This window comes from Microbacterium hydrocarbonoxydans (genome assembly GCF_011752045.1).
Taxonomy (GTDB): domain Bacteria; phylum Actinomycetota; class Actinomycetes; order Actinomycetales; family Microbacteriaceae; genus Microbacterium.
Genome location: NZ_JAAKXW010000001.1, coordinates 1,242,497 through 1,298,099, shown reverse-complemented (window position 1 = coordinate 1,298,099; position 55,603 = coordinate 1,242,497). Strand labels below are relative to the sequence as shown.

Here is a 55,603-nt window from a genome sequence, read left to right as displayed (position 1 = left end):
ACGCGCAGCGCAGCACGTCCGGCGGGGTGCTCTTCGGGGTGGGGGTGGGGTTGTCCGGATGGATGGGCGCCTCCTGGCTCACGTAGAAGCCTGACGAGGTCAGCGTCATGTCGTCGCGGTTGGTCATCTCAGCGTCCTTGCTCAGTTCTTGCCGAAGGTGGGGTTGTGGGCGCCGCCGAGCGTGATGTGCACGCTCTGCTGGTCGGTGTAGAAGTCGATCGAGCGGTAGCCGCCCTCGTGGCCGAGACCCGAGGCCTTCACTCCGCCGAACGGGGTGCGGAGGTCGCGCACGTTGTTGCTGTTCAGCCACACCATGCCCGCCTCGACGGCGCCGGCGAAGTTGTGCGCCCGCTTGAGGTCGTTCGTCCAGATGTACGCGGCGAGACCGTACTTCGTGTTGTTCGCGAGCGCCAGCGCCTCCTCATCGGTGTCGAAGGGCGTGATCGCGACGACCGGGCCGAAGATCTCCTCCTGGAAGATGCGGGCGTCGGGGGAGACGTCGGCGAACACGGTCGGCGCGACGAAGTTGCCCTCGTCGAAGCCCTCCGGGCGGCCGCCGCCGGCGACGAGACGGCCCTCGCCCTTGCCGATCTCGACGTAGCTCATGACCTTCTCGTAGTGCTCCGGGTGCACCAGCGCGCCGACCTCGGTGGCAGGGTCGTGCGGGTAGCCGACCTTGACGCGCTTCGCCTGCGCGGCGTAGCGCTCGACGAACTCGTCGTAGATGTCGCGCTGCACGAGGATGCGCGAGCCGGCGGTGCAGCGCTCGCCGTTGAGGGAGAAGACGCCGAAGATGGTCGCGTCGACCGCGGCCTCGAGGTCGGCATCCGCGAACACGACGGCGGGGGACTTGCCGCCGAGCTCCATCGACAGGCCCTTCAGGAACGGGGCGGCGTTGCCGAAGATGATCTGGCCGGTGCGGCTCTCTCCGGTGAACGAGATGAGCGGCACGTCGGGGTGCTTCACCAGCGCGTCTCCGGCGTCCTCGCCGAGGCCGTTGACGAGGTTGAAGACGCCCTGCGGCAGTCCCGCCTCCTCGAAGATGCCCGCCCAGAGGGAGGCCGACAAGGGGGTGAACTCGGCCGGCTTGAGCACGACGGTGTTTCCCGTCGCCAGGGCGGGGCCGAGCTTCCAGGACTCGAGCATGAACGGCGTGTTCCACGGCGTGATGAGGCCGGCGACGCCGATCGGCTTGCGGTTCACGTAGTTCATCTGCTTGCCGGGCACCTTGAACGCGTCATCCGCCTGGGCGACGATAAGGTCCGCGAAGAAGCGGAAGTTCTCGGCGGCGCGGCGGGCCTGGCCCAGAGCCTGCGTGATCGGGAGCCCGGAGTCGTAGGACTCCAGCTCGGCGAGGCGGGCGTCGCGCGACTCCACGATGTCGGCGATGCGGTGCAGCACGCGGCTGCGCTCGCGCGGGAGCATCCGCGGCCAGGGCCCCTCGTCGAAGGCGCGCTTCGCCGCGGCCACCGCGAGCTCGATGTCGGCCTTCTTGCCTGCCGCCGCGGTCGTGTACGTCTGGTTCGTCACCGGATCGAGGACGTCGAAGGTGTCGCCGTCGATCGAGTCGACGAACGCCCCGTCGATGTAGTGCTGGATGCGGTCGGGAAGATCGGCGGGGATGCGGGAATCGGCCATCAGAACTCTCCTGGGGTGTTGTGGGAACGGCTGTGCAGCGCTTCGAGGAACGCGTCCCTCGTGCGCCAGCGGTGGTTTCGGGCGGCGAGCTCGATCTCGAGGGCGTCGGCGCCGTCGCGGATCAGCTCGAGGATGTGGGTGTGCTCGTCGACGGAGTGCTGGGCGCGGCCCGGCACGTACGCGAACGTCGAGTCGCGGATGCCGGAGAGGCGCGCCCAGCCGCGGTGCACGAGGTCGAGCAGGTGCGGATTCGGGCACGGCTCGAACAGCACGGAGTGGAACCGGCGGTTCAGCTCGGTGAAGGCATGCGCGTCGAAGTGCTCGAGCAGCCGCGCCATCCGCTCGTTGACCTCGGCCGCCTCGGCGAGGGCGTCGGAGCCGAGCAGGGGAGCGGAGAGCGCGGTCGCCGCGCCCTCGACGAGGCCGAGCGTCTGCATCGTGTGCGCGTACTCGCTCTCGTCGACGAGGGTCACGCGGGCTCCGACGTTCCGCTCGAAGGTCACCAGGCCCTCGGCTTCGAGGCGGCGGATCGCCTCGCGCACCGGCACCACGCTCATGTCGAGCTCTTCGGCGATGGACCCGAGCACGAGCCGGTAGCCCGGGCCGAAGGCCTGGCCGGAGATCCGGGAGCGGATCCACTGATAGGCCTGCTCCGACTTGCTGGCGCTCGCGAGCGTGGTCACCGGCGTGTCTCCGCGTCGTACTTCGCACGCCACTCCGCGTTCATCGGGAACAGCCCGTCGACAGGGTGGCCGGCCGCGACCTGCTCCGCGATCCAGGCATCCTCGATCTCCTGGGCGAGGGCGTCGTCGACGACCTCCTCGACCAGTGCCGGCGGGATGACGATCACGCCGTCGCCGTCGCCCACGATGATGTCCCCCGGCTGCACGGTCGCGCCGCCGCAGGAGATCGTGACATCGACGTCCCACGGGACGTGCTTGCGGCCGAGGACGGACGGGTGGGCGCCCTGCGAGAAGACGGGAAGGCCGATCTCGGCGACGGCGTCGTAGTCTCGTACCCCGCCGTCGGTGACGACGCCGGCCGCGCCGCGGGCCCTGGCACGGAGTGCGAGGATGTCGCCGAGGGTCCCGGTGCTGTCGTCGCCGCGCGCCTCGATGACGATGATCTCGCCCTCCTCCACCGCGTCGAACGCGCGCTTCTGGGCGTTGTAGCCGCCGCCGTGGCTCTTGAAGAGGTCCTCGCGGAAGGGCACGAAGCGCAGCGTCTTCGCCGTGCCGACGATCTTCGCCCCTGCGATGTTCGCGGAGACGCCGTCGATGAAGCAGGAGTGGTGACCGCGCTTGCGCAGCTGGGCGGAGAGACCGGCGGTCGGCGCCTCGAGCAGCTTCGCGCGCAGCTCGGGGGAGAGGCCTGCGGGCTGGGTCGCTGAGCCCGTCGAAGCGTCGACCGGCGGCAGCCCGGCCGCCTCGCGCGATCCCCAGGCCTCGGTGCGCTGCAGGTCGTCGACGGCGGGGAGCGAGCCGATCTCGCCGTCGAATGGGACCTCGCCCTGGGTGACCGTGGTGACCAGGCGGCCCGAGGTCGGCGCGCCGGGAGCATCCGGAGCATCCACCTCGATCTCGACGACGTCGCCGGGCACGATCACCGAGGATCCCGCGGGGGTGCCGGTGAGGATGACGTCGCCGGGCTCGAGCGTGAAGTGCTGCGAGAGATCGGCGACCAGCTGCGCCAGCGGGAAGATGAGGCCGGCCGTCGTGTCGTCCTGGCGGAGCTCGCCGTTCACCCAGGCCCGCACGCGCAGGGCGGCCGGGTCGACGATGCGGGCGTCGATGAGCTCGGGGCCGAGCGGGGTGTAGCCGTCTCCGCCCTTGGAGCGGACGTTCGAGCCCTTGTCGTTCGCGCGCAGGTCGTAGAGGCCGAGGTCGTTCGAGGCCGTCACCCAGCCGACGTGCGACCAGGCGTCCTCGAGGGACACCCGGCGTGCGGGGGTGCCGATCACGAGGGCGATCTCGCCCTCGAAGGCGAGCAGCTCGGTGCCGGCAGGGCGCTCGACCGTGCCTCCGGTGGCGCCGACGGAGCTCGAGGGCTTGAAGAAGTAGGAGGGGAATGCCGGGCGCCGCCCGCGCTGGTCGGCGCGTGAGGCGTAGCTCAGATGGATCGCGATGATCTTGCCGGGGCGGTTGATGGATGCCGTCACGGATGCGCCTCCTCGCGCTCGTCGTCGACGCCCTGTACGTCGTATCCGAAATCATATATCATCGGTCCCACCCTCGGCAAGCATTCCGGGAACCATCGGATGCGGGCCGTGACAACGCCGTCACCAGCAAAGGAGACACCCCATGAGCGGGCAGTCACACGATGGGTTCACGCCCACCGGCACCATCGCATCACCGGCCGATCGCCGCCGCGTCGTCTTCGCCACCGTGGTCGGGACGACCGTCGAGTGGTACGACTTCTTCATCTACGCCACGGCCGTCGGCCTGGTCTTCGGGCAGCTCTTCTTCGAGCCGCTCGGCGCGAACAGTGCCCTGATCGCCTTCGCCACGGTCGGCGTGAGCTTCCTGTTCCGTCCGCTCGGAGCCTTCCTCGCCGGGCACTTCGGCGACAAGCTCGGTCGCAAGACCGTGCTCATGTGGACGCTGATCCTGATGGGCGCCGCGACCGCCCTCATCGGCGTGCTTCCGACCTATCAGGCGATCGGTCTCACCGCGCCGATCCTCCTCGTGCTGCTGCGGATCGTCCAGGGCATCTCCGCCGGCGGCGAGTGGGGCGGTGCCGTGCTGATGGCCGTCGAGCACGCCCCGCGCACCAGGCGCGGCATCTTCGGCGCCTCTCCGCAGATCGGCGTGCCGCTCGGGCTCCTGCTCGCCTCCGGCGTGATGGCGCTGATGACGGCGATCGCCCCCGGAGACCAGTTCCTCGCCTGGGGATGGCGCATCCCGTTCCTGCTCAGCGTGGTGCTGATCCTCGTCGGCTATTACGTGCGGCGCAAGGTCGAGGAGAGCCCGGTCTTCACCGAACTCGCCGAGCGCAAGGAGAAGGCGAAGATGCCGATCGTGCAGCTGTTCGCCAAGCACGCCCTGCTCGTGATCGTCGCCGCGCTCGTGTTCGCGGGCAACAACGCCGTCGGCTACATGACGACCGGCGGGTACATCCAGGGCTACGCGACGAACCCGGAGGGTCCGCTGCGCCTCGATCGCGGACCGGTGCTGTGGGCCGTCGCCGGCTCCGCCGTGACCTGGCTGCTCACGACCCTCCTCGCCGGCTGGATCTCCGACCGCATCGGGCGCCGCACCACGTACATCGTCGGCTGGGTGCTGCAGCTCGTGGGCGTGTTCACGCTGTTCCCGCTCGTGAACACGGGGCAGATCGGCCTGCTGTTCGCGGGTCTCGCGATCCTCACGATCGGCCTCGGCTTCACCTACGGGCCGCAGGCGGCTCTCTACACCGAGCTCTTCCCGGCCAGCATCCGCTTCTCCGGCGTCTCGATCTCGTACGCGATCGGCGCGATCGCCGGTGGCGCGTTCGCCCCGACCATCGCGACGGCGATCGTGCAGGCGACCGGCTCGACGCAGGCGGTGACCTGGTACCTCGCCGGGATGACGCTGCTGGGCCTCATCGCCACGCTGCTGCTGCGCGACCGCTCCGGCATCCCGCTCGGTCCCGACCACGAGGAGGAGCAGTCGGTGAGCCCGATCCGGGGACTCGCGAAGGCCTGACCCCTGATCCCGCCGATCGACGGGGGTGGATCTCGCGGCTCCCGCGCGGAGCGGCACAGCGGAATCCATCCCCGCGATGCGGCCGCGGCGGCGCCCGCTCAGCCCTCCAGCGACTCCCGGATGAGTGCGGCCGAGCGCTGCAGGCGCTCCGCGATGTCGGCGTCGTCGAGATCGGTGGCCACGTGCACGACAGCGATCGCCGCGGGGCGCTGTCCGCGCAGGGGGAGCGGCACCGCGACCGACTGCACGGTCGGGATGACCTCGTCGTGACTGGTCGCCCAGCCTCGAGCGGTCGCGGCCTCGACGTCGGCGCGCAGCGCGGCCGGGGCGTCGGCCGGCCACTGCGCGAAGGGGACCTGCGTGAGGATCGCCTTGCCGGGGGCGCCCACGGTCACCGGATGCCGCGCGCCCGGGCGCTGCGCCACGCTCGCGACCGCATGCCGGGGCTCGATGCTGGCGAGCGTGATGCAGTCGTCGCCGTCGAGCACGGCGAGGAAGCACGTCATGCCCAGCTCGTTGGCGATCGCCGTGAGCTCCGGGAGGGCCTCGGCCTGGAGGTCGTGCGCGACGCCGGCCGCGAGGGCGGCCATGCGCGCGCCCAGGGTCACCGCACCCGCGGCGTCCCGCGCGACGAGCCGGTGGTCCTCGAGAGTGCGCAGCAGGCGGTAGGCGATCGAGCGATGCACGCCGAGCCGGGTCGCGATCTCGTCGATCGTCAGCGGCCCGCGGGCGTCGGCCAGCACCTCGAGGATCCGGATGCCGCGGCTGAGGGTCTGCGAAGCGGGGCTCGTGACGTCGGGCATGGCTGCTCTCCCTTGCGCTCGGCGGCGGTGCTCTCTAAGCTGTGTTCAATAGTAGAACGTCGTGTTCGAATATAGAACACTCAATCTCACCCCGCAAGACCTGACAGAGCAGTCCGGAAGGAAATCGACGACGATGCAGTTCCACCACCACGGCTACGTGTCCGGCGACCCGCGCGTGAAGGACGCCGAGGGCCTCGGCGCCGACCGTCCCGCCGACCTCCCGGACGAGATCGACGTGCTCATCGTCGGCTCCGGGCCCGCGGGCATGCTGCTCGCCGCGCAGATGTCGCAGTACCCCGACGTGTCGACGCGGATCATCGAGAAGCGCGAGGGGCGCCTCGTGCTCGGCCAGGCCGACGGCATCCAGCCGCGCAGCGTCGAGACCTTCCAGGCGTTCGGGTTCGCCGAGCGCATCATCGCCGAGGCGTACAACATCGGTTGGATGAACTTCTGGGGCCCGAACCCCGAGAAGCCCGACGAGATCATCCGCACGGCGCGCACCGCCGACTACGCCTACGACATCTGCGAGTTCCCGCACCTCATCGTGAACCAGGCGCGCGTGCTGGACTACTTCGCCGAGGCGGCTGCGCACGGTCCCGGGCGCATCGTGCCCGACTACGGCGTGGAGTTCCTCGGGCTCACCGTGCACGACGAGGGCGAGCATCCGGTCGAGGTGCGCATCCGATACGTCGCGGGGGAGCGTGCGGGCGAGGAGCGCACCGTGCGTGCGAAGTACGTCGCCGGCTGCGACGGCGCGCGCAGCGGCGTTCGCGGCGCGATCGGCCGGACGCACGTCGGCGAGATGGCCGCGCACGCGTGGGGCGTGATGGACGTCCTCGTGAACACCGACTTCCCCGACTGGCGCACGAAGTGCGCGATCAACTCGGAAGCCGGCAACATCCTGCACATCCCGCGCGAGGGCGGCTACCTCAGCCGCATGTACATCGACCTGGGCGAGGTCGCCGCGGACGACGACCATCGCGTGCGGCAGACGCCGGTCGAGGAGATCATCCGCAGGGCGAACGCGATCCTGCATCCGTACTCCATCGACGTCAAGCAGGTCGCCTGGCACAGCGTGTACGAGGTAGGGCACCGGGTCACCGACGGCTTCGACGACGCCTTCGAATCGGACCGGCATCCGCGGGTGTTCCTCACCGGCGACGCCTGCCACACGCACAGCGCCAAGGCCGGCCAGGGCATGAACGTGTCCATGCAGGACGGCTTCAACCTCGGCTGGAAGCTCGGCTCGGTGCTCACGGGACGCAGCCCTGAGACGCTCCTCGAGACCTACGGCGCCGAGCGGCACCCCGTCGCCCAGCAGCTCATCGACTTCGACCGCGAGTGGTCGTCGCTGATGGCGCGCAAGCCCGAGGAGATCAGCGACCCCACGGAGCTCGCCACCTTCTACCTGGGCACCGCGGAGTTCCCGTCTGGGTTCATGACGCAGTACACGGCTTCGATGATCGTCGGCAGCGACGCGCACCAGGCGCTCGCCGGCGGGTTCCCGCTCGGCAAGCGCTTCAAGTCCGCCGAGGTGGTGCGCGTGGGCGACGGGAACGTCATCCACCTCGGCCACCACGCGAGGGCCGACGGGCGCTGGCGCGTCTACGCCTTCGGGGACCGCGACGGCACGCGACTGAACGCATGGGCGGATGCCGCGGCCCCGGTCTTCACCCGCTTCACGCCGTCGGCCGGCGACGTGGATGCCGTCTTCGACGTGAAGGCCGTCTACCAGCAGCCCTACGAGGAGATCGAGGTCACGACGACCCCGGAGCTGTTCCAGCCCCAGACCGGCCCGCTCGGCCTCACCGACTGGGAGAAGGTCTACGCGGCGGGCCCGTCGAAGTGGACCGAGACCGACATCTTCGAGGCGCGTGAGCTCTCGCGCGAGGGGGTCGTGATCGTGGTGCGCCCCGACCAGTACGTCGCCGCGATCCTCCCGCTGGATGCCGTCGACGAGCTCGAGGGTTTCCTCGAGGGGGCGTTCCTGCCGGCATCCTGAGCGCACCCGTCCCTGTAGCGGAACCCCTGGTGCGATGTCGGCGGCCCCGCATACGGTGGATCCCGGACGGGCGACGGAGTCCGCCAGGAGGGTGTGTGCAATGACCTGGAAGATCGAGCTCATCTTCGTGCCGGTGACGGATGTCGACCGCTCGAAGGAGTTCTACACGCGGATCGGCTTCAACCCCGACCACGACCAGCGGGTGAACGACGAGCTCCGCTTCGTCCAGATGACGCCGCCGGGTTCGGCCTGCTCGATCGCGTTCGGCACCGGACTCGGCATCGACCTGGAGCCCGGGCAGCAGAAGACCATCCAGGTGGTCGTGCCGGATGCCGACGAGGCGAAGGCGCAGCTCGAGGCGGTCGGCGTGACGGCCAAGGGCGTCGAGGACCTCGGCTGGGGCCGTTTCGTCTGGTTCGACGACCCGGACGGCAACACCTGGACGCTGCAGCAGCTGCCGGACTACGGCGCGCAGAACTGAGCGATATCCGGAGATGCAGGCGACCGCCCGAGAACCGATCGATGAACGCATCGGCGGCCGGATCTCGGGTGGTTTGCCTGATCTCACTGGCCAGGCCGTGCCCAGCGAGTTCGGGTGGGCTTAGTTGATGAGGGTGAGCAGCGCCTCCGCAGCGCCCTCGGGGAAGAGCGGGCGCGATCCGGAGCGGATGATGTCAACGGACACCCAGCGCACCGGGCTTCCCTCATCGAGCACGTACAACTCGGCATCCAGCGGTATTGCGTCGATCTCCGCCGACGTCACCGCGTAGACGTGCGCGATCTCGTGCCCGAGCTCGCCCTCGTACGTGAAGATGTTCTCGAGCACGCCGAGCAGCGCGCAGTCGTCGACGATGACCCCGAGTTCTTCCAGGAACTCCCGGCGTAGGGCATCTGCCGCGCGCTCGCCGAACTCGATCCCGCCGCCGATCGCGCGGTGGAAGTCGAGTCCCTTGTGAGCATCCCGGCCTGAGAGCACGAGGACGTGACCCTCCTTGACGGGCAGGCCGACGCTGATGTTGCGGATGGCGGGCATCCGCTCAGCCTATCCAGGTCACGAGTTCACGCGGATGATCTCCTGCTGGTACGGGGCGATCACGTCTCCGGAGATGCGCAGGTCGAGCAGGAGGAAGCGGCGGGTGGCGGCATCCTCGGCGGCCCAGGTCTCCAGCCGGTCGAGGTCGGCGAGGGTGCGCACGACGACGCCCTCCGCGCCGACGGCAGCGCCGAACGCGGCGAAGTCCACCTCGGGGATGCGCATGGGCCCCTCGGCGAGGCCCTTCAGGCCGTAGAGGTTGACCTCCGCGCCGTAGGCGGCGTCGTTCCAGATCACCGCGATGCCGCGGCCGCCCGCGGCGCGCACGGCCGACTCGAGGTCGGCGATCGCCATCAGGCCGCCGCCGTCTCCGGAGGTGAGCACGACCGTCGACTCCCGGCGGGCGAGGGCGGCGCCGACCACGCTCGGCCAGCCCTGGCCGATCGACTGGAAGGCGGTGCCGACCATCATCATGCGGTCGGGAGCCGCGACCGGCCAGTACATGTTCGCCCAGCCGATGAAGTGCCCGCCGTCCGACACCACGACGCGGTCCTGGGGCAGCAGCTCCGCGATGCGGCGCGCCGCGGAGCGCGGGTCGAGACGCCCGTCAGGGGCGAGGTCGTCGCCCGGCGCGTACGCGCGGGCCGCGGGCACGTCCACGGTCTCCCGCCATGGGCGTGCGGGCACAGCTTCGGAGGCGGCATCCGACACGCCCTTGGCTGAGGGCACGGCCTCGGCGTGTCGGCTCTCAGCTCCGAAGCCGTGCTCGGAAGCCGGGGCGGATGCCGTGGCACCCGTCACGCGCCGCACCAGCTCCTCCGCGGCGAGGCGGGCGTCGCCGCGCACGAAGCCGCCGACGTGCGGATGTGTGGCGGCCGGGGAGATGTCCACCTGGAACACGCGGGTGCCCGGAGCGAACAGCTCGCCGAAGCGCATCGTGAACTGGTTCAGGGAGGCACCGAAGACGACCGCGACGTCAGCGGTGCGGATGAGCTCCATCGCGCCGTCGGCGCCGAAGCCGCCGGCCACGCCGAGGTCGTACTGCGCCTCCGGGAAGACGCCGCGGCCGAGCGCGGAGGACGCGGTCAGCGCCCCGGTCGCCGCGGCGAGCTCGCCGAGCGCGGCCCCGGCCCCGGCCAGCCAGGCGCCACGGCCGGCGAGGAGGAAGGGCCGCTCCGCCCCGGCGAGAGCCTGGGCGATCTCGTCGAGCATCCCGCCCGCGAACTCGCCGCGCGGAGCGAGGGGAGCAGGCACGCGGGGCTCGGGCGCCGGCGGCACCTCCCCGGCGTCGAGCGCCGCCACGTCATAGGGGATCGCCAGCACCACCGGCACGCGATAGGTGAGCGCGTGCTCGATCGCGATGACGGTCGTCGCCGCGGCATCCGCTCGTCCGACGGTGTAGGTCCGGGCGCCGACGGCGGACGCGAGGGCGATCTGGTCGACGTCCCACGGGCGCGGGCCGGAGGTGGGCTCGTCGCCGACCACGAGCACGAGCGGCACGTGCGCCTGCACCGCCTCCGCCAGCGCCGTGATCGTGTTCGTGAACCCGGCGCCGTAGGTCGACGTGCCGGCCGCGATGCGACCGGAGGCGCGGAAGTGCGCGTCGGCGGCGACCACCGCGCCCTGCTCGTGGCGGACGGCCGTGAACACGGCATCCGTCTGCTTCTCGAGGGCGTCGAGGAAGTAGGCGTTCCCGTTGCCCATCACGCCGAAGACGGCGTCGATGTGCTGGGCGAGGGTGAGGGCGACGTGCGCGGAGACGGTGGGCATGCGGAAGCCTTTCGAGACAGGGACGGAGCGAATGCTGATTCCGTATGTGTCTCGCCCTCGCATCGATGCGAGGTGCTTCGTGCCTCTTTTTCAGGCACCGGCCGCGTCAAGGCCGGACAGCAGGATTCTACCGCGCGCCGGACTGTCTCGGCACCGACGCAGACTCGTAACCTGACGGAAACCGGAGCAGGACAGCATTCCGTCATGGAGTCGCTGTTCACCGGATACACCACCCGCCGCACGCCGGCACGGGACGCACCACCGCCCTGGGACGAGATGTTCCCCCTCGAAGCGGTTCCCGGCGAGGAGGTGCGGGGCCCGTACCGGGATCTGTATCCCGCGCTGTCCGGCATGGACGATGCCGAGCTGCGGGCTCGGACGGATGCTCTGGCGAGCTCCTACCTCGCGCAGGGAGTCACCTTCGACTTCGCGGGGGAGGAGCGGCCCTTCCCGCTGGACGTCGTGCCGCGGGTCCTCGCGGCCGACGACTGGGCCTACGTCGAGTCGGGGGTGAAGCAGCGCGTCCGGGCTCTCGAGGCCTTCCTCGCCGACGTGTACGGCCCGCAGTTCGCGGTGCGCGACGGGCTGATCCCGGCCTCGCTGATCAGCTCCTCCTCGCACTTCCACCGGCAGGCGGCGGGCATCGTGGGCGCGAACGGCGTGCGCATCCACGTCGCAGGCATCGACGTGATCCGCGACGAGAAGGGCGCGTGGCGGGTGCTGGAGGACAACGTCCGCGTGCCCAGCGGCGTGAGCTACGTGCTGGCGAACCGGCGTGTGATGGCCCAGACGCTGCCGGAGCTGTTCACGAGCCTCCGGGTGCGTCCGGTCGTCGACTATCCGAGCCGCCTGCTGCAGGCTCTCAGGGCGGCCGCACCCCAGGGCGTGGACGACCCGACGGTCGTGGTGCTGACCCCCGGCGTCTTCAACTCCGCCTATTACGAGCACACGCTGCTCGCGCGGATGATGGGCGTGGAGCTCGTCGAGGGGCGCGACCTGTTCTGCTCCGGCGGGCGCGTGTGGATGCACACCACCGCCGGTCCGACCCGGGTCGACGTGATCTACCGCCGGGTGGACGACGAGTTCCTCGACCCGCAGCACTTCCGCCCCGACTCCGTGCTCGGGGCCCCGGGGCTCATGCTGGCCGCGCGGCTCGGGAACGTGACGATCGCGAACGCCGTCGGCAACGGCGTCGCCGACGACAAGCTCGTGTACACGTACGTCCCCGACCTCATCCGCTATTACCTCGGCGAGGACCCGATCCTGCCCAACGTCGATACCTGGCGGCTGGAGGAGCCGGCGGCGCTCGAGGAGGTGCTGGACCGGCTGGACGAACTCGTGGTGAAGCCCGTCGACGGCTCCGGCGGCAAGGGACTGGTCGTGGGCCCTGACGCCTCGAAAGAGACGCTCGAGGACCTCCGTCGAACGCTTCTGGCCGACCCGCGCGGCTGGATCGCGCAGCCGGTGGTGCAGCTCTCCACGATCCCCACGCTCGTCGAGGACGGGTTCCGGCCCCGTCACGTGGATCTGCGTCCGTTCGCGGTCAACGACGGCGAGAGCGTCTGGGTCCTCCCGGGCGGACTCACCCGCGTCGCGCTGCCGGAGGGTCAGCTCGTCGTCAACTCCAGCCAGGGCGGCGGCTCCAAGGACACCTGGGTGCTCGACGCCTCGCTGGTGACCGCGCCGACGGCGACGATCGTGGGGGCTCCGGATGCCGCCTCCGACGAGGTCTCGCTCGCCACCGGGGCGATCGGGATCATCTCGGCCCCGAGGGAGGAGCCGCACACGCCGTTCCTCTCATCCCCGCAGGACGAGGACCTCACCCTCCGGCACCACCAGCAGCAGCAACAGCAGCAACAGCAGCAACAGCAGAAGGAGGCGCCATGCTGAGCCGCATCGCCGAGGCGCTGTTCTGGATCGGCCGCTATGTCGAGCGCTCCGACGGCACGGCGCGCATCCTCGACGTCCACCTGCAGCTGCTGCTCGAGGACCCCTGGGTCGACGAGGACACCGCGTGCCGGGCGCTGCTGTCGGTGATGGGGACGACAGCGGATGCCGAGACCGCCCTGGGCCGCGACGACGTGGTGCGGATGCTCGCGCTGGACCGCGAGCATCCGGCATCCATCGCCCACTCGATCGCCTCGGCGCGCGAGAACGCCCGGCGGGCGAGGGAGATCATCTCCACGGACCTGTGGGAGACGCTCAACGAGTCCAACGCCCGGATGCCGCGGCGAATCGCCTCGGACAAGACGCATCCGTTCTTCCGCTGGGTGCGCGATCGCGCCGCCCTCGCCTTCGGCGTCGTCGAGTCGTCGACGAGCCGCGACGAGGCGTGGCAGTTCTTCTCCCTCGGCCGCGCGATCGAGCGGGCGGACATGACCGCGCGACTCCTGGCGACCCGCTCCCTCACCGAGGCGGGCGGCCCGAGCTGGACGACCCTGCTGCGCAGCTGCGGAGCCTACGAGGCGCACCTACGCAGCCACCGGGCCGTGCCGACAGCGGCATCCGCCGTCGAGTTCCTGCTCGTCGACCGCCTCTTCCCGCGATCGGTGCTCTCCAGCGTCCTGCAGGCGGAGGAGTGCCTGCGCGGCATCGACCGGGCCGGCGTCTTCGGCGCGCCCGATCGTGCGAGCCGGGTGCTCGGGCGGATGCGCTCGGAACTCGAGTACCGGCCGGTCGCGGACATCGTGCACCGGCTGTCCGAGAGCATGGAGGAGGTCCAGGTGGGGGTGTCGATGGCGAGCGACGCGATCCGCGAGAGGTATTTCCCGTCGATCGCGATGCCGGTGTGGATCGGGGAGGCGCTGTGAGCCGCCTGAAGATCGTCCACCGGACCGGATTCCGGTACGAGCGCCCGGCCACGGCGTCGTACAACGAGGCGCGGATGCTGCCGCACTCCCGCGACGGGCAGTTCGTGCTGCAGTCCTCGCTCGAGATCTCCCCGCCCGCGACGCAGCATTCGTACACGGACTACTGGGACACGAGGGTGTCGACCTTCGAAGTGCTCACCCCGCACGAGGCGCTGACCGTCACCGCGACGAGCGTCGTCGACCTGCGACCCGCCGGTCCGTCCGGCCCCGCGCTCGACTGGGACGGCCTGCGGGCCCGGATCCCGCTGTCGCTGGCCCTGACGGAGTGCCTGGAGCAGACGCCGGCCACCGACCCGGACGAGGAGATGACGGATCTCGCGCTGCGCATCGAGGCGGAGGGCGAGGGGGTGGATGAGACCGCGCTCGAGATCTGCCGAGCCGTGGGCGAGGCGATGGAGTACCGACGCGGGGTCACCGGCGTCAACTCCACGGCGAGGGATGCCTGGCCGACCCGCTCCGGCGTCTGCCAGGACATCGCGCACGTCGCGCTCGGGGTGCTGCGCGCAGCGGGCATCCCCGCCCGGTACGTGTCGGGGTATCTGCACCCGGATCCGACTGCGCCGATCGGGCAGCCCGTGATCGGCGAGTCGCACGCCTGGGTGGAGTGGTACTCGGGGGAGTGGCGCGGCTACGACCCGACGAACCTCGTGGAGATCGGGGCGTCGCATGTGTACGTCGGACACGGGCGCGACTACGGCGACGTCGCACCCCTGCGCGGCGTGTACGCCGGCCCCAGCGGATCGGAGCTGTTCGTGTCGGTGGAGCTCACTCGGCTGAGCTGAGCTGCGCGCCCTCGGGATGCAGCGACACGGTCGTCCCGGTGCGGTCGGCGAGACGGATCGCGGTGACGGACTCGGCCGGCAGCGGCTCCCAGTCGAACTCGGCGACCCCGGTCGACCCGATGATGATCGTGCCGTCGTCATGCCGCTTCCAGCGCAGCGCGAAGTAGTCCTCGTTGTGGTCGTCGGGCAGGTGCGGATGCAGGGCGATCTCGCCGAGGCTGCGCTCGGACAGGATGCTGTGCGCGCTCGCCCGCACGACGACCATCTGCTCGCGGTCCAGCAGGATCGCGTTGAGGCTCGCGAGGGGGAACACCTCGCGGAGCCGGCGCACGACATGCACGGTCGCGTCCAGGAGCGGCAGGCCGAGGGCGAGCTGCTCGCGGATCAGGGCGAAGTACATCTCGCTGTCGGTCTCGCCGTGGAGGCCCGCGCGCACCTCAGGCGACAGCAGCGCGCGCAGATCGTCGATCGGCTTCAGCGCGCCGTTGTGCTCGAAGGCGACATCGCCCTCGAGGAACGGATGCGCGTTGCGGTCGGCGATCACGATGCCGGAGGTCGCCCAGCGCAGGTGCACCATCGCGGCGTGCGCCGGAGTGGTCATCGCCTCCTCGAACCGCGGGTCGTCGATGGCGGACTGGGCCGACTTGCGCACGACCGGGCTGTCGCCGAGCGATTCGACACCGGCCCAGCCCCAGCCGTCCCCGTGCAGGCGGGCGAGCGACACCAGGCTCTCCATCCCCGCATCGTCGAGTTCACGGCGGACCGTCGATCGTTCGGGGGCGATGAAGGCGAAGAGACGGCACATGGTGACCTCGGATGCGGCGGCGGGCGTTCCTTCGTTTGTACCCCATCGGGCGGATCGGCATGCCGCCGGCATCCGCTGATGCGAGAGAATGGGCCGGTGACTGATGCATCGAACGAGCGCGAGACGCTCACCTGGGACGGTTTCGGGATCGCGACGCGAGACCTCGCCCGCACGATCCTCGCGAGCGGCTTCGAACCGGAGGTGGTGGTCGCGATCGCTCGCGGCGGTCTGCTGCCGGCCGGCGCCATCGCATACGGACTCGGCGCCAAGAACTGCGGCGCGATCAACGTCGAGTTCTACACGGGCATCGGCACCGTGCTCGACGCCCCCGAGGTGCTGCCGCCGGAGCTGGACATGGCGTACCTCGACGGCCGTCGGGTGCTGCTCGTCGACGACGTCGCCGACTCGGGGCGCACGCTCGCTCTCGCGGTGGCGCTCCTGAAGGAGAAGGGCGCGGACGTGCGCTCGGTGACCATCTACACCAAGCCCTCGACGATCATCCAGCCCGACTACGCCTGGAAGGACACGTCGCTCTGGATCAACTTCCCGTGGTCGTTCCAGGGCACGGTCCGCGAAGAGGACCTCGGCCTGGCGCCCTCGGCCTGAGCGTTCCGGCTCAGCGGCCCACACCGAGGGAAGCGAGCCGGTTCTGCGAGGTCCGGGCAGCGTCGACGATGCGCCCGGCGTCCGCGTGGAGCATCCGCCCGCCGCTCTTCATGCGTCGACCGGCGACGAAGACGGTGTCGACGTTGCCTTCGTGCGCGCCGAGGACGACGGTGGCGACAGGGTCCGAAACCGGGGCGATGTTGAGGTCGGTCGCGCGGATGCAGACCAGGTCTGCCGCCTTTCCGGGTGTTATCGACCCGATGTGGTGACCCAGGCCGACGGCGTGCGCGCCGCGAAGGGTCGCGAACTCCAGCACGTCGTGCAGCGTCAGCTCGTGCGGGCCCGGCACGCCGCTGTGGCCGCCTCCCACCCACGAGCGGTAATAGCCGAACAGCGCCCGCATCTGCGTGAACATGTCGCCGGAGCACTTCGTCTCGGTGTCGCCGCTGAGGCTCGGCCGGATGCCCACCGAGAGGAGACGGTCCAGCGGGATGTCTCCGATCCCCATGGCATTGAGCTCGCAGTGCACGCCGAGCGAGACGGTGGCGCCGGCATCGGCGATCATCGACAGCTCATCCGTCGACGTGTTCGAGCAGTGCACGAACGTCATGTCGTCGGCGAGGAGTCCGGCACGGTGGTACTGCGCGACCGCCCTGGCGGCCGCATTGTGGCGGTAGGCGCCCACGTGCACGCTGATCCGGATGCCGAGCTCGCGCGCGAGTGCGACCTCGTCGCGCCAGACGTCGGCCGAGGCCATTTCCGGGCCGCGCGCCGCGAGTGCGACGTGCAGCAGCGGGGAGCCGGCGGTCGTCCGGGTCAGCCGTTCGACGTCACGCGGATGTCGCAGCGCGCTGTCGTTCGTCCATTCGCCGGTCGACGTCAGCGGCCAGCCGTGGCCGTAGACCGCCCGGATGCCGGCATCCCTCAGCGCATCGATTCCGGCATCCGCATGGGCGGGGGAGTTCTGGATGTGCGCCCAATCGAGCAGCGTCGTCGTGCCGGCGCTCAGCGCCGAGACCGATCCGAGCAGCGTTCCCGCATACACGTCTTGCGGGAGATAGTGCGTGCCGGCACCGGCGAGCACCTCGCGGAAGTACGACAGCGGATCCACGTCGCCATAGGTGTGCCTGATCGCGCTCTGCCAGGTGTGCCGATGAGTGTCGACGAACCCCGGGATCACGATCCATTCCGTGCCGTCGATCGACTCGCCCTCCTCAGACGATGTGCCGTCGACGACGTCCGCGATGAGTCCATCCCGGATCACGATGTCAGCGCCCCGAAGCACACCGCGCTGCGCATCCATCGTCACCACGGTCGCACCGCGGATGATGGTCGTCGCAGGTGCCTGATCGCTCACGGGAGCTCGACCCAGTCGGCGAGGACGTCGCGCACCGTCGCGTCGTCGACGTTCCGCTCGGTCGTCGTCCAGTGCACGAAGCCGTCCGGACGCACGAGGGCGGCGGTCAGGGTCCGCCACTGCTCCGGCGGGTTCGGGAGCACACCGCTGATGATCTTCAGCCCTGGAGCCTCCAGGTCCTCGAACGTGCCATCGCCCGTGAGATCGAAGAGGAGCAGTTCGCCCTCGCGGAGCAGCTGCGCGCTGCTGAACTGACCCTCGGCCGTGCGGAGGATCAGAGGGGGAACCGGGCGCCCCGCCCCTTCGGCGCCGGCACGCGCTGTCGTGTACGCCGTGCTCAAGCCGTTGAGCTGCAGGCCGATCTCGCGGTTGGCGCTCTCCAGCGGCAGGATGTCTCTGGCGAACATCCGCCGGAACGCGATGCCCTCGGCGCTGAAGTCGAACTGGATCGCGCACTGCGCCTTCACGCTCTCCAGCAGCCCCTCGATCACGGGGCGGCGGTCGGCCTCATAGGAGTCCAGAATCGAAGCGGGCGAAGCTCCGCTGACGACGCGGCCGAGCTTCCACCCCAGATCGAAGGCGTCCTGGATGCAGAAGTTCATCCCGACCCCGCTGGCGGGGTAGTGGATGCGCGCGCTCTCGCCGACCAGGAAAACCCGATCGGCGCGCAGGCTCCCGGCGACCCGCATCGCGTCCGTGAACCGCGACGCCCACAACAGGTGATCGAACTCGAGATCCAGCCCGAAGATGTCACGGATGCAGGAACGGACCTCGTCGACCGAGACCGGCTCGGACTTGTCGGCGTACCGGCGCTCGGCGTGGACCAGGTTGAAGCGAGTGGTGGTGCCGTCGGTGCCGAAGGGGAAAGAGGCGCCCCAGCCGTGTTCGTTGTCCGCCATTCCGCGCCCTGCCGGCCATTTCATGTCGAGCGGCAGGTCGACGATGATCCCGGTGAACGTTCCGTCGTGCCCTTCGAAAGGGATTCCGGCGAGCCTGCGCACCGCGCTTCGTCCGCCGTCCGCGCCGACGACGTACCGGGCCGTCCAGGTGCGCCGAGTGCCGTGCTCGTCCTCCGACGTGACGGAAGCGCTGTCGGCATCCTGGCTCAGCGCCACAACGGTCTGCCCGCGGTGCACCGGCACCGACGCCTCGGAGACGATCTCATCGAGCACCTCCTCGGTCACGCTCTGCGGCAGGATCAGTCGGTAGGGGAACTCGGTGTCCAGCAGACGCCAGTGCACCGGCTGCATCCCGGCCCAGATGTGGAAAAGCAGGAACGGATTCTTCCGGATCGCGGCGGCACGCCCGATGAAGCGCTCCGCGTGGCCGCGGTAGTCCAGCAGCTCGAGCACCCGGGGGAGCACGGTCCCCGCCCTAGACTGCACCGGCGCGGTGCGTCGCTCGAGCACGATCACGCGTGCTCCCTGCGCGGCCAGTTCGGCTGCCGTCGTCAGACCCGAGGGGCCCGCTCCGACGACGATGACGTCGGCGTCCATCTCACTCATGGTTCTCCTCAACTGCTGGTGTGAACGATGTCACGAATCGGACGATCTCGTCGATCGCCTCCGGTTCCGCAAAGACAGGGTCCTCGTGGTTGGCGCCGGGAACGAGTACCAGACGGCACGGGACGCCGACTTCTGCGGCTCGTCGGGCCAACCGTTCGGAATGGGCGTGATCCACGATGGCGTCTCCGGTTCCGTGCAGGAGCAGCGTCGCCGGCGCGGAAGAGGTGATGATCGCAGCCGGGCTGAGAGCCCTCAGCGTGTCTTCGTCGAGCGAAGAGCGCGGCACGCCAGCGAGCAGTGCCAGGCGTGAGCGCGCGTCGAGGCCCGCGAAGCCCGGGGCCGTCCCCGCGCGGAGGATCTCATCCGGGACGGCGAGTCCCGGTGCCGGACGCAGCTCGTCGCCGGCGGCGGTCAGGTCGTACCTGCCGAAGAGCCCGATGACTCCGTCGAACGAGCGTGTGCTGGTGTAGCCGATCAACGCTGCCAGGTGGGCCCCCGCGGAGGCCCCCATCAGGAACAGGCCGGTGGCAGAGGGCGCGAGTGCATCGATGGCGTATTCCACATCGTGCCGCTGAGAGGGGAAGGGGCCATGATCGGCCTTCCGGTATCCCACGGAGAGGACCGAGACGCCGCGGGCGGCCAGCGCGGCGAGACGTTCCGGGTGGTCCAGGCGGCTTCCGGTGACCCAGCCGCCGCCATGCAGATAGACGACGACCGGGGCGCCCGGTGAACTGCTCGGGTAGTGCTCCACCGGCAGCGCCGTGCCGTCGGATCGTGTGAGTTCGATCGACTCCGGCCGCGATGCCTTCGGCACGTCTTCGGCGGCACGCGCACGAGAAGATTCCAAAACTTCACCAATCTTTGAAATACTGGCGACGTGCGCACAGCGAAGACTCGAGTCGAACCCGTTCAGGCCCAGCTGCGAGGCGAGATCCTCTCCGGCGGCCTGGTGCCCGGATCCAAGCTGCCGTTGGCCGAGATCGCGAGTCGCCTGCAGGCGAGCGTCGGCGTCGTCCGCGAAGCCCTGATCCGGCTCACCTCGGAGGGCCTCGTCGTGGCGGAGCCGCAGCTCGGATTCCGCGTGGCCGCGGTCTCCGAGAAGGACCTGCATGAGTTGATCGACACCCGGCTGGTCGTCGAGTGCGAGGCGTTCCGCAGTGCGATCATGCATGGCAGCGTCGAATGGGAGAGCGATGTGATCGGCGCGTACCATCGACTGCACCGTGTCGAGCGGGACACCGACGGGGAGCGGAACAAGGACGCCTGGGTCACGGCTCATCGCGATTTCCACGAGGTCCTGCTGGCGGGTTGCCCGAACAGCCGGCTCGTCGCGGTGGCCATGTCGCTGAGAGATGCCGCTGAGCTGTATCGGTCGGCTTCGGTCAGTGCGATGACCGAAGCCGATGAGGTTCGCCGGGACGCCGAGCACCTCGCGCTTCGCGACGCGGCGACCGGGCGTGACCTCGCCCGAGGACCGGAGCTTCTCGGCGAGCACATCAGGATGACCGCCAGATACCTCGACGGCGCTTCCTGACTGGTCAGGCATCGATCTCTCCGGGTGCTGCGACCTCGAACTGTCCCATCAGCTGTGCCAGCAGACGGTAGTAGCCCACCGTCGTGACGACCTCGGCGATCAGCTCACCATCCAGGCCGAAGTCCTGTGACGGCGCGTGCGAGTTCTCCATCAGAGCCTCGGCGAACCGAGCAGCCCCGGATTCCTGCGGATCGTCCGAGGCGAAGCGTCCCGTGAGCAGAGCGGTGATCTCGTGGTCGGAGATGCCGAGGCTCTGCGCCACCGCCGTGTGCGCGTAGCGTTCGAACGCCGAGTCCGCCATCCGTGCGACGGTGAGGATCACGATCTCGCGGATACGGGCGCTCATCCGCGTCCGATAACGGAGCGCTGCTCCCAGGGCCTGCAGCGGGTCGCCCAGAGCCGGGAATCGGACCATCAGCCCGAACGGGCCGACGAGCGAGCCGTCGGGGTTCGTGATCGGGAACGGCGACGCACTGCCCCGGGGGCCGCCGACGATCGCGTCGTGCACGGCACGCTGCGCCTCCGACAGGGCCGCCGGAGCAGTGCTCTCGCTCATTCGGCTGCCACGTCCTCGGCGATGGTCGCCTTCGCGTCGATCACCGAGTCGGTGATTCCGGCGGTCTCGGCCCAGTCGAAGCCGGACTCGAGGCCCGCCAGCGACAGGGTCGCGTTGTACGAGTACTCCGAGATCCGGTCGGCGAGCTCCTTGCTCTCGGGGGTGCCGCCCGCGGTCGCGATCGTCACGACCTCCTCGAGGTTCGCCGGGTCCTGGATGAAGGCCACGGCCTTCTCGATCGCCTTCTGCACTCGCTCGGCTGCCCCGGGCTTCGCAGCGATCGCCTGGGCCGTCATGAACAGCGCCGCGTTCGACTGCTCCCCGAAGATGTGCGGGATCCCGGCGTCGAGGCGGAACACGCGGTCCGCGAGCCCGTTCTCCACCAGCGGCAGATCGAAACCTCCGCCGGAGATGACCGCGGCGACCTGGCCGGCGGCGAGAGCATTGCCCGCAGCGGGGCCCGGGGTGTCGATGAGCGTGTACTCGCCGGGCTGAACGCCGGCCTCGCTCATGAGCTGTGTCACAGTGAGGCCGATGGGACCTGCCTTGGCAGCGACCCCGATGGACTGCCCCCGGAGGGCTTCGAAGGAGGTCTTCCATCCGTCGGCGCCCTCGGCCTCGGGGATGTCGAATCCCTTGGCCGCGAGGAGGGTGAAGTCGACGTTCTCGTTCAGTCCGGAGACGAACTGCACCTCGACCCCGCTCTGCAGGTAGCGGCCGATGTTGTAGACGACGTCGGCGGACATGTCGAGCTGGTTCCCCGCGAGCGCGGCAGGCATGGCCTGCGCGGAGGTCTGCACGACATTCAACTCGATGCCCTCGTCCTCGAAGTAGCCCTTGGCGATGGCCACGTCGACGGGGAGGAACGGCAGGGCGCCGGCGACCGGAGCGCTGTAGTTGATGGTGATCGGTTCGGACGTGTCATCCGGCGCGGCCTCGGACGGCTGCGCCGGTCCGGAGACGGCCGGGTTGCAGGCGGCGAGGCTGCCGACCAGGGCGAGTGCTCCGAGCGCTGCCAGGCTTGCGCGGGTATACCTCTTCATTGCGGTTCCTTCCATGGGTCTGTCATGAGCCGTCGGCGTCGACGGCTGGGTGGGATTCGGGTGTGGGACGGGATGCCGGAGTACGACAGGGGTCAGACCCGCTGCCAGCGCAGCAGGGTGTGTTCGGTCCAGGCCACGACGCCGTTCATGGTCGTGGTGATCACGGCGAGAAGCGCAAGAACGGCGAAGACGCCGGCAGAATTGAAGTTCTGTCCGTAGAGGACGACCTTCTGTCCGAGCCCGCTGCTCGAGGCCACCATCTCCGATGAGACGACGCCGAGGATCGAGGTGACGACGCCGAGGCGGAGGCCGGCGAAGATCGCCGGGACGCAGGCCGGGAGCAGGATCGTGCGGAAGCGCTGCCACGGTGAGGCGTGGAAGGCCTGCCCGAGCGAGATGAGATCGGGTGGAACCGACTTCGTGCCGGCTGCCGTCGAGACCAGCACCATGAAGAAGACGATCGACACGGCGAGCGCGACCTTCGACATCTCGGTGATGCCGAACCACAGCAGGAACAGCGGTGCCAGGGCGACGCGGGGGATGCTCATCAGCACGGAGATCCACGGTTGCAGCACCCGGTCGAGCATCGGCACGGCGGTGATGGCGAACGCGGCGGCCACACCCGCGATGCTGCCGATGGCGAAGCCGAGCAGCGTTGCCCGCAGCGTCACGCCGGCATCCGCCATCAGCCCGCTGAAATTCGCGATGAAGAAGCTTCCGATCGCGCTCGGGCGGGAGAAGAAGAGCGGATTGAGGATGCCGGCCGCGGCGAACCACTCCCAGATCGCGAGGAACGCGACCAGGCTGAGAGCCTGCAGCACGCGGACCAGGATGCTCTTCCCGCGCCTGTTTCGAACGGTCATGATCGCGGAGGTGGCAATGGCTCCGTTCAGCGCCGCGTCGTCGCGGGCAGCACTGCTGCCGGTGATGCTGGTCAGAGACATCATTCTTCTCCTTCGGCGAACAGATCCCACAGGGAGCGGACGAGCTCTTGATACTCAGGCTCGAAGCGGAGAGCATCCAGGTTCCGGGGACGCGGGAACTCCACGGCGATGTCCTTGCGGATCGTGCCCTCGCGCATCATCACGATGCGATCCGCCATGAGCGCGGCCTCCCCGAGATCGTGAGTGACGAACACGACGGTCTTGCCGGTCCCTTCCCAGATGCGCAGGAACTCGCCCTGCAGGCGGGCCTTGGTCTGGGCGTCGAGGGCGCCGAACGGTTCGTCGACGAGAAGAAGCTCGGGATCCATCGCGAGCGTGCGGGCGAGGTTCGCGCGCTGGCGCATGCCGTGCGAGAGCTGGGAGGGGTGCATGTGCCCCTTCCCGCCCAGGCCGACGAGGTGCAGCATCTCGTCGGCCCGGGCGAGTCGGGAGGCACGCGGGACGTGGCGCAACTCCAGCCCATAGGCGACGTTGCTCCGGATCGTGCGCCAGGGCATCAGCGAGTCCCGCGCGAACATGTACCCGATGGCCGAGGATGCCGGCTGGGAGGTGGTCACGTCGACCGAGCCCCAGTGCGGTTTCAGCTGCCCGGAGATCATGTTCAGCAGGGTCGTCTTCCCGCATCCGCTGGGGCCTACGAGGCACACGAACTCGCCGCGTCGGATGTCGAGCGAGATCGAGTCGAGAGCGATGTGCGTCGAGCGCGCGGAGGGGAACCAGTGGGTGAGGCCCTTCACGCTGATCACGGTCTCCGGCGCACCTGCACGCGTCTTCGTCCCCGCGGACCGCGCGGCCTCAGGCGTGTCGTTCATGCAGTTCTCCTTCGCTTCGTCGTGCTGAGAGGCTCGATCGGATCATCGCGCCGTCGGGGGCACGCCGTGGTCCAGGATGCCGTCGGGCACCTGGCCGTCCCACTGGTTGATCCAGTACAGATCGTCCTCCTGCCAGTGGCGGATCTGGCGCTCGGGATCGAAGATGAGCTCGAGATCGGTGTAGAGCTCGATGACGGCTCCGGTCGGCTCCACGTAGTAGACGGCGATGTTGTCTCCGGCGCCGTGCCGGACCGGACCCCAGGCCAGGCGGGATCCCGTGCGGGCGAGCCGGTCGCCGAGCCGGCCGAGGTCGACGATGCTCTGGGTCTGCCAGGCGTGGTGGTGCATCGCTGCCCTGGTGCTCTTGAAGACGGCGACCCCGTGGTGGTCGTTGTTGCAACGGAGGAAGAACGCCGCATCGTCGCCGATCTGGTCGGAGACGCGGAAGCCGAACACGTCGACGAGGAAGTCACGCATCGCGAGGGCGTCGACGACCTGCACGTTCACGTGTCCGAAGCGGTCGGGCCCGAAGCCCCCGAGTTTCACCATGCTGTAGGCGGACCGCTCGAGGTACACCTGCCAGGTGAAGCCCTCCGGTCCGACGACCGCGAAGCCCTCGTCGATGTGGTCCTCGATGGGCTGCTCCGAGACGATCCGGTAGCCGCCGCGAGCGACGTTCTCGCGGATCTGTTCGAAGGCTTGCCGGGTCTGGGCCACAAGGCCGATGTGGTCGACGGAGTTCTCGTCGCTGCGGGAGTAGACGATCTCGTGGTGATTCGCCTGCGCGCTGAGGAAGCTCTTCTGCCGTGTGGTCTCCACCTCGTGGAGTCCGAGGATGTCGGTGGCGTTGCGGATCACGGCGTCGAGGTCGGTCGTCCGCATCGACACATAGCCCAGGGAGGAGATGAGTCCGGTTCCGGTCATGAGGGACGCCTTTCAGGAGAGGTTCGAGCCGGGCTGGTCGTCGGAGGCGATGAAGTGCTGGTTCAGCTCGCCGATCCCCTCGACCCAGGTGCGGAGCCGCTCCTCGGGCTGTAGGAACCGCTGGGGCGAGCGGCCCACGCCAACTCCGGCAGGAGTCCCCGTGAAGATGACGTCTCCCGGCAGGAGGGTGATCGTGGCGGAGAGGCGTGCGATGAGCGAAGCGACGGGGAAGATGAGGTCGCGCGTGCGGCCCTCCTGCACGGTCTCCCCGTCGATCGAGCATCCGAGAGCGAGGTCGTCGCGGTTCTCGAACTCGTCCGGAGTGACCAGCCAGGGGCCGATCGGGGCGAATCCTGGGAACGACTTGCCCAGGGAGAACTGTGGAGCAGGGCCCTGCAACTGTGAGATGCGCTCGGAGATGTCCTGCCCCGCCGCGAGACCGGCGACATGGTCCCACGCATCCGCCTCAGCGATGCGGTGCCCCTCGCGGCCGATGATGACGACGAGTTCCACCTCCCAGTCGGTGTGGCCGTTGTGGGGGAGTCGCACGTCGGTGTCGGGACCGGTGATCGAGGATACGAACTTCGTGAACGTGGGCGGCAGTTGATCGGGGACGTCGAACCCTGACTCCGCCGCATGTGCGCTGTAGTTCAGGCCGACGGCGATGATCTGCCGGGGCGCCGGTGACGGGCTGCCGAGCCGTGCGCGCTCGAGGGGAATCGCGTGCGAGCCCTCGACATTCAGGGCCCGCGCCCAGGCGGCGAATTCGTCCCAGCTCTGCAGCACCGATTCCGGCGCCGGTCCGAACCGGCCGTCACTCGCTTCGGCGATGTCGATTCCGTGGTGCTCGTCGATGACCAGCAGGCTCCGGCCGTCGTGGTTCGCGATCTTCATTCGGCTCCTCCAGATGCGGGGTGCGCGTCCGCGCGACTCGCCCCTTTGCGTCAGTCAGCGCAGCGGGCTGACAGATGCGAGGTTGTCACGAAATATCGAAGAAAGCAAGAAAATTCGTAAATATCGCAGAGATGCGAAGTTCGGAGGAGAGGCGAGACAAGGCACGACGGCCGGTTGCGGGTGTCGTGCGCGTGCGAAAGCCGGAACTGGATTGCGACACGCCACGCACGCGCCGTCAGACGATGTGTCCGCCCGGAACTCCGATTCTTCGCACCGGCGGAGGCGGAGGCGGACGCGGTCGCGGAGAGGCGGATGCCGGGGGCACCGCGCGGACCCGCGCCGACCCCGCGGAGAGGCCGTGTCGACCGGTGCGGAACGTGGCGCCGGCGCTCAGCCGCGCAGCAGCGCGCGCAGGGTCTGGATCGTGTCGGCCTCGGCGGCGGTCTTGTCAGGGCGGTAGCCCTTCACGCGGGCGAAGCGGAGCGCGATCCCGCCGGGGTAGCGGGGTGACCGCTGCACTCCGTCGATCGCGATCTCGACGACGATCTCGGGGCGGAGCATCACGGCGTAGGCGGAGCGGCTCGTCTCGAACTCGGGGAACGTCTCGGTCTGCCAGCGGAGCAGCTCGTCGGTGAGGCCCTTGAAGGTCTTGCCGACCATCACGTATCCACCCGGCTCACCGAACTCGCCGTCGGGGTCGCGCGCGCCCAGGTGCAGATTCGACAGCCACCCGCGCCGCCGTCCCGAGCCCCATTCGGCGCCGAGCACGACGAGGTCGTAGGTCAGCACCGGCTTCACCTTGACCCACGACTTCCCGCGGCGCCCTGCCGTGTAGGCGGAGTCGACGGCCTTCACCAGCACGCCCTCGTGGCCTGCGGCGAGGGCCTCGCGCGACAGCCGCTCAGCGGCATCCGCGTCGTCGGTGACGATCCCGGGCATTCGCCACTCGCCGGCGACCCGCTCGAGCTCGGCAAGACGGGTCGAGAGCGGCTCGTCGATGAGGTCGCGGCCGTCGACGTGCAGCACGTCGAAGAACCAGGGGCGCAGCACGAGTTCCCGTGAGACGTCGGCGCCGAAGCGCGACATCGTCTCCTGGAAGGGGCGGGGCCCGCCGTCCTCGTCGAGAGAGAGCGTCTCGCCGTCGAGGATGAGGTCGCGCGCGGGCAGCGCGCGGACGACCTCGACGATCTCGGGCACCCGGTGCGTGATGTCGGCGAGGCTGCGCGTGTACACGCCGACCTCGTCGCCGTGACGGTGCACCTGGATGCGCGCGCCGTCGAGCTTGTACTCGACGGACGCCGTTCCGGTGATCTCCAGCGCCGCTGTCGCCGTCGCAGCGGTCGCGGCGAGCATGGGGAGCACGGGGCGCCCGACCATCAGGCCGACGGCGTCGAGCTCCTCAGGGGTGCCGGTGAGTGCGAGCACGGCGGTCTCGCCGAGGTCGCCGGAGAGCATCGCGGCCCGTCGCACGGCCGCCGGTGCGCGGCCGGAGGCGCGGGCGACCGCGTCGAGCAGAACCCCGGCGAGCGCGCCGGTGCGCAGCTCGCCCAGCATCGAGCGGGCGAGGAAGTCCCACTCGCCGGCGGTGCAGCGGGAGGCGAGGCCGAGCAGAAGCTCCGTGCGCACCGCCGCCGAGCCGGAGCCGGACGTCGCGGCCAGCGCGTCGAGCGTGTCATCGACCTGCCCGATCGTCAGGGTCGGATCGGCGGCGTGCGAGACCTCGAGCGAGGCGACGCTGCGCCAGCCCACGCCGAGACGCCCCTGCCGGGGAGCGGCGAGGAGCAGCCCGATCAGCGGTGCGATCTCGGCGGCCTCCGCGCGCTCCAGCAGCCGGGCGAGTGCGTCGATCTTCGCGAGCCGTGATCCGGTGGCCGCGACCTCGTCGGCGGTGGTGACGACCTCAGCGAGCTCCATGCCCGCATTCTGCCACCGGCATCCGACATCCGTCAGGGGCGCCTGCCGCCGGAAGGCCGGCGCTCAGTGCCCGTGGAACTCGGGGCGGCGCTTCTGCTGGAAGGCGGCGAAGCCCTCGTGGTAGTCGTCGGTGTCGCAGAGCATCGCCTGGGCGGCGTTCTCGATGTCGACCGCATCCCACAGCGCGAGGCGCTCGTCGCGGATCCGGGCGATCAGCTCCTTGCTCGCCCGGAACGCCGCCGTGGCTCCGCGGGCAGCCGCCTCCGCGGCATCCGTCGTCGCCTGGACGACCTCGTCATCGGGGAAGACGCGGGAGAACAACCCGGACTCCACCGCCTCCGTGCCGCTCATGAGCCGGCCGGTGTAGACGAGGTCCAGCGTCTTGTGGGCGCCGAGGCGCTCCAGGAACAGCGAGTGCCCTCCGGAGTCGAGCGTGGCCCCGAGCGCGGCGAACGGGGAGCCGATCTTCGCGGACTCCGCGACGTAGACGACGTCGGTGGCGATCAGCAGCCCGAGGCCCACCCCGAGGCAGGCGCCGTGGGCGACCGCGAACGTCGGCGCGGGGAAGCGCGACATGCGCTGCAGCAGCGGCGTGACGATGCCGCCGAGGTAGCCCATCACGTCGTCGTCCTGGGGGTCGACGTCCGAGATGTCACGACCGGCGCAGAAGGCCCGCCCCTCGCCGCGGAGCACCAGCGCGCGCACGCCGGCCGTCTCCGCCTCCCGGTAGGCCGCGTCGAGTCCGTGCAGCGCCTGCTCGTCGAGGGCGTTCAGCTTCGCCGGCGCATTCAGGCGGATCGTGGCCACATCGTTCGCGATGGAGAGATCGATCATCGGATGCTCCTCAGACGTCGTAGTCGACCACGACGCGGTCGCTGGTCGGATGGGACTGGCAGGTCAGCACGTAGCCGCGCTCGAGCTCGTCCGGCTCCAGCGCGTAGTTCTCGGTCATCGTGACGCTGCCCTCGAGCACGCGGGCCCGGCAGGTCCCGCACACCCCGCCGGCGCAGGCGAAGGGCGCGTCGGGGCGCACGCGCAGCGCGGCGTTGAGCACCGACTCGTGCGCGTCGACCGGACTCTCCACCGTGGACGAGACCCCGTCGAGGTTGACCTCGATGCGGAACGTCTTCTGACCGGCCTTCACCTGCACGGGCCGCGCCGTGCGCAGAGGCTCGTCGCCGGTCGTGAACAGCTCGAAGCGGATGTGCTCCCGGGGGACGCCGACGTCGGCCAGCGTCTCGCGGCACAGGTCGACGAGCGACAGCGGGCCGCACAGGAACCACTCGTCCACGTCGGCGGGGTCGATGAGCACGTCGAGGATGGTGCGCAGCTTCTCCTCATCGATCCGCCCGGAGAGCACCGGCGCCGTGCGCTGCTCGCGCGAGAGCACATGATGCAGGGTGAGCCGGGTGGGGTAGCGGTCCTTGAGGTCGGCGAGGTCCTCCAGGAACATCACGTCGAGCGTGGAGCGGTTCGTGTACAGCAGGGTGAACCGCGCGGTGCCGGAGCGGCTCAGCACGGTGTGCGCGAGCGCCATCAGCGGGGTGATGCCGGAGCCTGCGGCGATGCCGACGATGTGCCGGTGGTCGAGGTCGTCCAGGCCGGAGGTGAAGGTGCCCTGCGGGCTCATCACGTCGATCCGGAAGCCAGGGTGCAGGCCGGTCTGCGCCCACGTCGAGAACAGGCCGCCCTCGTCGCGCTTCACCGCGACGCTGAGGCGGGTGGGTATCCCCGCTGCGATCTGCTCGGGTGTGCGATGCTCGGGAGCGCGGCACAGGGAGTACGACCTGCGGATCTCGGTGCCGTCGAGAGTGGTGCGCAGGGCCACGTACTGGCCGGGGAGGTGATCGTAGTCGTCGGCCAGCTCGGCCGGCACGGTGAAGGTGACCTCGACCGCGTCCTCGGTGAGCGGCCGCACGTCTTCGACGGTCAGCGAGTGGAACCGGGCGCGCTTGCGTGGCGTTTCGGGCCCCCCGGAATGAGCCGGCGGGGGAGCGGATGCCGGTGCGGCGGCGTGCGTCGTCTGGAACAGGGACATCAGTGCACCTTGAAGTGGTCGAAGGGCTCGAGGCACGCGCGGCACTCGTAGAGCGCCTTGCAGGAGGTGGAGCCGAAGCGCGACACCTCGCGGGTGTCGAGGGACCCGCACCGGGGGCAGCGGACGCTCAGCGCGAGACGGATCGGGCCGCCCGGCACGGCGGCACGGCCGGACGGAGGGGCGATGCCGTACTCGGCGAGCTTGCGCTTGCCGGCATCCGACATCCAGTCCGTGGTCCAGGCGGGGGAGAGGACGAGCCGGACGTCGACCTGCGCCCAGCCGGCGGCGGTGAGGGCGAGGACGACGTCGTCGCGGATCGTGTCCATCGCCGGGCAGCCGCTGTAGGTGGGGGTGATGTCCACGCGGACGGCGTCGCCGTCGACCTCGACCGCGCGCAGGACGCCGAGGTCCTCGATCGTGAGCACGGGGACCTCCGGATCGGCCACCGCGGCGGCGACCCTCCAGGCGTCGGTCCTCGTGAGCGTGCTCACCATGTCGCTCCGGGGTGACGGCGGGCGAGCACCTGCATCTCGGAGAGAAGGTGTCCCAGCGGGGTCGAATGGGAGCCGTGCCGTCCGCCCGCCGAGGAGGCGGAGACCGCGGGGACGGTCAGCTCGGCCTCAGCGAAGACGGTGTCGACGACGGCGTCGAAGCCGGCGCGCAGCGTCGAGGGCGCGACCGCGGCATCCCCGAGCCGCTCGATCAGGGGATCGTCGCGGAACAGCTCATCGGCGTACGGCCACATGTCCCCGAGGGCGCGGACGATCCGGCTGCGCGACTCCTCGGTGCCGCCGGCGAGCCGCAGCACCCACTGCACGGCGTGGTCGCGGTGGTAGTCGACCTCCTTGAGGGCCTTCTCCGCGATCGCCGCGAAGGTCTCGTCGGAGCTCGCCCGCAGCGCGGAGTAGAGCTCGAACATGTACGTCGACACGATGAACTGGCGGGCGATCGTCTGCGCGAAGTCGCCGTTCGGCTGCTCCACGATCCAGGCGCTGCGGAATTCCGGCTCGTCGCGGAAGTAGGCGAGGTCGTCCTCGGTGCGCCCGTCGTACGAGCCCGCGTAGTGCAGGAAGGAGCGGGCGTGCCCGAGGAGGTCGAGGGCGATGTTGCCGAGGGCGACGTCCTCCTCGAGCTCGGGTGCGCGGGAGATCCAGGCGCCGAGCTGCTGGGAGAGGATGAGCGCGTCGTCGCCCAGCCACAGCGCGTACTCGGCGATGTCCGCCGAGGCTGCGGCGGCGCCGGTGCCGGACAGCTCCTGGCTCAGCTGGATCTCGTCGACGGTGACGTCGCCGTGGATGTCGTCGCTCACAGGTGCGGCACCCCCTCCGACGCGGTGTAGTACACCGCGTGGCGGTAGTTCTTGCCCGCCGGGCTCTCGAAGTAGGCGCCCTTGGCGTCGGGGTCGCTCGTCGTGATCGCGTCCGCGGGCACGACCCAGATGGACACGCCCTCTCCGCGGCGCGTGTACAGGTCGCGCGCGTTGCGGATCGCCATCTCGGCATCCGGAGCGTGCAGCGACCCGGCATGCACGTGGCTGAGTCCGCGATTGGCGCGCACGAAGACCTCCCAGAGGGGCCAGGGCTCGCGCTCGTCGGCGCCGGGAGTCGCCATCAGGCCACCGCACCTTCCGCGCGGAGCGCCTGCTTGCGGGCGTACTCGGCCGCGGCCTCCCGCACCCACGCGCCTTCTTCGTGGGCGGTGCGCCGCCGCTCCAGGCGCTCCGCGTTGCACGGCCCCTCGCCGCGGACGACCGCGAAGAACTCGTCCCAGTCGATCTCGCCCATGTCGTACCGCTGGAGCTCCTCGTTCCAGGCCAGTTCGGGGTCGGGCAGGGTGACGCCGAGGATCTCGGCCTGCGGCACGAGCATCCCGACGAAGCGCTGGCGCAGCTCATCGTTCGAGAAGCGCTTGATCTTCCACTTCATCGACTGCGCGGAGTTGGGGGACTGGTCGTCCGGAGGGCCGAACATGGCGAGCGCCGGCCAGTACCAGCGGTCCACGGCATCCTGCGCCATGCTCCTCTGCTCCTCCGTGCCCTGCATGAGCGTGAGGAGGATCTCGAAGCCCTGGCGCTGGTGGAACGACTCCTCCTTGCAGATGCGGACCATCGCCCGTCCGTACGGTCCGTAGGAGGCGCGGCAGAGCGGCACCTGGTTGCAGATGGCGGCGCCATCGACGAGCCAGCCGATCGCGCCCATGTCGGCCCAGGTCGGGGTCGGGTAGTTGAAGATCGACGAGTACTTCGCCCTGCCGGAGATGAGCTGGTCCATCATCTCGTCGCGGGTGATGCCGAGGGTCTGCGCGGCGGAGTAGAGGTAGAGACCGTGACCGGCCTCGTCCTGCACCTTGGCCATCAGGATGGCCTTGCGCTTGAGGCTCGGGGCCCGGGTGATCCAGTTGCCCTCGGGCTGCATGCCGATGATCTCGGAGTGCGCGTGCTGACTGATCTGGCGGATCAGCGTCTTTCGGTAGGCGTCGGGCATCCAGTCGCGCGGCTCGATGCGCTGCTCGTTCGCGATGAGCTCGTCGAAGAGACGCTCCTCCTCCGAGAGCTCGCCTTCCACCAGGGAGAGGTCTGCGGGGCTTGTCATCATCGACTCCTCAGCATCCGGTGATCTTTACTGACCGATCGTTAGGTAATTCTGACACACGGGGCCGCCGCCCCACAAGGCGCCGGTCAGCGAGAGCGCGCCATGAGCGCGAGGAGCGCGCGCCCGTAGGCCTCCGACGGGTCGGGATGCTCGAAGCCGAGGATCTCGTCTGCGATGGCGATCTCCACCCGGAACGTGTCGTCGAGGCGCACCAGCGAACGGAACGTGCCGCGCAGGAGATCGCGCAGCTGATCCTCCCGGGGAAGCCATACGGCGTCCGCCAGCGTGACGGCGTCCAGCGCCCACTCCGTGGTGCCGTTGAACGCGAGGTCGGTGCCGCTGGGCGTCTGCCGAGCCTCGATCGTCATCTCGCTGACGGTGAAGACGTCGGCCTCGGCTTCGAGCTCGACCTCCTCGGGGAGGTCGAGCTGGAAGCGATCCCCCTCGGCCGGATGCCAGACGAGTCCGGCGTCCCTCAGGGCGACGGCGAGTTCGCGCGTGATCATCCACCCACGGTAGATGAGCCGGGCCCTCCGACGTCAGTGGCGTCGGGCCCTCCAACGTCAATGGCGTCGGGCAGAGTGGAGGGATGACCTCTCCTGCCCCCGAAGACGACCGGCGCCTCGCGGCGCTCGCCGCTCTCCGCGACCTGACCGGCCGGCCGGACGCGGAGTTCCACGACGGGCAGTACGAGGCCGTCGACGCGCTCGTCGGGGGTCGCCGCCGTGCCCTCGTCGTCCAGCGCACCGGCTGGGGCAAGTCGGCCGTGTACTTCGTGGCCACCCTGCTGCTGCGGCGCCAGGGTGCGGGGCCGACGGTGCTCGTGTCGCCGCTGCTGGCGCTCATGCGCGACCAGATCGCCGCCGCTGAGAGGGCGGGCGTCCGGGCCGTCGCGATCAACTCCACGAACGCGCACGAGTGGCAGGATGTGCTCGCGCAGCTGGACCGCGACGAGGTCGACGTGCTCCTCGTCTCGCCGGAGCGCCTGAACAACCCTGCGTTCCGCGAGGAGCAGCTGCCCGCACTGGTCCGGCGGATCGGGATGCTCGTGGTCGACGAGGCGCACTGCATCAGCGACTGGGGGCACGACTTCCGCCCGGACTACCGGCGGCTGCGGGACCTCATCGCCCAGATGCCCCCGCAGGTGCCGGTGCTGGCCACGACGGCGACCGCGAACAGCCGGGTCGTCGCCGACGTCGCCGAGCAGCTGGGGACCGGGGGAGCGGACGCCGGCGTCCTCACCATCCGAGGCCCGCTCGCCCGCGCCTCGCTGCGGCTCGGCGTGCTGCGGATGCCGGACTCCGCCAGCCGGCTGGCCTGGCTCCTCAGCCACCTGGACGACCTGCCCGGCTCGGGGATCATCTACACGCTGACCGTGGCGGCCGCCGTCGACACCGCCCGGCTGCTCCGCGAGCACGGCCACGAGGTGCGCGCGTACACGGGCCAGACGGATGCCGACGAGCGCGAGGAGTCCGAGGGGATGCTCAAGCGCAACGAGGTGAAGGCCCTCGTCGCGACGAGCGCGCTGGGCATGGGCTTCGACAAGCCCGACCTCGGGTTCGTGCTGCACCTCGGTGCGCCGTCGTCGCCGGTGGCCTACTATCAGCAGGTCGGGCGTGCCGGGCGAGCCAGCGACAGCGCCGACGTGCTGCTGCTGCCAGGCGTCGAGGATCGCGACATCTGGCACTACTTCGCGACGGCGTCGATGCCCGACCGGGAGCGCGCGGAGCGGGTGATCGCCGCCCTCGGTGACCGGCCGGTGTCGACTCCCGCGCTGGAGGCGATGGTGGACATCCGGCGCACGCCGCTCGAGCTGCTGCTGAAGGTGCTCGACGTCGACGGCGCCGTGCGGCGCGTGCAGGGCGGGTGGGTCGCGACGGGAGAGCCGTGGGTCTACGACGAGGAGCGCTACTCGCGGATCGCCGCCGAGCGCGTCGCTGAGCAGCAGAGCATGATCGACTACGAGACGACCGGCGGCTGCCGCATGGAGTTCCTGCAGCGCTCCCTCGACGACGACACCGCGGTGCCGTGCGGGCGCTGCGACAACTGCGCGGGCGCATGGTTCCCCCGCGACATCGATGAGACCGCGACGGCGACGGCCGCGGAGTCCCTCGACAGGGTCGGCGTGCCGCTCGAGGCTCGTCGGGCCTGGCCCACCGGGGCCGACCGGCTCGGCGTTCCGGTCAGGGGACGCATCCCGCCCGAGGAGCAGGCTGCCGAAGGGCGGGCGCTGGCCCGTCTCACCGATCTCGGCTGGGGCGGCACGCTGCGCGAGCTCTTCGCCGCCGGAGCGCCCGACCGTCCCGTGCCGCCGCAGCTGCTCACGGCCTGCGTGCGGGTGCTCGCAGGCTGGGGCTGGGCGCAGCGACCCGTCGCCGTGGTGGCGGTGCCCTCCCGTTCGCGTCCGCTCCTGGTCGATTCCCTCGCTCGCGGCATCGCGGAGATCGGCCGGCTGCCGTATCTCGGCGAGCTCGCCCATCTGGGTGGCGGCCCCAGCGGACAACCCGGCGGGAACAGCGCGTTCCGCATCGCAGGGCTCTGGGAGCGGTTCAGTTCTGATGGCCTGGCGGTGCCGGACGGGCCCGTGCTGCTCGTCGACGATCAGGCCGACAGCCGCTGGACGCTGACGATCGCTGCGCGGGCTCTCCGCCAGGCGGGGGCGACGGAGGTGCTGCCGTTCGTGCTCGCCCTGCGAGGCTGAACGCGGGGGCATATGCGCGGTGCGGCATGGGATGGGTCTCATTCTGATCTCGACATGTGTGCGGTCATTCCGCGGGAGATGCCCCAGCCCCTAGCATCGCGATCAGGGGGCGTCGAAGGATCGACGCGAGGACACGGAGGGCTCGAGATGGCCGGTTTCACACGATCGAGGATGCTGCTCGCGACGGGGGCCGCGGGGGTGCTGCTGGCTCTGGCCGCCTGCACTCCGACGCCGGAGGCGACGCCGACGCTCACGCCGATCGAGGCGCCCGCCCCGGAGCCGTACAGCGGCCCTGCGGCGTTCATCGGAGACGAGCTCGAGCTGTTCCTGCCGACGCCCGAGGAGATCACCGGTCTGATCCCGGACGCGACGGAGATCGCGACATCGTCGGCGCTGACGATGGTCTCCGACGGCGGCGGGGCGCCCGCGACTCCCGCGATCTGCGACGTGCTCTACGCGGAGCAGTCGCTGGGCAGCGTCGCCGCGCGCGTTGTCGAGTGGAAGAGCCAGAGCGACTCCGAGCAGCGCCTCGGACGCCTGCTTGTGCTGCAGTTCCCCGACGAGGCTCATGTCGAGGAGCGGATGGATCAGCTGACGGCAGCAGCTGAGCAGTGCGAGCAGTTCGACAAGGAAGGGGCCGTCACGTTCGACGCGGTGATCGCCGACGGGGACGATCACGCTCGTGCGATCGCCGGGACCCTGGTCGACACGAACGCCGGTCATGACTGGCGGCAGTTCAGCGCCTACGCCTCGGCGGGGAACGTGCTCGTGACGCTGTGGCAGCCGTTCGACGGAGACCAGTCCTTCGACGCCGAGGCGGCAGCGGATCTGCTGGCCGCGCGCGCCGATGAGGCGCACTCGGCGCTGCTCGAGAAGCTGACGGCGATGCCGCCCGTGGTGGAGGACCTGCCGGCGGGGGATGCCTCGAAGCCCTGGAGCGAGTGGGCGATCACGGTCGCAGGCGTGGGCCCCGTGCGGCTCGGAGAGCCCGTCGAGACCGCGGTGGCGGCCGCTGGGGTGTCGGCGACGCCGCCCGAGTTCGCAGGGGGATGGTGGACCCTGGAGGAGCCCGGCGGAGCGGGTTCGATGCTTGTGTTCCCGGTCGAGGGCGGCGGCGCGGTGCTCGGCGTCACCGTCGGGAGCGACCGTTCGTCGCTCCCCGATCCGCAGGACGGGGCGGGACTGCCCGCTGCCGATGGCATCCGTGTCGGTGATCCAGTCTCTGCAGCGGTTGCGGCGTACCCTGGTGGCACCACGGTCAGGGTCATCTCCTCGGCAGATCACTGGTACGCGGTACCCGATCGCGACGGTCGCCTGCTGCGATTCCGCACGGACCGTGATGCGGGCGATCCGCAGGCCACCATTGTCGGCATCACGGTGGAGGATGCGACCGCGTGGCGCGGGCTCCGCTTCACGGACTGACCCGAGCCTTCGAGGCAACTGACGGTCCCCTCTTTTTACCGACCGAGCGTTCGGTTAGTATGTTGCTCGTCGGCGCCGTGACGTCGCCGACGAGCGACGAGGAGGTCGACGATGACGGGACCCACGACGGAGGCGGCGGATGCTGTCCGCCTGAACCGCGCCATGATGCAGCGCGATCGCGCCTCGGCCGCTCTGGGACTGGTCGTCGAACGGGATGACCCCGGCCATGCGGTCGTGTCGATGCGAGTGCGTGACGACATGACGAACGGCTTCGGCATCACCCACGGCGGGATGGTGTTCGCCCTCGCCGACACCGCCTTCGCGATCGCCTGTAACGAGGATGACCGCGTCACGGTCGCCGCCGGCGCCGACATCTCCTTTCTCAAGGCCACGGCGGCGGGGCAGGTCCTCACCGCCACCGCCGTCCGCCGCTCCCGTTCCGGGCGCTCCGGCATCTACGACGTGACCGTCGTCGACGAGACCGGTGACACCGTCGCGGAGTTCCGCGGTCGGTCACGCACGACCCACCAGACGCTCTGACACCCCGACCCGACGGAGGCACCATGTCGACGACGACAGGAACCCGGTCCGCCATCCAGCCGCCCACCGCTGCGGAACTCGACCCCGAGGAGCGGATGAGCCGAGAGGAGATCCAGGCGCTGCAGCTCGAGCGCCTGCAGTGGACTGTCCGCCACGCCTACGCGAACGTGCCGCTGTACACGCGCAAGTTCGACGAGGCGGGGGTGCATCCCGACGACATCCGCTCCCTCGCCGACATCGCACGGCTGCCGTTCACCACGAAAGCCGACCTGCGCGAGACGTACCCGTTCGGGATGTTCGCCGTGCCGATGGCCGACGTCGCGCGCATCCACGCCTCGAGCGGCACCACCGGCCGTCCGACCGTCGTCGGCTACACCCGGGGCGACCTCGAGCGCTGGGGCTCCCTCGTCGCGCGGTCGCTGCGTGCCAGCGGCATCCGTCCCGGCATGAAGGTGCACAACGCCTACGGCTACGGGCTGTTCACCGGTGGACTCGGGGCCCACGCCGGCATCGAGGCGCTCGGCGCGACCGTGATCCCCATGTCCGGCGGGCAGACGGCGAGGCAGATCCAGCTCATCCAGGACTTCGAGCCCGACGCGATCCTCTGCACGCCCAGCTACCTGCTCACAATCGCGGACGCCATGGTCGCTCAGGGGGTCGACCCTCGCTCGACCTCGCTGCGCGTGGCCGTCCTGGGCGCAGAGCCCTGGACCAACGAGATGCGCCGCGAGCTCGAGCAGCGCCTCGGCATCGAGGCCCTCGACATCTACGGCCTCAGCGAGGTGATGGGCCCGGGCGTCGGCAACGAGTGCGTCGAGACCAAGGACGGCCCGCATCTCTGGGAGGACCATTTCCTGCCGGAGGTCATCGACGGCGACACGGGGGCGGTGCTGCCCGACGGCGAACTCGGCGAGCTGGTGTTCACCTCGCTCACCAAGGAGGCCTTCCCGGTGATCCGCTATCGAACCCGCGACCTCACGCGCCTGCTCCCCGGGACCGCGCGACCGGGTATGCGCCGGATGGAGAAGATCACGGGACGCAACGACGACATGATCATCCTGCGAGGCGTCAACCTGTTCCCCACGCAGATCGAGGAGCTCGTGCTCGGCATCGAGCACCTCACCCCGCACTTCATCCTCGAGCTGACGAAGGAGGGCCGGATGGATGCCCTCACGGTCCGCATCGAGCGCCACCCCGACCTGTCGGCCGAGGTGTGCGAGAGTGCGGCTCAGGTGCTCGCGCAGCGGATCAAGATCTTCGTGGGCTCGACGGTCGCGGTGCGACTCGAGGAACCGGGGTCGCTGCCCCGCAGCGAGGGCAAGTACAAGCGCGTCTACGATCTGCGCTGATGCGGGCGGGCGCGCCCGCACAGGGAGGCTGGCGCCGGATGGGAGACTGAAGGGCATGTCGCAGGATCAGAGCACGCGCCGAGGCCGCCCCGGGTACGACCAGCAGGGGATCCTCGCCGTCGCCGTCGCCGCCTTCAACGAGTACGGCTACGACGCGACATCGATCGGCGTGCTCGCCGAGCGCCTGAACCTGTCCAAGTCGGCGATCTACCACCACTTCGGTTCGAAGGACGAGATCCTCGAGCTGGCGCTCGATGCCGCGCTGAGCGCTCTGGAGGGTGTCGTCGACGAGATGGCGGGATCGACGACGGATGCCGACGCCGAGCGCCCGGCCGCTGACCGGCTCGAGCAGGTCCTCCGCGGCGCCGTGCACGTGCTCGTGGATCGCCTCCCCGCGGTGACGCTGCTGCTCCGGGTGCGCGGCAACACCGAGGTCGAGCGGCGCGCTCTCACCCGGCGGCGTGCCTTCGACCGCCGGATCACCGCTCTCGTGGCGGAGGCGCAGGCCGAGGGCTCGCTGCGCGGCGACATCGACGCCAGCGTGGCCGCCCGCCTCGTCTTCGGCATGATCAACTCGATCGTCGAGTGGTACCGGCCCGGGGGACGGGAGGGCGCAGACCGCCTCGCCGACGACGTCGTCGCGATCGCGCTCGACGGCCTGCGCCGGCACTGACCCGCGTCCGGCGGAGGCATTCCGATTCACCAGGGGTGGGTTGTCGGGAGCCCGCTCATCGTGATCCGTCCATCCCCGTCCGATCCTCGAGGCGTTGAGCGAGCGGAGCGAGTCGAAACGCCTGTGTCTTGTCCGGTCGTTGAGCGAGCGGAGCGAGTCGAAACGCCCCTTCCGGAACACGGTCGAAAAGGTCATTCGACCTGGGGGAAACCGGCCTCTCAATGTCGGTGGCCCTCGGCAGAATTGAGGTATGAACAGCCCAGCAGACGCCATCGCTCAGGTCGTTTCCGGCCTGCGTGAGCTGCTGTCTGGCGACACGCTGGCGGGGCTGTCGGATGCCGACCGCGCGGCGCTTCTGGTGGGTCTGGGTGAGGTGTCGAGGTTGACCGATGCCGCGACGGTGGAGGCGGTGGCGACGGCGGATGTGGAGTTCGGTCATCGTTTCGGATGCCGCGGAATGAACGAACTCCTCCGCCGCGCGACCCTGGTCGATGCGCCGACGGCGGGGAGGATCATTCGTGCCGCGGACGCGGTGGCGCGGGAGGTGAGTCTGGTGTCGGGGGAGCGGATGCCGGCCCGATGGCCCGCGATGCGGGAAGCGCTCCTCGACGGGGCCGTCGGGGTGACCGGTCTGCTGGTCGCGGTGGGGCCGTTGGAGGCGGCGCGGGACCGGATCACGCTCGAGGAGCGGCTGTGGGCGGACGCGAACCTGGCGGCGTTCGCACGCGGTGAGAACCTCCCCGATGTGGACGCCGACGGCGCGGAGGCTGACTCGGTTGGGGCAAGCGTAAGCGCCGATCTCGAAGACGATGCAGATGCAGATGCAGATGGTGATGCGCCCGGCCCGGGTCCGCGGGCGTCGGCCGAGGACTTGAAACTGTTCGCGAGTGCTCTTGCGGTGGGGTTGGATCCGGATGGGGCGGAGCCGTCGGACTTGGAGGCGCAGTCGCGCCGCTTCTTCACGGTGGGCCGGTTGCGCAACGGCGTGCATCCGGTGCACGGAAACCTGACCCCGGAGGTCGCCGCGGCATGGCAGCTGATCGCCGACGCGTACAACAACCCCAAGGTCGGCGGAGCGCCGGCACCGGGTGTGCGGTTCGAACCCGCCCCGGACAATGATGGCGCTGATCCCGACGGGGACGGTGCCGACGGCGACCCCGACACCGATGGGGGTGAGGGGGAGGATCGGTTCAATATCGATCCGCGGAACCTGATCGATTCCCGCACGCCCGGGCAGAAGCGTCACGACGCCCTGGCCGCCGTGCTGGGCATCGCCGCCCGCCACGACGACATGCCGTCCCTGGGCGGTGCGGCCCCGACGCTGGTGGTGCATGTGGATGCGAAGGATCTCGCCACTGGGACGGGGTGGGCGACGATCCCGGGCGCTGAAACTCCGGTTCCGTTGTCCGTGGCCGCGCACACTGCCTGTACGGGTGCGGTTCAGCGGGTGTTGTTCGATGAGGGCCGGATCATCGGGATCACGACCACGGATCGGGTGTTCACGGTGCATCAGCGGCGGGCGATCGTCGCCCGCGATAAGGAGTGCCTGATTCCGGGGTGTCACGTTCCGGCGTCGTGGTGTGAGATCCACCACGTGACCGAGCATGCGAAGGGCGGGTCGACGCATACGGACAACGGGGTGCCGTTGTGCTGGTGGCATCACCGGTCGCTGGATCGTTCCGGGTGGGAGATCCGGATGAACGGTGGTGTCCCGCAGATCCGGGGGCCGGAGTGGTGGGATCCGCAACAGCGATGGCGCACACCGAGACACTCCGTCCCGGTGAAACCACCCGGGCGGCCGGTGCTGCGCACCTGAACAGCATCCGCAGCATCCATCCGTGTCGTACGTCGGAAGGGGGCGTTTCGTCTCGCTCCGCTCGCTCAACGACCGGGTGGGCGCTAGCGACCGGCGGTAACGACCGGGGTTCCGAGCGGAGCGATGGATGCCGTGGGGAAGCTGGCACCGGGTCTGGCGGGAGCACGCCGAAGGCGAGCGAGGGCATGTCTTCCCCACGACATCCATCGCGCAGCGACCCACAAGCAACCGCAAGAAGCCCCGACGACACCACGACGGCCTCACCTCAGGCCGCGGCCGGCTCCTTCGCGACGAGGGTGAGCACGTCGTAGGTGGCGACGGTCTCGTCGTTCTGGTTGCGGATGACGGCGTCCCAGCGCACCTCGCCGTACTCGTCGGTCTCGCGCGGCGTGATCTGCTTCGCCGTGAGCTCGACGCGGATCTCGTCGCCGGGGGACACCGGGGTGACGAACCGGAGGTTCTCCAGGCCGTAGTTCGCGAGCACCGGACCAGGTTCGGGATCGACGAACAGGCCGGCGGCCCAGGACACGAGGAGGTATCCGTGCGCCACCCGGCCGGGGAAGAACGGGTTCGCCGCGGCCGACTCCTCGTCCATGTGCGCGTAGAACGTGTCGCCCGTGAAGTGCGCGAACGTCTCGATGTCGTCCAGGGTGACCTCGCGCGAACCGGAGACGACCTGGTCGCCGATCCGCAGCTCGGCGAGCGACTTGCGGAACGGATGCCGTCCGCCGCTGTTCGACGCGGCGCCGGTGTGCCAGACGCCGGTGAGCGCCGTGAGCATCTCGGGGGAGCCCTGCACCGCGGTGCGCTGCATGTGGTGCAGCACCGCCCGGATGCCGCCCAGCTCCTCGCCGCCGCCGGCGCGGCCGGGGCCGCCGTGCACGAGGTTCGGCAGCGGCGATCCGTGCCCGGTCGACGAGCGGGCGTCGTCGCGGTCGAGCAGCAGCATCCGTCCGTTGAACGGGGCGATGCGCGTCGCGAGCTCCACTGCCTGCGCGGGGTCGTGCGTGGCGAGGCTGGTGACGAGGGAGCCGCCGCCTCGGGCGACGAGCGCTGCGGCCTCTGCGGTGGTGTCGTACGTCAGCAGCGACGACACGGGGCCGAAGGCCTCGACGTCGTGCACGGCATCCGTCTGCGCGTCTGCGAAGCGCAGCAGCACGGGGGAGACGAAGGCGCCCTCGGGGGCCACGGCCGTCGTGCCGTCGGCGAGCCGCACCTCGGGGGCGTCGGTGGTGCCGATGACGACCTCTCCGCCGGCCTCCTGCAGTCGTCGCACCTGGCGGAGCACCTCGTCGCGCTGCGCGGTCGACGCGAGCGGACCCATCGTCACGCCCTCGGCGCGCGGATCTCCCAGTACCGTCTTCTCGGCGATCCGCGCCCGCACCGCCGCGATCACGGCGTCAGCCGAGGCGGTCGGCACGATCGCGCGGCGGATCGCCGTGCACTTCTGGCCGGCCTTCGTCGTCATCTCGGTGACGAGCTGGCGGACGTAGGCGTCGAACTCGGGCGTGCCTTCGACGGCGTCCGTGCCGAGCACCGAGGCGTTGATCGAGTCGGTCTCGGCGGTGAACCGCACGCCGCCGGTCTGCACGGCCGGATGGGCCTTCAGGCTCTCGGCGGTCGAGGCGCTGCCGGTGAAGCCGACGAGATCGCCGAGCCGCAGGTGCGCGAAGAGGTCGGGCACGCTGCCGCTCACCAGCTGCAGCGAGCCGTCGGGGAGGAGTCCGGATTCGACGAGGATCCGCACCATCGCCTCGGCCAGGTAGCCGGTGGGAGTGGCAGGCTTCACGAGCGTCGGCATCCCGGCGAGGAACGCGGGCGCGAACTTCTCCAGCGAGCCCCAGACGGGGAAGTTGAACGCGTTGATCTGCACCGCGACGCCGGGGAGCGTCGTGTAGACGTGTCGTCCCAGGAAGGAGCCGTCCTTGGACAGCGGCTCGACCGGGCCGTCGACGTGCACGGTGCTGTTCGGCAGCTCGCGGCGTCCCTTCCCCGAGTACGAGAACAGCACGCCGATGCCTCCGTCTATGTCTACCCAGGAGTCGATCTTCGTGGCTCCGGTGCGCGAGGACAGCGCGTACAGCTCCTCCTTGCGCTCGGTGAGCGCGAGCGCGAACTGCTTGAGGAGCACCGCGCGCTGGTGGAAGGTCAAAGCGGCGAGGCTCGCGTTCCCGGTCGTGCGCGCGTACTGGAGGGCGCCGGCGAGATCGAGGCCCTCGGCCGATACCCGCGCGACGACCTCGCCTGTGGAGGCGTCGCGGACCTCGGTCGCTCCGGTGCCGGCGGACGGCACCCACCATCCGCCCTGGACGTAGCTCGGCAGGTAGTCGGTCATCTCTCCTCGTTCCAGACGTAGAACCCTTCGCCGCTCTTGCGGCCCAGCTTTCCTTCGGCGACCAGGCGGCGCAGCAGCGCCGGCGGCTCGAACCGCGGCCCCAGCTCACGCGCCAGCTCCTCGGCGATCCCCAGTCGCACGTCGAGCCCGACGACGTCGGTGGTGCGCAGCGGACCCATCGGATGCCGGTACCCCAGCGTCATCGCAGCGTCGATGTCGGCGGCCGATGCGACCCCCTCCTCGAGCATCCGGATGGCCTCGAGCCCGAGCATGACGCCGAGTCGTGATGAGGCGAACCCGGCGGAGTCCCGCACGACGATCGGCGTCTTGCCGAGGGCGGAGACCCAGCCGCGGGCGGCCTCGGTGACGGCTGCCTCGGTGGCGTCGCCGTGCACGATCTCGACCAGCGCCGATGCGGGCACCGGGTTGAAGAAGTGCAGGCCGAGGAATCGCCAGGGGCGCAGCCGCGTCGAGGCGAGGTCGTCGATCGAGATCGACGAGGTGTTGCTCGCCAGCGTCGCATGCGTCGGCATCGCCGCCTCAGCGCGTGACAGCGACTGCTCCTTGAGGTCCCGGTCCTCGGGAACGGCCTCGATCACGAGGTCGCGATCGCCGAAGGCGGTGACGGCGGTGCCGGTCGTCAGGCGCGCGCGCAGCGCAGTCTCGTCGAGGGCGGGATCGCGCTCGACGGAGCGGCGGATGCTCTCGCGGATGCGCTCGGCGGCAGCGTCCGCACTCGCCTGGTCGCGCTCGACGACGGTCACGTCCGAACCGGCGAGGAGGAAGGCATGGGCGATTCCTGCCCCCATCCGCCCGCCGCCCAGCACGCCGACGCGCTCCGGGGCCTTCTCGGTCATGGTTCCGTCCTCGCTTCGTCTCGTTCTGCGCGCCGGTCGCGGCGCTCCAGGAACTCGGTCATCCGCCGGAACTTCTCAGGGCTCTCGAACAGCTCGGCCTGCGCCTCAAGATCGACCGCCGGATGCCGGTCGCGCGGGGCGCGGAACACCCTCTTCGTCGCGATGGTCGCCGCACGGTCGTTGCGGGCGATGCGGTCGGCGATCTCGTGCGCGGCGGGCAGCAGCCGATCGGGCTCGTGGATCGCCGACACCAGGCCGATGCGCAGCGCCTCCTCGGCATCCACCGTGCGTCCGGTGAGCAGCAGCTCGATGGCCCTGGCGTCGCCGACGATCTCCTTGAGCCGCCAGCTCGCGCCTGCGGCGGCGAGGATGCCGAGGCCCGTCTCGGGGTTTCCCATGGCGAGCGAAGGCGTGCCGATGCGGATGTCCGCGGCGTAGGCGAGCTCCGCGCCGCCGCCGAGGGCGTAGCCGTCGATCGCGGCGATCACGGGCATCGGCAGCTCGGCGATCCGGACGAAGGCGTTCGCGTTGATGCCGCGCAGCGCGTCGGCGGCCCGGCGCTCCCGCAGCTGGGCGATGTCGGCCCCGGCGGCGAACACACCGGACGAACCGGCGAGGATGAGGGTTCGCGGCGTCTCCTCGAGCTCGGCGCACAGGTCGTGGAGCGCGTCGATCGTGGCCTGATCGATCGCGTTGCGCTTCTCGGGCCGGTTCAGGACCGCGACGACGCGGTCGTCGGCCCGCTCGATGAGCAGAGGCCCGCCCATCACACCCGCTCCAGGATCATCGCCGTCCCCTGTCCGACCCCGACGCACATCGTGGCGAGGCCGTAACGGGAGCCCTCGCGCTCCATGCGCCCCAGGAGCGTGACCAGGAGGCGGGACCCGGAGGAGCCGAGCGGGTGCCCGAGGGCGATCGCCCCGCCGTCGGCGTTCACGCGGGACTCGTCGAGCCCGAGCCGGCGGATGCAGGCGATCGACTGCGTCGCGAAGGCCTCGTTGAGCTCGATCGAGCCGATGTCGTCGATGCGGAGACCCGAGCGGCGCAGCGCCTTCTGGGTCGCGGGGACCGGGCCCAGGCCCATGACCTCCGGGGCGACGCCGGCGCTCGTGCCGGTCACGATGCGCGCGCGGGGGGTGAGGCCGTGGCGCGCCACGGCCTCGGCGCTCGCGACGAGGATGGCGGAGGAGCCGTCGTTCAGCGCGCTGGAGTTCCCGGCAGTCACCACCTCACCGCCGGGCACCACGGGCCGCAGCCGGGCGAGCGCCTCCGGCGTCGTCTCCGGGCGGGGCCCCTCGTCGACCAGGAAGTCTCCCGCGGGGAGCGGGACGCCGACGATCTCGGCGGCGAAGCGACCGGCCTCGATCGCGGCCGCCGCGCGCTGCTGCGATCGCACCGCGAAGGCATCCGCCTCCTCACGGGTGATGCCGTCGACGCGGGCGACCTCCTCGGCGGTCTCCGGCATCGAGAAGGTCGCCTTGTCGCGGGCGACGAGGCGAGGGTTCGGGAAGCGCCAGCCGATGGACGTGTCGAAGGCCGCTCCCGGCTTCGCCCACGCCTTCTCGGGCTTCGCCTGCACCCACGGCGCTCTGGTCATCGACTCGACGCCGCCGGCGACGATGAGGTCGGCGTCGCCGGCCCTGATCGCCTGGGCGGCCATCGCGACGGCGGACATGCCGGAGGCGCACAGCCGGTTGACGGTGATGCCGGGCACCTCGTCGGGGAGGCCCGCGAGCAGGACCGCCATTCTGGCGACGTTGCGGTTGTCCTCCCCGGCCTGGTTCGCGGCGCCGAGGATCACCTCGTCGAGCGTGGCCGGATCGATGCCGGCGCGCCGCACGGCCTCGCCCACGACGAGGGCCGCGAGGTCGTCGGGCCGGACCGATGCCAGCGCTCCGCCGTAGCGTCCGACGGCGGTGCGCACTCCTCCGACGAGGTAGGCCTCGGTCATGCGGATCTCCTGACTGCGGTGTCGTGATCGGGCGGTCGTCCCCGTCCTTGAGCGGAATTACTGAACGATCGTAAGGTAATTATGGCACAGGCCCGGCCCGCAGAGCAGACCGGGCCCGTGTCGGCTCAGGTGAACAGATCCACACCCTTCGTCTCCTTGACGAGAGAGACGCCGATGAGGGAGATCACCGACGCGATCGCGATGTACACGCCGATCGTCCAGGATGCATGGAAGTTCTCCATCAGCGCCGAGGCGATCGTCGGCGCGAACGCGCCGCCGAGGATGGCGCCGAGCGCGTAGCCGATCGAGACGCCGGAGTAGCGCACGTTCGCGGGGAACATCTCCGCGTACAGCGCGGCCTGCGGGCCGTAGGAGAGACCCAGCGCGAAGGTCATCACGAACAGCGCGACGAAGTACCAGACGATGTTCGCGCTGTCGATGAGGAACCACATCGGGATCGCCCAGACGGCGAGCGCGACATACCCGATCTGGAAGGTGCGGATGCGGCCGAGGCGGTCGGAGAGGTGGCCGCCCCAGAGCGTGAACGTGAGCCAGCCGAATGAGGCGAGCGTCGTGGCCAGCAGGACCGTCGGCCGGTCCATGCCCAGCGCCGTGACCGCGTAGGTGGCGAAGAAGGCGATCAGCAGGTAGCCGGCGGCGTTGTTGGCGATGAAGATCACCGCCGTGAGGATGACCTCCTTCGTGTTGTGCTTGAACAGCTGGCCCAGGGGTGCGGACGACTCCTGCCGGCGGCGCTGCAGGTCTTCGAAGACCGGGCTCTCGTCGACGGCGCGGCGGATCAGGTAGCCGACGCCGATGAGCACGATCGACAGGAGGAACGGCACGCGCCAGCCCCATGCGGCGAACGCCTCCGGCGACATCGAGCTGGTGAGCACCCACAGCGTGAACGTCGCGAGGATCATGCCGATCGGCACGCCGATCTGCGGGAATGCCCCGAACAGGCCGCGGCGCGCGGTGGGGGCGTGCTCGACCGCCATGAGTGCGGCCCCGCCCCACTCGCCGCCGGCCGAGAAGCCCTGCAGGATGCGCAGCACGATCAGCAGGATCGGCGCCGCGGCGCCGATCGCCGCGTACGTCGGCAGCACGCCGATCAGTGCCGTGGACAGGCCCATGAGGATGAGCGTGAAGACCAGCATCCTCTTGCGTCCGAGCTTGTCGCCGAGGTGTCCGGCGACGATCGCGCCCAGCGGGCGGAACAGGAAGGAGATGCCGATCGTGGCGAACGAGAGCACCTGGGCGAGGCCGGGGCTCGCGTCGGCCACCGGTGCGAGGAAGAGGGGCGCGAGGACGAGTCCGGCGGCCTGCGCGTAGATGAAGAAGTCGTACCACTCGATGGAGGTGCCGACGAGGGTGCTGGCCAGCACCCGTCGTTCTTCGGTGGGCATGCGTCCTGTCGGAGCGATGCCGGGGTTCGTTGACGTCATGAGAGAACTCCGTTGTTCTGCGGTCCCGGGTGCCGTCGGCGGGCACCGGCGGCATTTATGACCGAATGGTCGGTCAGTAATCGGGAGCGTAGCGCACCGGAACCGGGAAGTGAAGGGATCACACCCGGCCGAAGGCGCGGAGCGGATGCTCGATGAGCTCGATGACCCGGCGCAGGAAGCTCGCGGCGTAGCCCCCGTCGCAGACCCGGTGGTCGAAGACGAGCGAGAGCTGCGCGATCCGGCGGGCGACGATCTGACCGTCGACCACCCACGGGCGCTCGATGATCCGCCCGATGCCCAGGATCGCGACGTCGGGGTGGTTGATGATCGCCGCGGAGCCGTCGACGCCGAAGCCGCCGTAGTTGTTCAGGGTGAAGGTCGATCCGCGCAGCCGCTCCGGCGGCATCGCGCCGGCCCTGGCCGTCGCGGCGAGCTCGCGCAGCGTCGTGTCGAGCTCGGCGGCGGTGAGCTTCTGGGCGGCGGGGATCACGGGCACCATGAGCCCGCGCGGGGTGTCCGCGGCGATGCCCAGGTTCACCCCGTCGAACTCGATGATCTCGGAGGCATCGGCACTGAGACGGGAGGCGAGCAGCGGATGCTCCTCCAGCGCGATCAGCACGAAGCGGGCGATCAGCGCGGTGATCGACGGGGCTCGATCACCCTCCGCGGCCATGTCGCGGCGTGCCTCCCACAGTGCGGTCGCGTCGACGTCGACCCACACGGTCGCCTCGGGGATCTCGGCGCGGCTGCGGCTCATGGTGGCGTTCGCCGCCTTGCGCAGCGGGCTCATCCGGGTGCGGCTGCGCACGGCGAGGCCGTCGATCTCGCCGGCATCCGACGTCTGCGAGGCCGCGGTCATCTGCGCGGCAGCGGCCGTCGACGAGGCCGGGCCGGATGCCGCCGCCGAGGCGGCGCCGACGCCGTCGACCGCGTGGTCGACCGCGGCGCGGAGCACGTCGGCGCGCGTGATCGCTCCGTCGGATCCGGTGCCGGTGAGGGTGTGCACGTCGAGACCGAGGTCGCGGGCGAGCCGGCGCACCAGCGGGGAGCGCACGGCGACGGTGCGCCGGGGGGCGGCATCCGCCACGATCGCGAGGCTCTCGGACGGCCCGGCCGGCTTCGACAGCGGCGTGTCCTCGCGGACCGGCGCGGCCGGCTTGCCCGCCGGGCGGCGACGGCGCCCGCCGGAACCGCGCTCCGTGGTGCCGTAGCCGATGAGCACGTTGCCGGAGCCGGCGCGCTCCTCAGTGCGGTACGCCTCGTGCTCTGCATCTGCCCGAGGCTCCGCCGAAACCCCCTGCTCTCGGCGAGACCCCTGGCTGTGCGCGTCGGCAGCCGGGGGTGTCTGCGGCAGAACGGGGTCTCGACGTCCCGCAGGGTCGGCGACCTCGAGCACAGGGGCGCCGACGTCGATCGTGTCCCCGGGCTCGCCGTGGAGCGCCGTGACGACGCCGGCGTAGGGGGAGGGGAGCTCGACGACGCTCTTGGCCGTCTCGACCTCGGCGATCGCCTGGTCGACGACGATCGTGTCGCCGACCGCGACGAGCCACTGCACGAGACCGGCCTCGGTGAGACCCTCGCCGAGGTCAGGCAGCCTGAACACCTGCGTGGTGAGCGTGCTCATGCCTCGTCCTCCCAGTGCAGCGAGTCGACGGCGTCGAGGACGCGGTCCACATCGGGCAGGTACCAGTGCTCGAGCTTCGGCGGCGCGTACGGGGTGTCGAAGCCGGTGACGCGGCGCACCGGCGCCTCGAGGTATTCGAAGCAGCGCTCGAAGACGCGTGCCTGGATCTCCGAGGCGACGCTCACGTAGCCAGGCGCCTCGGCGATGACGACGGCGCGGCCGGTCGCGCGCACCGCGGCGGTGACCGTCGCGTCGTCGAACGGGGACAGCGAGCGCACATCGATGACCTGCAGGCTGCGCCCCTCCGCCGCGGCGGCCTCTGCGGCCTCGATGGCGAGCGGCACGGACGAGCCGTAGGCGATCAGCGTCGCGTCGGTGCCCTCGCGGGCGATCCGCGCGGTGCCGAGCTCGGCCGTGACGGACGTGTCGACTTCGCCCTTCGACCAGTACAGCTTCTTCGGCTCGAGGAAGACCACCGGGTCGGGTGAGGCGATCGCGGCGCGCAGCAGCGAGTACGCATCCTGCGGTGTGGACGGGCTGACGACGGTGAGCCCAGGAGTGTGCGCGTAGTACGCCTCGGACGAGTCGCAGTGGTGCTCGACCCCGCCGATGCCGCCGCCGAACGGGATGCGGATCACGATCGGCATCCGCAGGGCGCCCCTGGTGCGGTTGCCGAGCTTGGCGACGTGACTGACGATCTGCTCGAAGGCGGGCAGGGCGAACGCGTCGAACTGCAGCTCGACGACCGGGCGCATGCCGTTCATCGCCATCCCGACCGCGGTGCCGACGATGCCGGACTCGGCCAGCGGGGTGTCGAAGCAGCGGTCCTCGCCGAATCGCGCGGCGAGTCCGTCGGTGATGCGGAACACGCCGCCGAGGGCGCCGACATCCTCGCCGAACACGACGACGTCATCGTCGGCCTGGAGGGCGTCGGCGAGGGCGAGATTCAGGGCGGCGGCCATGCTCATGGTCGCGACCGTGGCGGGCGTCTCGTGCAGGCGCAGGTCGTCGTGCGCGATGGTCATCGTGCGCCTCCGGGGGTCTCGGCGGGGGTCCGTTCGATCTCGTCCCGCAGCAGCTCCCACTGCTCCGCGAGCTGCGGCGAGCGGGTCTCGGTCACGAAGCGGAACAGGTCCTCGGGATCGAGCTCGGCGTCGGTGTTCAGCGCTGCGCGCATGGCCGCCGCGATCTCCTCCGCGCCGGCCGCGAACTCCGCCTCCCGCTCGTCATCGAGGGCGCCCGCGGCGGTGAGGTGCGCGCGCAGCCGGAGCAGCGGGTCGCGCGCCGCCCAGGCCTGCACCTCCGAGCGCTCGCGGTAGCGCGTGTCGTCGTCGGCGTTCGTGTGCGCCTGCATCCGGTAGGTATGCGCCTCGACGAGCGACGGGCCGCCCCCCGACCGTGCCCGCTCGACCGCCTCGCCGAGCACCGCGAGCACGGCGGCGACGTCGTTGCCGTCGACCCGCTGCCCCGGCATCCCGTAGCCGATCGCCTTGTGCGCGAGCGAGGGGGCGGCCGTCTGCCGCGAGAGCGGCACGGAGATCGCGAACTCGTTGTTCTGGATGAGGAAGACGACGGGGACATGGAAGACCGCGGCGAAGTTCATCGCCTCGTGGAAGTCGCCCTCGCTCGTCGCGCCGTCGCCGCACAGGGCGAGGGCGACGGTGTCCTCGCCGCGCTTCTTCGCGGCGTACGCGAATCCGACCGCGTGCAGCAGCTGGGTGGCGAGCGGGGTCGTCTGCGGAGCGACCCGGTGCGCGCGCACGTCGTAGCCGGAGTGCCAGTCGCCCTTGAGGAGCACGAGCGCATCGGCCGGCGCGACACCCCGGCCGATGACGGCGACCGAGTCGCGATACGTCGGGAACAGCCAGTCGTCGTCGCGGAGGGCGAGAGAGGCGCCCACCTGGCAGGCCTCCTGTCCGTGCGAGGAGGGGTAGACGGCGAGCCGTCCCTGACGGACGAGCGCGCCGGCCTGGTCGTTGATCCGGCGGCCCTCGACGAGACCGCGGTAGGCGCGAAGCAGGGTGGCCGCGTCCGGCATCGGGTAGCGCTCGTCTGCGACGGCGGCGCCCTCGGCGTCGATCAGCTGCACCGCGGTGTCGCGCGGCAGCATCTCCGTGTTCTGCATCCGTTCGCCCTCCTTGCCGAACTCGATGAGGACAGCATGCCTCCGTGTGCGACAGACGTCCAAGAACTATCGGCGAATCATGGATGAATGGCATCTCATTGCCAGCATGAGTTTCGAAGTGTCAGAATTCGTTGACAGAACGAAGGGGTTCCATGACGACGCTCGACGCCACAGACCACGCCATCCTCGAAGAGCTCCGGCGCGACGCGAGGACCTCGATGACGGCGATCGCGGACGCCGTCCACATCTCGCGCGCCGGTGCCCATGCGCGCATCAAGCGCCTCACGGATGCCGGCGTCATCACCGGCTACTCGGTGCGCACCGACCCGGTGCTGCTCGGCCATCACGCCAGCGCCTACGTGATGCTCGCGATCGAGCAGGCGACCTGGCAGGAGGTGAGCGATCGCCTGCGCGCCATCCCCGAGATCGAGCACATGGCCCTCGTCGGCGGCGACTTCGACGTCATCCTCCTCGTCCGGGCCAGCGACGCCCGAGACCTCCGTCGCATCGTCCTGGAGGACATCCAGGCGATCCCGTCGATCCGCTCGACCCGCACGACGCTCATCTTCGAGGACTTCACCAGGATCTGAGCGGCGCATCCTTCGCACTCGGACATCACCGTCGCGCTCCGCGACAAGCGCGGCGGCGCGCGGCGAACGACAATGAGGGGGAGGCCGGGGCGCGCGTCCCGGGTCAGCGTCCCGCTCGAAGGAGAGTCCCGATGTCCGAATCCGCCGCTTCCGCAGCCGCCGCGCTGCTCGACCGCATCCAGGCGCCCGAGGGTGCAGGCCGCGAGATCCCGGATGCCGCGACCCGCGAGGTCATCGGCCGGGCTCCCGTGCATTCGGTCGCCGACCTCGACGACGCCATCGCCAGGGCCAAGGCCGCGCAGCCCGCGTGGGAGGCCCTCGGGCACGAGAAGCGCATCGAGCTGCTGCTCGCCGCGGCCGACGCGATCGACGCGAACGCCGAAGGGCTCGCGTATCTGCTCTCCCGTGAGCAGGGCAAGCCGCTGAACGGGCCGAACGCGCGCTTCGAGCTGGGCGCCTGCTCCGCCTGGCTGCGCACGAACGCCGCCACCGTGCTCGAGCCGCAGGTGCTCGTCGACGACGAGACGCTGCACGCCGAGCTCGTCTACAAGGCCGCAGGCGTCGTCGGGGCGATCGGCCCGTGGAACTGGCCGCTGATGATCACGATCTGGCAGATCGGTCCCTCGCTGCGGATGGGCAACACCGTCGTCGCGAAGCCCAGCGAGTACACGCCGCTGAGCGTCCTGGCCATGCTCGCCGTGATCAACGACGTGCTGCCGGCCGACGTGCTCATCGGGATCTCCGGCGACCGTGAGGTCGGTGCGCGCCTCGCGTCGCACCCGGACGTCGACAAGATCATGTTCACCGGCTCGACGGCCACCGGCCGCCGCATCATCGAGAGCTCGGCGGGCAACCTCGCGCGCCTCACCCTGGAGCTCGGCGGCAACGACGCCGGCATCGTGCTCCCCGGCACGGACGCCGCGGCGATCGCGCAGGACCTCTTCTGGGGCGCCTTCATCAACACCGGTCAGACCTGCGCGGCGATGAAGCGCCTCTACGTGCACGACTCGGTCTACGACGACGTCGTGGACGCGCTCGCCGAGATCGCGGCATCCGTCCCGATCGGCAACGGGCTCGACGAGAACAACGTCCTCGGCCCGCTGCAGAACAAGGCCCAGTTCGACATCGTCTCCCGCCTCGTCGAGGACGCGAAGGCCTCCGGCGCCCGCGTGGTGACCGGTGGCGAGAGCGCCCCCGAGCTCGGCGAGCTGTTCTACCGCCCGACGATCGTCGCCGACATCGACAACGACGCCGCCCTCGTGCAGGAGGAGCAGTTCGGCCCCGCCCTGCCGGTCATCCGCTACTCCGACGTCGACGAGGCCTTCGCCTGGGCGAACGCCGTCGACGTGGGCCTCGGCGCCTCGGTGTGGTCGAGCGACCCCGACGCCGCACGCGACGCCGCGACGCGCATGCAGTCCGGCACGGTGTGGATCAACTCGCACGGCGGGCTGCACCCGATGGTGCCGTTCGGCGGCGTGAAGAGCTCGGGCTACGGCCTCGAATTCGGCGTCGAGGGACTCAAGTCCGTCGCCGTCACCCAGGTCGTCTCCGGCCCCGGCCGGAAGGGCTGAGCCGTGCGGTCGGCGATCGTCGTCGGCGCAGGCACGTCGGGGGCGATCGTCGCCCGGCGGCTCGCCGACGCGGGCGTCGCCGTCACGCTCATCGAGGCGGGCGGCTACGACACCAATCCGGCCATCCACGACCCCTCGCGCGCGGGGGAGCTGTGGCACTCCGCAGACGACTGGGACTTCTTCACCGCGCCTCAGGAGCACGCCGCCGGACGGCGGCTGCACCTGCCCCGCGGAAAGGTCACCGGCGGCTCCCACGCGCTGAACGCGATGATCTGGGTGCGCGGCGCGGCCTCCGACTACGACGGCTGGGAGCGGGACGGCGCTACCGGCTGGGGCTGGGCGGACGTCGAGCCCGTCTATGAGGCGATCGAGAACGATCTGCTGCCCGTGACCGACGACTACCCGCTGTCGCCCGTGCAGGCCTCGATCATCGAGGCCGCCGTGCAGGAGGGGCTTCCGCACAACCCGGACTACAACGGCGGCACGCTCGACGGCGTCTCGCAGCAGCAGGTGACGATCCGCGACGGGCGCAGGGTGAACACCTGGATGGCGTACGCGCAGCCGGTCGCCGACCGGCTCACGATCCTCACCGGCCGCGAGGTGCACTCGGTGATCATCGAGGACGGTCGCGCGCGCGGCGTGCGTCTCGGAGAAGGCGACGAGGCAGAGGACGTCCTCGCCGACGAGGTGATCCTGTCGGCCGGGGCGATCGGATCCCCGGTGATCCTGCTGCGATCGGGCATCGGCCCGGCTGCGGAGCTGGAGACCCTCGGCATCCCGGTCGTCCAGGATGCTCCGGGCGTGGGGAAGAACCTGCACGACCACCTGCTCTCCCCGGTGATCTTCACGACGTCACAGGAGGTGGGCCCGCCCACGCCCGGCGTCTCGGTGACGCAGACGCACCTGTTCTGGCGCAGCCGGCCGGAGCTCGACGAGCCCGACACGCAGCCGATCCACTTCTCGGTGCCGATGTGGGGCGAGCTCGAGCCGCGCGGCGACGACGGCTTCACGCTGATGGCGGGCCTGGTCACACCGCACAGCCGTGGCGCGCTCACGCTCTCCGGTGCCGGGCTCGACGATCAGCCGCTGATCGACCTGGCTGCCCTGGCCGATGAGCGCGACGTCGCCTCGCTCGCGGCATCCGTCCGTCAGTGCCGCCGGATCGGCGCGCAGCCCGCCCTCGCGGGGGAGTGGGGCGCGACCGAGGTGTACCCGGGCCCCGAGGTGGCGGATGCCGACGTCGAGGACTGGGTGCGCCGCACCGCGATCACGTATCACCACCAGGTCGGCACCTGCCGGATGGGGACGGATGCGGACGCCGTGGTCGATCCGCGGCTGCGCGTCCGCGGCATCGAGGGGCTCCGCGTGATCGACGCCTCGGTCATGCCGACAGTCCCGACCGGGAACACCAACGCGCCGGCGGCGATGATCGGCGAGCGGGGCGCCCGGTTCCTGATCGAGGATCGTGACGGCGTCCGATGAACAGTTCAGCGGGCGGCGGCACTCGGACGGCGGAAGGTCGCGAGCAGCGCCTCGAGACCGTCGTCCAGCCGGCCGTCGCCCGCCGAGTCCGGCATGAGCACGGAGATCATCTGCCAGCCCGCGTTCCGCGAGGCGACCTCGCTGACCGCGGTCTCGATGTCGACGTGGTCGGCGAGCTCCCCGTCTTCGCGCGCTTCGAGGAGGAAGCGGCGGAAGAGGTCGCGCCAGTGCAGGTTGTTGACCCGGTGGATGCGCGTCACCTCGTCATCCTGGGAGGCGTGATCCCAGAAGGCGATGACCACCCGCGCGTACAGGGGGCCGTTCGGGCTGTACGGCAGGATCTCCCGGCAGACGCGCTCCAGCGCGGTCAGGCCGCGGACGCCTTCGATGCCGGCGTGGATGCGGTCGTTCGCCTGGGCGTAGAGCCGGAGGAACGCGGCGGTGAGCAGGCTCTTCTTGTCGGGGAAGTAGCGGGCGATCGCACCGTGCGCGTAGCCGGCCTCGGTGGCGATCTCGCGCATCGTCAGCCGATCGAAGCCGACCCGGATGATGACCTTCACCGCGGCGTCGGCGATGTGATCGCGGCGCTCGTCGTGATCGACGATCTTCGGCATGATGAGTCCCCCTCGTTCCGACCATCATAGGTTTGCACTTTTTAGTCACCGTGTGGTGACTAATGTTATCCCATCGTGATCAATCGAATAAAAGGCAAGAGTACGATCTTTTTAATCACCAACTGGTGACTAACTCGAAGGAGAGTCAGATGAACCTCAACCGACCCACCCGCCGCTTCATCGGCGCCCTGGTCGCAGCGGGGGCGCTCGTCGCCCTCGCCGCCTGCTCGTCGACGCCGTCCGGCGCCCCCGAGCCCGGAGGGGACGGGGAGCTGACCACGCTCAAGGTGGCCACGATCGGACTGACCTCGGACGGCGCGCTCATCACCGGCATCGAACAGGGCTTCTTCGAGGAGGAGGGGCTGGAGATCGAGACCTCGATCGTCGCGAACCCGCCGGCGGGCCTC

The 55,603-nt window shown here is 70.3% G+C and carries 52 protein-coding genes and 1 pseudogene (2 of these 53 cut by a window edge); 19 read left to right on the top strand and 34 right to left on the bottom strand.

The genetic code is table 11. The features are described 5' to 3' along the window. The 4 genes in view from hpaD to G6G98_RS06130 are tightly spaced (at most 14 nt apart) and all read right to left on the bottom strand, a layout consistent with a single transcriptional unit that may run on beyond the window. Positions 1-127, bottom strand: partial view of a 3,4-dihydroxyphenylacetate 2,3-dioxygenase gene (hpaD, locus tag G6G98_RS06145; RefSeq protein ID WP_067349811.1) — the start only. It extends 1,040 nt beyond the left edge of the window; the window shows 127 of its 1,167 coding nt (coding positions 1-127); the start codon lies at positions 125-127; its stop codon lies beyond the left edge, outside the window. Positions 128-141: 14 nt separating this feature from the next. Further along, positions 142-1,638 (bottom strand): 5-carboxymethyl-2-hydroxymuconate semialdehyde dehydrogenase, encoded by a 1,497-nt coding sequence (hpaE, locus tag G6G98_RS06140; protein WP_067349814.1) that lies wholly within the window; start codon positions 1,636-1,638, stop codon positions 142-144. Further along, the gene (locus G6G98_RS06135) at positions 1,638-2,321 is read right to left on the bottom strand and encodes a GntR family transcriptional regulator (RefSeq protein WP_164233210.1); all 684 of its coding nucleotides are present in this window, start codon (positions 2,319-2,321) and stop codon (positions 1,638-1,640) included. The genes hpaE and G6G98_RS06135 overlap by 1 nt, the downstream gene beginning before the upstream one ends. After that, positions 2,318-3,796: a fumarylacetoacetate hydrolase family protein gene (locus tag G6G98_RS06130; RefSeq protein WP_164233212.1), complete on the bottom strand. Its 1,479-nt coding sequence runs from the start codon at positions 3,794-3,796 to the stop codon at positions 2,318-2,320. The genes G6G98_RS06135 and G6G98_RS06130 overlap by 4 nt, the downstream gene beginning before the upstream one ends. 142 nt (positions 3,797-3,938) lie before the next feature. Between G6G98_RS06130 and G6G98_RS06125 the strand changes: the two genes are divergently transcribed. Continuing rightward, on the top strand, positions 3,939-5,318 hold the full coding sequence (locus G6G98_RS06125; protein ID WP_164233214.1) for an MFS transporter: 1,380 nt from the start codon (positions 3,939-3,941) through the stop codon (positions 5,316-5,318). Positions 5,319-5,416: 98 nt separating this feature from the next. On the opposite strand, the gene G6G98_RS06120 is transcribed toward G6G98_RS06125, so the two are convergent. Beyond that, positions 5,417-6,121, bottom strand: coding sequence for an IclR family transcriptional regulator (locus G6G98_RS06120; RefSeq protein WP_164233216.1), 705 nt, complete (start codon positions 6,119-6,121; stop codon positions 5,417-5,419). Positions 6,122-6,254: 133 nt separating this feature from the next. Here G6G98_RS06120 and G6G98_RS06115 point away from each other — a divergent pair, with 133 nt between their 5' ends. Together G6G98_RS06115 and G6G98_RS06110 are read left to right on the top strand one after the other, a co-directional pair. Continuing rightward, a complete protein-coding gene (locus G6G98_RS06115; RefSeq protein ID WP_164233218.1) occupies positions 6,255-8,123 on the top strand; it encodes an FAD-dependent monooxygenase in 1,869 nt (622 codons plus the stop codon). A 100-nt stretch (positions 8,124-8,223) separates the two neighbouring features. Next, positions 8,224-8,604, top strand: a complete 381-nt coding sequence (locus G6G98_RS06110; RefSeq protein WP_067349830.1) for a VOC family protein — start codon at positions 8,224-8,226, stop codon at positions 8,602-8,604. A gap of 120 nt (positions 8,605-8,724) precedes the next feature. Here G6G98_RS06110 and G6G98_RS06105 read toward each other — a convergent pair whose 3' ends face one another. Next, a complete protein-coding gene (locus G6G98_RS06105; RefSeq protein ID WP_164233220.1) occupies positions 8,725-9,156 on the bottom strand; it encodes an NUDIX domain-containing protein in 432 nt (143 codons plus the stop codon). Positions 9,157-9,174: 18 nt separating this feature from the next. Beyond that, a complete protein-coding gene (locus G6G98_RS06100) occupies positions 9,175-10,926 on the bottom strand; it encodes a thiamine pyrophosphate-binding protein (protein ID WP_164233222.1) in 1,752 nt (583 codons plus the stop codon). A 204-nt stretch (positions 10,927-11,130) separates the two neighbouring features. On the opposite strand from G6G98_RS06100, the gene G6G98_RS06095 reads away from it, so the two are divergent. Genes G6G98_RS06095 through G6G98_RS06085 form a run of 3 tightly spaced genes read left to right on the top strand, consistent with a single transcriptional unit; the run spans position 11,131 to position 14,578 of the window. Continuing rightward, positions 11,131-12,816, top strand: a complete 1,686-nt coding sequence (locus G6G98_RS06095; RefSeq protein ID WP_067349836.1) for a circularly permuted type 2 ATP-grasp protein — start codon at positions 11,131-11,133, stop codon at positions 12,814-12,816. Next, a complete protein-coding gene (locus tag G6G98_RS06090) occupies positions 12,810-13,736 on the top strand; it encodes an alpha-E domain-containing protein (protein WP_067349839.1) in 927 nt (308 codons plus the stop codon). Before G6G98_RS06095 ends, G6G98_RS06090 begins: the two co-directional genes overlap by 7 nt. Beyond that, entirely contained in the window at positions 13,733-14,578 is an 846-nt protein-coding gene (locus tag G6G98_RS06085) for a transglutaminase family protein (RefSeq protein WP_067349842.1), read from the top strand. The genes G6G98_RS06090 and G6G98_RS06085 overlap by 4 nt, the downstream gene beginning before the upstream one ends. On the opposite strand, the gene G6G98_RS06080 is transcribed toward G6G98_RS06085, so the two are convergent. Further along, complete coding sequence (locus G6G98_RS06080) at positions 14,562-15,383, bottom strand: class II glutamine amidotransferase (protein ID WP_067349844.1); 822 nt, start codon at positions 15,381-15,383, stop codon at positions 14,562-14,564. The genes G6G98_RS06085 and G6G98_RS06080 overlap by 17 nt on opposite strands. 96 nt (positions 15,384-15,479) lie before the next feature. Between G6G98_RS06080 and G6G98_RS06075 the strand changes: the two genes are divergently transcribed. Beyond that, positions 15,480-15,989, top strand: a complete 510-nt coding sequence (locus tag G6G98_RS06075) for a phosphoribosyltransferase (RefSeq protein WP_243842019.1) — start codon at positions 15,480-15,482, stop codon at positions 15,987-15,989. Positions 15,990-15,999: 10 nt separating this feature from the next. Here the strand turns inward: G6G98_RS06075 and G6G98_RS06070 are convergent, their stop codons facing one another. From G6G98_RS06070 to G6G98_RS06060, 3 genes are read right to left on the bottom strand one after another with little or no spacing between them, the layout of a single operon-like run. Beyond that, positions 16,000-17,346 carry an amidohydrolase family protein gene (locus G6G98_RS06070; RefSeq protein ID WP_067349850.1) on the bottom strand — a complete coding sequence of 449 codons (1,347 nt, stop codon included), beginning with the start codon at positions 17,344-17,346 and terminating at the stop codon, positions 16,000-16,002. Beyond that, positions 17,343-18,851 (bottom strand): FAD-dependent oxidoreductase, encoded by a 1,509-nt coding sequence (locus G6G98_RS06065; RefSeq protein ID WP_208321430.1) that lies wholly within the window; start codon positions 18,849-18,851, stop codon positions 17,343-17,345. Before G6G98_RS06065 ends, G6G98_RS06070 begins: the two co-directional genes overlap by 4 nt. Continuing rightward, positions 18,844-19,602, bottom strand: coding sequence for an alpha/beta hydrolase (locus G6G98_RS06060; protein WP_432207068.1), 759 nt, complete (start codon positions 19,600-19,602; stop codon positions 18,844-18,846). The genes G6G98_RS06065 and G6G98_RS06060 overlap by 8 nt, the downstream gene beginning before the upstream one ends. Before the next feature lie 126 nt (positions 19,603-19,728). Here G6G98_RS06060 and G6G98_RS17280 point away from each other — a divergent pair. Next, positions 19,729-19,875, top strand: a pseudogene (locus G6G98_RS17280) (GntR family transcriptional regulator); the annotation flags it as partial. 57 nt (positions 19,876-19,932) lie between these two features. Continuing rightward, on the top strand, positions 19,933-20,385 hold the full coding sequence (locus G6G98_RS06055) for an FCD domain-containing protein (RefSeq protein WP_243842017.1): 453 nt from the start codon (positions 19,933-19,935) through the stop codon (positions 20,383-20,385). Positions 20,386-20,389: 4 nt separating this feature from the next. Here the strand turns inward: G6G98_RS06055 and G6G98_RS06050 are convergent, their stop codons facing one another. From G6G98_RS06050 to G6G98_RS05985, 14 genes are all read right to left on the bottom strand, one after another. Continuing rightward, positions 20,390-20,941: a carboxymuconolactone decarboxylase family protein gene (locus tag G6G98_RS06050; RefSeq protein WP_067349860.1), complete on the bottom strand. Its 552-nt coding sequence runs from the start codon at positions 20,939-20,941 to the stop codon at positions 20,390-20,392. Further along, a complete protein-coding gene (locus G6G98_RS06045; RefSeq protein ID WP_067349863.1) occupies positions 20,938-21,984 on the bottom strand; it encodes an ABC transporter substrate-binding protein in 1,047 nt (348 codons plus the stop codon). Before G6G98_RS06045 ends, G6G98_RS06050 begins: the two co-directional genes overlap by 4 nt. Positions 21,985-22,076: 92 nt before the next feature. Continuing rightward, a complete protein-coding gene (locus tag G6G98_RS06040) occupies positions 22,077-22,931 on the bottom strand; it encodes an ABC transporter permease (protein WP_084788212.1) in 855 nt (284 codons plus the stop codon). Further along, entirely contained in the window at positions 22,928-23,740 is an 813-nt protein-coding gene (locus G6G98_RS06035; RefSeq protein WP_084788213.1) for an ABC transporter ATP-binding protein, read from the bottom strand. The genes G6G98_RS06040 and G6G98_RS06035 overlap by 4 nt, the downstream gene beginning before the upstream one ends. Positions 23,741-23,782: 42 nt before the next feature. Next, a complete protein-coding gene (locus tag G6G98_RS06030) occupies positions 23,783-24,664 on the bottom strand; it encodes a VOC family protein (protein WP_067349865.1) in 882 nt (293 codons plus the stop codon). Positions 24,665-24,676: 12 nt separating this feature from the next. After that, positions 24,677-25,558 carry a fumarylacetoacetate hydrolase family protein gene (locus G6G98_RS06025; protein ID WP_067349868.1) on the bottom strand — a complete coding sequence of 294 codons (882 nt, stop codon included), beginning with the start codon at positions 25,556-25,558 and terminating at the stop codon, positions 24,677-24,679. A 390-nt stretch (positions 25,559-25,948) separates the two neighbouring features. Further along, complete coding sequence (locus tag G6G98_RS06020; RefSeq protein WP_067349870.1) at positions 25,949-27,472, bottom strand: ATP-dependent DNA ligase; 1,524 nt, start codon at positions 27,470-27,472, stop codon at positions 25,949-25,951. 63 nt (positions 27,473-27,535) lie between these two features. Further along, on the bottom strand, positions 27,536-28,306 hold the full coding sequence (locus tag G6G98_RS06015; protein WP_164233225.1) for an enoyl-CoA hydratase/isomerase family protein: 771 nt from the start codon (positions 28,304-28,306) through the stop codon (positions 27,536-27,538). Positions 28,307-28,316: 10 nt separating this feature from the next. Further along, positions 28,317-29,510, bottom strand: a complete 1,194-nt coding sequence (gene paaE, locus G6G98_RS06010) for a 1,2-phenylacetyl-CoA epoxidase subunit PaaE (protein WP_164233226.1) — start codon at positions 29,508-29,510, stop codon at positions 28,317-28,319. After that, a complete protein-coding gene (gene paaD / locus G6G98_RS06005) occupies positions 29,510-30,004 on the bottom strand; it encodes a 1,2-phenylacetyl-CoA epoxidase subunit PaaD (RefSeq protein ID WP_164233228.1) in 495 nt (164 codons plus the stop codon). The genes paaE and paaD overlap by 1 nt, the downstream gene beginning before the upstream one ends. Continuing rightward, positions 29,998-30,819, bottom strand: coding sequence for a 1,2-phenylacetyl-CoA epoxidase subunit PaaC (gene paaC / locus G6G98_RS06000; protein WP_164233230.1), 822 nt, complete (start codon positions 30,817-30,819; stop codon positions 29,998-30,000). The genes paaD and paaC overlap by 7 nt, the downstream gene beginning before the upstream one ends. Then, positions 30,816-31,121 carry a 1,2-phenylacetyl-CoA epoxidase subunit PaaB gene (gene paaB, locus G6G98_RS05995; RefSeq protein WP_067349883.1) on the bottom strand — a complete coding sequence of 102 codons (306 nt, stop codon included), beginning with the start codon at positions 31,119-31,121 and terminating at the stop codon, positions 30,816-30,818. The genes paaC and paaB overlap by 4 nt, the downstream gene beginning before the upstream one ends. Then, positions 31,121-32,101, bottom strand: a complete 981-nt coding sequence (gene paaA, locus G6G98_RS05990; RefSeq protein ID WP_067349886.1) for a 1,2-phenylacetyl-CoA epoxidase subunit PaaA — start codon at positions 32,099-32,101, stop codon at positions 31,121-31,123. The genes paaB and paaA overlap by 1 nt, the downstream gene beginning before the upstream one ends. 86 nt (positions 32,102-32,187) lie before the next feature. After that, a complete protein-coding gene (locus G6G98_RS05985) occupies positions 32,188-32,607 on the bottom strand; it encodes a pilus assembly protein CpaE (protein WP_067349889.1) in 420 nt (139 codons plus the stop codon). Positions 32,608-32,690: 83 nt separating this feature from the next. On the opposite strand from G6G98_RS05985, the gene G6G98_RS05980 reads away from it, so the two are divergent. The 6 genes from G6G98_RS05980 to G6G98_RS05955 all read left to right on the top strand — a co-directional run bounded on the left by G6G98_RS05980 (position 32,691) and on the right by G6G98_RS05955 (position 40,602). Further along, complete coding sequence (locus G6G98_RS05980) at positions 32,691-34,802, top strand: RecQ family ATP-dependent DNA helicase (protein WP_164233233.1); 2,112 nt, start codon at positions 32,691-32,693, stop codon at positions 34,800-34,802. Positions 34,803-34,973: 171 nt separating this feature from the next. After that, positions 34,974-36,224 carry a hypothetical protein gene (locus tag G6G98_RS05975; RefSeq protein WP_164233235.1) on the top strand — a complete coding sequence of 417 codons (1,251 nt, stop codon included), beginning with the start codon at positions 34,974-34,976 and terminating at the stop codon, positions 36,222-36,224. A gap of 111 nt (positions 36,225-36,335) precedes the next feature. After that, positions 36,336-36,764, top strand: a complete 429-nt coding sequence (gene paaI / locus G6G98_RS05970; RefSeq protein WP_067349898.1) for a hydroxyphenylacetyl-CoA thioesterase PaaI — start codon at positions 36,336-36,338, stop codon at positions 36,762-36,764. A 23-nt stretch (positions 36,765-36,787) separates the two neighbouring features. Next, positions 36,788-38,113 (top strand): phenylacetate--CoA ligase PaaK, encoded by a 1,326-nt coding sequence (gene paaK, locus G6G98_RS05965; RefSeq protein WP_164233237.1) that lies wholly within the window; start codon positions 36,788-36,790, stop codon positions 38,111-38,113. Positions 38,114-38,168: 55 nt separating this feature from the next. Further along, positions 38,169-38,786, top strand: a complete 618-nt coding sequence (locus G6G98_RS05960) for a TetR/AcrR family transcriptional regulator (protein WP_164233239.1) — start codon at positions 38,169-38,171, stop codon at positions 38,784-38,786. Positions 38,787-39,036: 250 nt separating this feature from the next. Beyond that, positions 39,037-40,602 (top strand): HNH endonuclease signature motif containing protein, encoded by a 1,566-nt coding sequence (locus G6G98_RS05955; RefSeq protein ID WP_164233241.1) that lies wholly within the window; start codon positions 39,037-39,039, stop codon positions 40,600-40,602. 265 nt (positions 40,603-40,867) lie between these two features. Here the strand turns inward: G6G98_RS05955 and paaZ are convergent, their stop codons facing one another. The 8 genes from paaZ to pdhA all read right to left on the bottom strand — a co-directional run bounded on the left by paaZ (position 40,868) and on the right by pdhA (position 50,939). Then, the gene (gene paaZ / locus G6G98_RS05950; protein ID WP_164233243.1) at positions 40,868-42,937 is read right to left on the bottom strand and encodes a phenylacetic acid degradation bifunctional protein PaaZ; all 2,070 of its coding nucleotides are present in this window, start codon (positions 42,935-42,937) and stop codon (positions 40,868-40,870) included. Then, positions 42,934-43,794, bottom strand: a complete 861-nt coding sequence (locus G6G98_RS05945; RefSeq protein ID WP_164233245.1) for a 3-hydroxyacyl-CoA dehydrogenase family protein — start codon at positions 43,792-43,794, stop codon at positions 42,934-42,936. The genes paaZ and G6G98_RS05945 overlap by 4 nt, the downstream gene beginning before the upstream one ends. Beyond that, a complete protein-coding gene (locus G6G98_RS05940; RefSeq protein WP_164233247.1) occupies positions 43,791-44,561 on the bottom strand; it encodes an enoyl-CoA hydratase/isomerase family protein in 771 nt (256 codons plus the stop codon). The genes G6G98_RS05945 and G6G98_RS05940 overlap by 4 nt, the downstream gene beginning before the upstream one ends. Beyond that, complete coding sequence (locus G6G98_RS05935) at positions 44,561-45,745, bottom strand: thiolase family protein (RefSeq protein ID WP_164233249.1); 1,185 nt, start codon at positions 45,743-45,745, stop codon at positions 44,561-44,563. The genes G6G98_RS05940 and G6G98_RS05935 overlap by 1 nt, the downstream gene beginning before the upstream one ends. A 125-nt stretch (positions 45,746-45,870) precedes the next feature. After that, positions 45,871-47,190, bottom strand: a complete 1,320-nt coding sequence (locus G6G98_RS05930) for an MFS transporter (RefSeq protein WP_164233251.1) — start codon at positions 47,188-47,190, stop codon at positions 45,871-45,873. Positions 47,191-47,308: 118 nt separating this feature from the next. Beyond that, complete coding sequence (locus G6G98_RS05925; protein WP_164233253.1) at positions 47,309-48,814, bottom strand: dihydrolipoamide acetyltransferase family protein; 1,506 nt, start codon at positions 48,812-48,814, stop codon at positions 47,309-47,311. Further along, positions 48,811-49,839: an alpha-ketoacid dehydrogenase subunit beta gene (locus G6G98_RS05920; protein WP_164233255.1), complete on the bottom strand. Its 1,029-nt coding sequence runs from the start codon at positions 49,837-49,839 to the stop codon at positions 48,811-48,813. The genes G6G98_RS05925 and G6G98_RS05920 overlap by 4 nt, the downstream gene beginning before the upstream one ends. Further along, positions 49,836-50,939 (bottom strand): pyruvate dehydrogenase (acetyl-transferring) E1 component subunit alpha, encoded by a 1,104-nt coding sequence (pdhA, locus tag G6G98_RS05915; RefSeq protein ID WP_164233256.1) that lies wholly within the window; start codon positions 50,937-50,939, stop codon positions 49,836-49,838. Before pdhA ends, G6G98_RS05920 begins: the two co-directional genes overlap by 4 nt. A gap of 152 nt (positions 50,940-51,091) precedes the next feature. Here pdhA and G6G98_RS05910 point away from each other — a divergent pair, with 152 nt between their 5' ends. The 3 genes from G6G98_RS05910 (at position 51,092) to G6G98_RS05900 (ending at position 54,582) form a co-directional block, all read left to right on the top strand. Then, on the top strand, positions 51,092-51,529 hold the full coding sequence (locus tag G6G98_RS05910; RefSeq protein ID WP_164233258.1) for an Lrp/AsnC family transcriptional regulator: 438 nt from the start codon (positions 51,092-51,094) through the stop codon (positions 51,527-51,529). A 131-nt stretch (positions 51,530-51,660) separates the two neighbouring features. Beyond that, positions 51,661-53,100, top strand: coding sequence for an aldehyde dehydrogenase family protein (locus tag G6G98_RS05905; RefSeq protein ID WP_208321429.1), 1,440 nt, complete (start codon positions 51,661-51,663; stop codon positions 53,098-53,100). Between the two features lie 3 nt (positions 53,101-53,103). Then, complete coding sequence (locus tag G6G98_RS05900) at positions 53,104-54,582, top strand: GMC family oxidoreductase (protein WP_164233260.1); 1,479 nt, start codon at positions 53,104-53,106, stop codon at positions 54,580-54,582. A gap of 5 nt (positions 54,583-54,587) precedes the next feature. On the opposite strand, the gene G6G98_RS05895 is transcribed toward G6G98_RS05900, so the two are convergent. Beyond that, positions 54,588-55,196: a TetR/AcrR family transcriptional regulator gene (locus G6G98_RS05895; protein WP_164233262.1), complete on the bottom strand. Its 609-nt coding sequence runs from the start codon at positions 55,194-55,196 to the stop codon at positions 54,588-54,590. Positions 55,197-55,345: 149 nt separating this feature from the next. Between G6G98_RS05895 and G6G98_RS05890 the strand changes: the two genes are divergently transcribed. After that, positions 55,346-55,603, top strand: partial view of an ABC transporter substrate-binding protein gene (locus G6G98_RS05890; protein ID WP_164233265.1) — the 5' end (the start) only. 753 nt of this gene lie beyond the right edge of the window; 258 of the gene's 1,011 nt are visible here — the first part of the coding sequence; the start codon lies at positions 55,346-55,348; its stop codon lies beyond the right edge, outside the window.

What these genes read in the sequence shown, in the direction of transcription:
- hpaE (WP_067349814.1), bottom strand. Translation starts at nt 1,638, where the DNA reads ATGGCCGATTCCCGCATCCCCGCCGATCTTCCCGACCGCATCCAGCAC.
- G6G98_RS06125 (WP_164233214.1), top strand. Translation starts at nt 3,939, where the DNA reads ATGAGCGGGCAGTCACACGATGGGTTCACGCCCACCGGCACCATCGCA.
- G6G98_RS06120 (WP_164233216.1), bottom strand. Translation starts at nt 6,121, where the DNA reads ATGCCCGACGTCACGAGCCCCGCTTCGCAGACCCTCAGCCGCGGCATC.
- G6G98_RS06115 (WP_164233218.1), top strand. Translation starts at nt 6,255, where the DNA reads ATGCAGTTCCACCACCACGGCTACGTGTCCGGCGACCCGCGCGTGAAG.
- G6G98_RS06110 (WP_067349830.1), top strand. Translation starts at nt 8,224, where the DNA reads ATGACCTGGAAGATCGAGCTCATCTTCGTGCCGGTGACGGATGTCGAC.
- G6G98_RS06105 (WP_164233220.1), bottom strand. Translation starts at nt 9,156, where the DNA reads ATGCCCGCCATCCGCAACATCAGCGTCGGCCTGCCCGTCAAGGAGGGT.
- G6G98_RS06100 (WP_164233222.1), bottom strand. Translation starts at nt 10,926, where the DNA reads ATGCCCACCGTCTCCGCGCACGTCGCCCTCACCCTCGCCCAGCACATC.
- G6G98_RS06095 (WP_067349836.1), top strand. Translation starts at nt 11,131, where the DNA reads ATGGAGTCGCTGTTCACCGGATACACCACCCGCCGCACGCCGGCACGG.
- G6G98_RS06090 (WP_067349839.1), top strand. Translation starts at nt 12,810, where the DNA reads ATGCTGAGCCGCATCGCCGAGGCGCTGTTCTGGATCGGCCGCTATGTC.
- G6G98_RS06080 (WP_067349844.1), bottom strand. Translation starts at nt 15,383, where the DNA reads ATGTGCCGTCTCTTCGCCTTCATCGCCCCCGAACGATCGACGGTCCGC.
- G6G98_RS06065 (WP_208321430.1), bottom strand. Translation starts at nt 18,851, where the DNA reads ATGAGTGAGATGGACGCCGACGTCATCGTCGTCGGAGCGGGCCCCTCG.
- G6G98_RS06050 (WP_067349860.1), bottom strand. Translation starts at nt 20,941, where the DNA reads ATGAGCGAGAGCACTGCTCCGGCGGCCCTGTCGGAGGCGCAGCGTGCC.
- G6G98_RS06045 (WP_067349863.1), bottom strand. Translation starts at nt 21,984, where the DNA reads ATGAAGAGGTATACCCGCGCAAGCCTGGCAGCGCTCGGAGCACTCGCC.
- G6G98_RS06040 (WP_084788212.1), bottom strand. Translation starts at nt 22,931, where the DNA reads ATGATGTCTCTGACCAGCATCACCGGCAGCAGTGCTGCCCGCGACGAC.
- G6G98_RS06035 (WP_084788213.1), bottom strand. Translation starts at nt 23,740, where the DNA reads ATGAACGACACGCCTGAGGCCGCGCGGTCCGCGGGGACGAAGACGCGT.
- G6G98_RS06030 (WP_067349865.1), bottom strand. Translation starts at nt 24,664, where the DNA reads ATGACCGGAACCGGACTCATCTCCTCCCTGGGCTATGTGTCGATGCGG.
- G6G98_RS06025 (WP_067349868.1), bottom strand. Translation starts at nt 25,558, where the DNA reads ATGAAGATCGCGAACCACGACGGCCGGAGCCTGCTGGTCATCGACGAG.
- G6G98_RS06020 (WP_067349870.1), bottom strand. Translation starts at nt 27,472, where the DNA reads ATGGAGCTCGCTGAGGTCGTCACCACCGCCGACGAGGTCGCGGCCACC.
- G6G98_RS06015 (WP_164233225.1), bottom strand. Translation starts at nt 28,306, where the DNA reads ATGATCGATCTCTCCATCGCGAACGATGTGGCCACGATCCGCCTGAAT.
- paaE (WP_164233226.1), bottom strand. Translation starts at nt 29,510, where the DNA reads ATGTCCCTGTTCCAGACGACGCACGCCGCCGCACCGGCATCCGCTCCC.
- paaD (WP_164233228.1), bottom strand. Translation starts at nt 30,004, where the DNA reads ATGGTGAGCACGCTCACGAGGACCGACGCCTGGAGGGTCGCCGCCGCG.
- paaB (WP_067349883.1), bottom strand. Translation starts at nt 31,121, where the DNA reads ATGGCGACTCCCGGCGCCGACGAGCGCGAGCCCTGGCCCCTCTGGGAG.
- paaA (WP_067349886.1), bottom strand. Translation starts at nt 32,101, where the DNA reads ATGACAAGCCCCGCAGACCTCTCCCTGGTGGAAGGCGAGCTCTCGGAG.
- G6G98_RS05985 (WP_067349889.1), bottom strand. Translation starts at nt 32,607, where the DNA reads ATGATCACGCGCGAACTCGCCGTCGCCCTGAGGGACGCCGGACTCGTC.
- G6G98_RS05980 (WP_164233233.1), top strand. Translation starts at nt 32,691, where the DNA reads ATGACCTCTCCTGCCCCCGAAGACGACCGGCGCCTCGCGGCGCTCGCC.
- G6G98_RS05975 (WP_164233235.1), top strand. Translation starts at nt 34,974, where the DNA reads ATGCTGCTCGCGACGGGGGCCGCGGGGGTGCTGCTGGCTCTGGCCGCC.
- paaI (WP_067349898.1), top strand. Translation starts at nt 36,336, where the DNA reads ATGACGGGACCCACGACGGAGGCGGCGGATGCTGTCCGCCTGAACCGC.
- paaK (WP_164233237.1), top strand. Translation starts at nt 36,788, where the DNA reads ATGTCGACGACGACAGGAACCCGGTCCGCCATCCAGCCGCCCACCGCT.
- G6G98_RS05960 (WP_164233239.1), top strand. Translation starts at nt 38,169, where the DNA reads ATGTCGCAGGATCAGAGCACGCGCCGAGGCCGCCCCGGGTACGACCAG.
- G6G98_RS05955 (WP_164233241.1), top strand. Translation starts at nt 39,037, where the DNA reads ATGAACAGCCCAGCAGACGCCATCGCTCAGGTCGTTTCCGGCCTGCGT.
- paaZ (WP_164233243.1), bottom strand. Translation starts at nt 42,937, where the DNA reads ATGACCGACTACCTGCCGAGCTACGTCCAGGGCGGATGGTGGGTGCCG.
- G6G98_RS05945 (WP_164233245.1), bottom strand. Translation starts at nt 43,794, where the DNA reads ATGACCGAGAAGGCCCCGGAGCGCGTCGGCGTGCTGGGCGGCGGGCGG.
- G6G98_RS05940 (WP_164233247.1), bottom strand. Translation starts at nt 44,561, where the DNA reads ATGGGCGGGCCTCTGCTCATCGAGCGGGCCGACGACCGCGTCGTCGCG.
- G6G98_RS05935 (WP_164233249.1), bottom strand. Translation starts at nt 45,745, where the DNA reads ATGACCGAGGCCTACCTCGTCGGAGGAGTGCGCACCGCCGTCGGACGC.
- G6G98_RS05930 (WP_164233251.1), bottom strand. Translation starts at nt 47,190, where the DNA reads ATGACGTCAACGAACCCCGGCATCGCTCCGACAGGACGCATGCCCACC.
- G6G98_RS05925 (WP_164233253.1), bottom strand. Translation starts at nt 48,814, where the DNA reads ATGAGCACGCTCACCACGCAGGTGTTCAGGCTGCCTGACCTCGGCGAG.
- G6G98_RS05920 (WP_164233255.1), bottom strand. Translation starts at nt 49,839, where the DNA reads ATGACCATCGCGCACGACGACCTGCGCCTGCACGAGACGCCCGCCACG.
- pdhA (WP_164233256.1), bottom strand. Translation starts at nt 50,939, where the DNA reads ATGCAGAACACGGAGATGCTGCCGCGCGACACCGCGGTGCAGCTGATC.
- G6G98_RS05910 (WP_164233258.1), top strand. Translation starts at nt 51,092, where the DNA reads ATGACGACGCTCGACGCCACAGACCACGCCATCCTCGAAGAGCTCCGG.
- G6G98_RS05905 (WP_208321429.1), top strand. Translation starts at nt 51,661, where the DNA reads ATGTCCGAATCCGCCGCTTCCGCAGCCGCCGCGCTGCTCGACCGCATC.
- G6G98_RS05895 (WP_164233262.1), bottom strand. Translation starts at nt 55,196, where the DNA reads ATGCCGAAGATCGTCGATCACGACGAGCGCCGCGATCACATCGCCGAC.